Below are 54772 nucleotides of genomic sequence, written 5' to 3'. Positions count from 1 at the left end.
AGTTCACAGGCGCGGGTCGCCAGCAGTGAGACGCGACCCATAGAACGAATACGCTTGCGCGTGTAGTGCGCGGGCAGCGAAAAATCATCAATTGGCGCGCCCAACAGCGTATTTAACCCGTCATAAATCTGCCATTCCGGCATGCTGCGTACCGCGTTGCGTCCGGCGCGCAGACGCTGCGCCACCGCTTCCCAGCGTTCACCAAACGCCGTCACGCCGCCCATACCGGTTACCACCACACGATGAATCACAGCATACCTCCGTTGATGGCAATCACCTGCCGCGTCACGTAGCCCGCAATGTCGGACATCAAATAGCTCGCCAGCCCAGCTACCTCTTCCGCCTCGCCCATACGCTTCATCGGAATAATTTTCATCGCCTCTTCCACCACATGCGGCTCGAGGCCGCTCATGCCGGTATCGATCAGCCCCGGCGCGATGCAGTTGACGGTGATGCGCCGTTTAGCCAGCTCCACCGCCAGCGCCTTGGTGGCACCAATAATGCCCGCTTTAGCCGCGCTGTAGTTGACCTGCCCACGGTTGCCCATCATGCCGGAAACCGACGACAGGGTAATAATGCGACCGCCGCTACGCAGGCCAATCATCGGCATGACGCAGGGATGAATGACGTTATAGAAGCTGTCGAGGTTGGTATGGATCACGCGGTCCCAGTCATCGTCACTCAGCGCAGGAAAAGCACCGTCACGGGTGATGCCCGCGTTGCTGATGACGCCGTAATAGCCGCCGTGCTGCGCGATATCCTGCTCGATCTGTTCACGACAGGTGACGCGATCCGCCACGTCGAATCCCAGCGTTCGCGCGCTGCCACCGGCCTCGCAGATGGCGCTGGCGGTCTGTTCGGCACCCGCCCGATCGCTGTGATAATGCACGATGATAGTGAAGCCTTCGCGGCCCAGCCGCTGTGCGATGGCGCGGCCAATGCCTTTGCTGGCGCCGGTAACCAATACGGAACGCGTCATGATGGTAAATCCTGTTGTAGAAGCTGTTGAAGTTCGTGGCGATCGGGCTGATAGGTGTTGAGACGCCCCGCTGCCACCGGCTCGCCATCAATGAAAATCTGCCCCTCAAAGCTGCCGATTTTGTCATCGCGCATCAGCAGCTTTACCTGCACATCCAGCAGCGCGCCGCCGGGGAAACAGGACTGCTGCGCCCGATAACCGCGTCCGCCCAGCAGCATCCCCGGCTGTGGCGTGGCGCCATCCGCCTGCAGGCCGTGCCAGCCCGACCAGACGCCCACTGTCTGGGCGATGATCTCCACGCCAAACCAGGCGGGCAACTGCCCTTGTGCATCGAGAAACGGCGCCAGAACGCCATCGTGGCTGACGCGCACCTGACAATGGGCGCCGTCGTCACTGACGGCGATCACCCGATCAAGCAGCACCATCGGCGCGGCGTGCGGTAAATAGTGAGCAGCAGAGAGATAATCACTCATCGCAACGTCCTAAAATCAGGCAGGCGTTATTGCCGCCAAAAGCAAAAGAGTTCGACAGAATAACCGGCGTGCTAAGCGGTGCGCCGGTGTGCAGCAGACCACACGGCGGCAGGCTGCTGTCGAGCGGTGACTGGCTGAAATCCTGCTGCGGCAACGGCAGCGCGCGGGTCAGCAGCAGCCAACTTAGCGCCGCTTCGCAGATGCCTGCGGCGCCCAGCGTATGGCCAGTCAGGTGTTTGGTGGAGCTGGCGGGCACGCTGTCGCCAAACATGCGCTGCACCACGCCCGCTTCAATCTCATCATTGAGCCGCGTGGCGGTGCCGTGCAGGTTGATATAGCCGATCTGCTGCGGCGTCAGCTGCGCCGTACGCAGCGCCATCTCCATCGCCCGCTGCGCGCCCTCGCCCTGCGGATGCGGCGCTGACATATGCCAGGCATCGGAGGATTCGCCGCCGCCGAGCAGCGCCACCGGCTGTGGCTCGCGGGTCAACAGCATCAGCGCCGCGCCTTCACCGACAGTGATGCCGTCGCGCTCACTGCTGAACGGCACGCAGCGCCGGGCTGACAGCGATTCCAGGCTGTCAAAACCGTTCATCGGCATGCGGCTGAGCGAATCAGCACCGCCGACCAGCGCCACGTCCGCCAGCCCGGCGGCGATCAGGCGCGCGCCGCTGAGCACCGCGCGCGCGCTGGAGGAGCAGGCGGTGGAAATAGTGTAAGCCGGGCCGTACAGCCCCAGCGTCGCCGCCAGAAAGCGCGACGGATCGCCTAATTCTTGCATCGCATAATGAAAAGGCCGCGAGCCGTCGCTGATGTGACGATCGCCCTCATCAACGCCGGAGGTGCTGGTGCCCAGCACAATCGCAACCCGTTGCCGCCCCACGCGTGCGATCGCCGCATCCACCTCAGGACGAATCTGCGCCAGCGCCGCCAGCAGCAGCCGATTATTACGCGTATCGTGCGCGGCCAGCGACGTCGGCACCGGCGGCAGATCCCCGGTGACCTGACCGGCCCAGCACGGCTTGTTACCGATCAACCACTGCTGGCCTGGCTGCATGCCGGGCGCCACGCCGCGACGCAGGTTATCTGCGGTTTCATCAAGATTATTGCCCAGCGCGCTCAGCATGCCGACGGCAGAGATAAACATCATCAGGGATCCAGCGTTTGTATAGTGATCAGATAACCAAAAGCGAACTGCTGTATCGACACCGGCTGACGCCGATCGCCGCGCATCAGGTAGTGAATCTCAGTGATCAGCGTGCCGTTTTGATCGCGTAACTGCCGTTGCAGCCCGGCATCGACCAGCGTCCAGCCGCGCGGCAAGACCGGCTGCCAGGCGCTCACCGGCCAGCGGCTCAGCATCACATCAGCCAGCACCTGGCTGGCGGGCGGCATTTTCGGCAGCGCTATCGCCTGCTCGCTGTGAATGCCGCTGCGGCTGTAAGTCAGACGGAACAAGCGAATGCCGAGCGATGACAGCCCGGCCAACGTGACACTGTCACCATTAGCGCTTAGCAGCACCATCAGCGACTGCTGCTGCCCCTTTACTTTGCCGGTCAACAGCTGCTGCTCGCTGAACGCTGGGCTGATACCCGGCGGCGGCAGCGAGACTTGCACGCCGGGCTTCAGCCACGCCTGCGGCGTCGCGGTGGTGACCGGCCGTGCGCAGCCTGCCAGCAGCAGCACGGCGCACAGCGCTATTGCCAATCTTCTCATTTTCGCTTCCTCTTCTGTTCAGGCAGCGCCAGCGGCGCCAGCAAAAAGGCGGTAAAGATCCCGCAGCAGAGTACGATGCCGAAGCTGACGATCGCCTGCGTGGTGCTGAATACCAGCATGCCCAGCGTTAACAGCGTGGTCAGCATCGCCAGCGTGACCGCCAGCAGAGAGGTTATCGGCGTGCCGCGCGGATTACTGAAAAATAAGCTGTAATTAATACCAATGCCGAGCACCAGTACCAGCGCCAGCAGCGCAAACAGGTTGAGCGCCTGCCCGCTGTAACCGAGCGCGGCCAGTCCGGCGGCCAGCGAAAGCAGCGACGGCAGCATGCTGCGCAGGCCCCGGCGCCAGCCGAGACGCCACATATAACTCACCGCGATGATCGCCAGCGCTACCGCCAGCAACATCGACAACATGGCCCGATAGTGGGCAAACAGATTGTTAAAGCTTGCCTTGCGATCGACCCAGCTCACGCCCGGCAGACTGGCGGCCAGCTGGCCCAGTGCCTGGCTATTTTTCACGCCGCTGACCGGCACCAGCACGCCGCTTTCACCCTCGTTGACGGAGAGCCACAGCAGCCGCCAGCCGGTTGACAGTGGGCTGTTGAGCCAGCTCTCAACCGTTACCGGCATGGCATCGCCGTTGACCTGCGGCGCGCTTATACCCGCGGTACGTAAGGCCGCGACAACCGCAGGCGCGGCGGCGTTAATCAGCGCACGATCCTGCTGCTGACGGGCCAGCGAATTCAGCGGCAGCAGCCGGTATGCGCCCAGCCACTGCTGACGCTGCGCCGCAGGCAGTTTTGCCGCCAGTGCGTCCAGCCGCTCCAGCGTTTGCTGCGGCGAGGCGCCGGAAACCACAAACCAGGTTTGATCGGCCTGCTGTCCGGTCAACTGCGCAACCTGTTGATCCTGCGCTAATAGCGCCGACGGCAGCGCCTGCAGGCGCGAAATATCATCATCGATCTTCAGCTGCATAAGCCCGAACAGCGAAAACAGCAGCACTGCCAACGGCACGCCAATGCGCACCCGCTGATTACGACGCCAGGCCGCCAGCCAGCGCGCCAGCGTAATCATCAGGGGCACTGGCCGTACCGGCAGGCCGCGTACCAGCAGCGGATACCAGCAGATCACCGTTAAACAGGCGGCGGCCAGGCCACTGGCGGCAAACACCGCCAGCTGGCGCAGCCCCGGAAAAGGGGCCAGTAGCATCACCAGCCAGGCAATCGCCGTGGTGCCCAGCGCCAGCAGCATCGCCGGACGCACCTTGCGCATGCTGTCGGTTGGCGAGGCTTCGGCGCCATGCACCATGCGTTCGGTCAGGTAATAGAGCGTGTAATCAGCCGAAATGCCCACGATGCTCAGGCTCATCACCAGCGTCATCAGATGCAGTTCGCCAAACAGCAGCAGCGTCAGCACGGTGCCGGTCATGGCACCGATGCCTACCGACAGCGCACACAGCAGCAGCGGGCGCAGCGACCGAAACACCAGCCATACCAGCAGCAACACGCCCGCGACGGTGGCGCTGCCCAGCGTGGAGATATCGTGCTGCGCCTGCTGACTGGCGCGATCGCTGAACAGCACCGTGCCACGGGTCAACAGCGTGGCGTCGGGCCAGCGTGCTTTTAACGCCGCTTCACGCTCGGCCAGCGCGGCGACCAGCATATGACTTTGCTGCATGCTGAAAGCGTTGCCCGTCAGTTCGCCGTGCAGAAAATACCAGCGACGTCCCTGTGCATCCTGCACCGTCAGCCAGCCGTTACGCAGCGTCATGCGGCTGGCATTCTGCTGCAGTGCCAGCTGCGCGCCGCGCGTCAGCAACAGCGGATCCTGCTGAATTTCTTTGCCGCTCACCCCGGCAAAGGCCGAGAAAAGCTGCGCCAGCACCCAGCGGGCCTGCGCCTCACCGCCCTGCTGCAGCCGTTCACGGGTGGCCGGATCCAGCAAACCATTGCGGTGCTGCCAGGCAAATGCGCCCCACGCCTGCTGCTGCGCGCTATCGATCGGCCCCTGCAACTGTGTCAGCGCGGGTATGCCACGCAGCGCCGTCAGCCAGCTCTGCGCCACCTGCTCACCGTGCGCCTCATCGGCGGCAACCAGCCAGACCATCTGCCGATCCAGCCGCTGCATAAAACCGGACTGCACCGCAGCGGGCGTCGCACCCAGCGTCTGCTGGGGCAACAGCGCCAGCACGCTGCTGTTAATGCGCGCCTGCGGCAACAGCCACAACAGCGCGATCAACAGCAGCGCAACACAGAGCAGCCAGAGCGGCGCCAGCCGACGTTCAGTAAACATTAAAATCCCGCTGCTCCGCATCGCTCAGCACCGTCGGTTCACTGCGCTGATGGCTGAGAACGATGTGGGTTTTATCGCCCTGCTTGTCGTCAAGGTCGATGGTATTGAGAAAACGCTCGCCGGTAAGAGTAATGGTGTTGAACAGCTTATCGAGCGGCGCCGCCTTTGGCGTCAGCATCAGCCGCCAGTTTCCCTGGCCGCCGTCGTGGAAGTCGAGGCGAAAGTTCTCTTCGAGCACCCGCCTGTCGGCCTGAAACAGCGCCCGCAGCAGATGATTAAACTGGAACATCTGTGGATTGTTGGCGGCGGTCACTACCTGTGCAGGCTGACCCGCCATCTGTTGCACCATGCGCCGATCGTCAAGCAGCAGCGTCATGGCAAAAGGCGCATCCTGTCGCCACCACAGCCCTTTTTCGCGCGCAATGACCATGCGACCGCTGGAGCGCAGCGGCTGCGCCATGCCGTCAATCTGTCGTTGCTGGGTGAAGTCCGCGCGCACCACCGGCTGGCTGGCGAAGCGCTGCTGTAGATCGTCAAGCGTCACTGCCTGCGTCGCCGCCGCCCAGCACCACAACAGAAGAAATAGTCCTTTTTTCACAGCGTCACTCCTAATTTTTCCAGCAGCACCGGCGGGGAAACAAAGCACATTTCGCGGCTGGCGATCGCTACCGCCACCTGAATGGTGTAGCCGGTGGTGGTGCGCCGTCCCGCTTCATCAAAGATGACATAATCGATGCGCAGGCGATTTTCATACTCCACAATGGTGGCACGCACGCGGATCGCCTGTTCAAAGCTCACCGCCTGCCGATATTTCACCCGCGTATCGACCACCGGCCAGGCGTAACCGCTGGCTTCCATCGCCCGATAGCCATAACCAAATTTGCCCAGCAGCGCCTCACGCGCCACCTCAAAGTAACGAAAGTAGTTGCCGTGCCAGACCACCTTCATGGCGTCGACATCGTGGAAAGGCACCACGATATTTACCTCAATACTCAGATCACTGCTGTTCATGGCGTTCCTCACGCGAGGGCGCTGCGCCTGGCAACGTCCAGAAATCAAAAAAGTTAAACCAGTCCAGCGGCGCCAGTAAGGCGTAATGCTCAAGGCGCTGTGCATAGCGATCCACCGCGGCCTGCAACGCCTGCTGGCGCGATGCGCGCGGCATCAGTAACGGATCGGCAAAAGGCTCTGCGTGGATATGCAGCCTGCCCTGCTGACGCAGCGCAAACATCAGGATCACCGGGCAACGCAGCGCCGCCGCCAGCACAAACGGCCCCTGCGGAAACGGCGCCTGCTGGCCCATAAAATCACTCCAGATTACGCGGCGTTCACCACCGCGCTGCCGGTTTACCGCCGTGCGATCGCCCACGATCGCCACCCATTCACCGGCATCGAGTTTTTGCTGCAGCAAAATGGCAGTTTCCGGGCCGATGTTGCTCACCGGCAGCAGGTTAACGCCCGCCTGCGGAGCGATCGCCTCCAGCGCCTGACGGAAACGCTGTGCGTTTTCAGTAAATACCAGCGCGTTGATCACCAGCCCACTCACCTGCTGCGCCAGCGCGCGGCATGCTTCGATGTCGCCTAAGTGCGAGGCGAGGATCAGTCGTCCACCGGGCTGTTCCGCACGCAACGCCTGCTCGGCGCCGGGGGCAAATACCACCTCTTTGCCCCAGCGCAGTTCGCCATGCCAGCTGGCGACCTTATCCAGCATCGCCTGGCCAAAGCGCACAAAGTGACGGTAGCTGTTAAGCGGCGGCGGCAGCGCAATCTGTCGCTTTGCCGCCTGAATTTTCACCCGCTGCAGCCACTGTTGTGATGCGCGGCGCTGGGTGGAACCACTGAGCCAGTAGACCACGACTACCGGCCAGAGCAGCAGGGTAAACGGCAATCGCCCGCCGTAGCGCCACACCGCCAGCATCAGCCGCAGGCCAGCCTGCCCTTTACGTTCAGAGACCGCCGACCAGTGCGCTTCCGGCCGCTGGCGCAGCAGCTGGGGAATGCGCGGCAGCATGCCAAAAAAGAGGCGGGTATGCATCCGGGAGATGCGCAGGTTGTCGCGCAGCGCATCAAAGTGCGATACGCCATCGGCCGGATAGGTGACGCGGGTGGGGATAAAACGGCTGCGGGTGCCGCGCCACCAGAGGCGCACCATGATTTCGGTGTCGAAATCCATGCGCTGGCCAATCGGCCGCTCTGCACACAGTGCCAGCGTGGCGGCTAACGGATAAACGCGAAAACCGCACATGCTGTCTTTGATAGCAAACGACAGCGTCTCCACCCAGACCCAAAAGTGCGTGATGTAGCGGCCATAAAGCCGTGCTTTCGGCACCGAGCTGTCATACAGCGGCTGGCCGGAAATCAAACACTCTGGCCAGGCTTTGGCTTCCGCCAGCAGCCGTGGCACATCTTCCACCTGATGCTGGCCGTCAGCATCGAGCTGTAGCGCATGACTGAAGCCGCGGGCAGCAGCAGCGCGCAGGCCGTGGATCACCGCAGCGCCTTTGCCGGCGTTGGGCGACAGCCGAAGAATTTGCAGATCCGCAGCCTGTAAGCGCGTCAGCGCCGTAACGGTAGCGGCATCGCTGCCATCGTCAACCACAATGATCGGCAGGTGAAACGGCGCCAGACGCGCCAGCACCGAGGCGATCATCGCGCCGTGGTTGTAGCAGGGAATCACCACGCAGGGTGAAAAGGCGTTATCTAGCACAGGCCGATCTTCCCGCTGCTGGCCACGGTTTCCGATGCCGCCGCTATCCTGGCGTAGCTAAAGGTGAGCTGCCGCTTCTCCGCCAGCCAGCTGATGCGCAGGCAGAGCGTGCTGCCCGGCAGGATCGGCTGCTGAAACTTGATATTTTCCACTGCGGCAAACTGATGATTCGGCGCCAGCAGCAGGATGCCGTAATGCATTACCCAGTCGAGCTGCGCCACGCCGGGCAGCAACGGCTGGTCGGGAAAGTGACCGCGAAACCAGAACAGGTCAGGATCAACCCGCAGCAGCAGTTCCGCCCGGTTATCCACCTGGTGACGAGCCAGCTCAGTCGGCAGCATCAAACAGCTCCTCAATCCGTTGCCAGTCACGCTTGCTCTGGCTGTTGTGGGGTATCGACGTAACGCAGCGCCAGTAGCGCGGCACCGCCAGCGGCTCCAGCCACGGCTGCAACGCCTGCTTCCACTGCCGTTTCAGCAGCGGCAGCTGGTCGGCATCCGGCAGGTCAGCGGCCACCAGCACCACGCCCACCGCGCGGCGACCATGACGGGAGATCACCAGCGTGACGGCGTCGACAATGCCGGGCAGCGCCATCAGGCGACGCTCCACCTCGCTGAGCGAGATGCGTTTATCTTCAATTTTTACCACGCGGTCATGACGGCCAACGATGTCAAAGCCCTGCTCCGCGTGAAACGCCAGCCGATCGTCCAGCATTAGCGTGCCTTCGCCCGCAATCAGCGGGGAGTGAATCTGCCAGCGATCCTGCGGCTGCGGCGTAAAGGTCACGCCGGTAAACGGCTGCCAGACGCCTGTACCGAGCCGCCAGGCGATGACGCCGGTTTCAGTGCTGCCGTAGATTTCGCCGACCGGGCAGCCACACCAGGTCGCGGCCCGCGCGCGCTCAGCGGCGCTGAGCGCCCCGGCGGCGGAGATCACCAGCGCGCAGGCGGGCACCTGTAGCGCCTGATCAAGACGACGCAGAAAGGCCGGACTGCTGATAAAGACCGTTTTCGGGCTGGGTGGCCGCACAGAGAGCTGTTCAGCATAGAGGATTTGGCGCGCATCGAACGGCAGGCGCAGCGCCAGCGGCAGCAGGATGCGAAACGTCAGGCCATAAAGATGTTGATGGCTGACCGAGGCGATGATCTGGCTGTTGGCCAGCTGGTCGCCCCACAGCGTTGCCAGCCACTGCGCTTCACGCAGCAGTCCGGCCAGTGGCTTGATGATTTCACGCGGCTGACCGGTAGAACCGGAGGTGAACAGCACCAGATGAGCGCTATCCTCCACCGCGGGCAGCGGCGTGGCTGAGCGCCCGGCGCGCTTGCCGATGCGCAACGCCGGTTTGCCCATCGCGATCAGAGTGTCACTGAGCAGCGCATCAAAGCTGCGGCGCTGTTCGCGTAGCAGCGCAGGCCGCGCATGGCCCGGCATCACCGGCGTCTTTCCAGCATGCAGGCAGGCCAGCAGCGCAACGCAGAACAGGTAGCTGTCGTCGAAGCAGAGCGCCCAGCGCATTTCCGGCCGCTGTTGCAGCTGTTGACAAAGCGCGCTGACCTGCTGGCGCAGCGTGCTGAGCATGATCGGCTGCGCATCGCGCCAGGCAACCAGTCGTTCGTTGCCGCTTAGCCAACTGGCAAAAGGCGCGATGGTCACGCCGCCCGCCTGATGCGCTGACGCACCAGCCATTCCCCGGCCATCAGCAGGCCAATAAGCAGATAACTGAGTAAACCGTTCCATAGTGTCCACAATGCCATATCGCCGTGCAGGCAGGTAAAGGTCGCAATAGTGCCATTCAGGATAAAAAACAGGCACCAGATCTGCGTGACGCGCCGCGTGTAGCGCACGGCACGCGGCGGCAAATCGGGTTCGCGCAGCCGCGCCAGCTGTTCGACCAGCGGCATACCGCTGAACAGTGAACTGCCAAACAGCAGCAGCAGCGCGCCGTTGACCGCCACCGGATACCACAGCAGCAGATGCTGTTGACCCGGCAGCAGGCTAAACAGGCAAAGCGCCGCGCCGGCCAGCGCCAGCCGCTGACTGAGCGCGTTAAACGGGCCGGCTTGATGGCGCAACAGCCAGCCGCGCAGCAGAAAAAGCAGCGCCAGCGGCAGCAACAGCGCCACGTGATGCCGCAGCGCCAGCCAGACCAGCAATGGCCAGGCGAGCGTGGCGACGCCGGTCAGCCCGGGTAGCCGCATGGCTTAGCCTTCGGCGTCTTCGTTAAGCAGCTGCTCAACCGCGTCGACCACGTCCTGCACCGTGCGCACCGCTTTGAAAATTTCCGGTTTGATTTTACGGCCGATGCGTTTTTGCAGGTGCACCACCATATCCACCGCGTCAATACTGTCGAGCTCCAGATCTTCATACAGCCGTGATTCAGGCGTAATCTCCGCCGCATCAAGTTCAAACAGCTGCACCAGCAGATCGGTGACTTCCTGATAAATCGCGTTTTTGTTCATAGGTTACTCATCAAACAGGTTTAGCTGCGCTGCACGCTGATAAACGCGGCCAGCGAGGCGACCGAAAAGAAGTGCTGCCGCATCGCTTCGCTTTCCGCAGAGAGCACCACGCCGTAGCGATTTTTAACCGCCAGTCCCAGCTCCAGGGCGTCGATGGAGTCGAGCCCCAGCCCGTCGCCAAACAGCGGTGCCTGCGCGTCGATATCCTCTGGCGTTAAATCTTCAAGGTTTAACGTATCGATAATCATTTGTTTAATCTCAGGGATTAACGCATCCATTATTGTTTCCACATCACAAGTCATCTTTTGGTGTTAACGCCTGCTGCAGCTCGCGCGTCAGGCGACGAGCAGCCAGCGGCTGCGCATCATCGTCGTGCTGACCGGCGATGCGTTCACGCACGCGCACGGTAAAATGGGGCCTGGCCGCCGGGATCTGATACCAGCGGCTCTGTTTGTCCAGCATGCGCCTGTCGCAGGTAATATGAACGATACGCAGTTCGCATCCGGCGCGAACGGCAATGTTGGCCGCGCCGCGCTGTAGCTTCAGCGGTTCGCCATAGCGTGTGCGGGTGCCTTCCGGAAAAATCAGCAGGGTATCGCCCTGCGCCAGCCGCTGCTGGCTTTCCGGCAACAGCGTTGCCGCCTCGCTGTTAAGCAGATAATCCGCAGAACGGATCACGCCGCGAAAAAACGGGTGATGCCGCAGCTCGGCTTTCACCAGGCAATCCACGTCCGGCAGCTGCGAGGCGATCAACACATAGTCGATCAGCGATGGATGATTGGCGACGATCAAACAGCCGCGATCGGCACGCAGCGCCTCCAGTCCCTCGAAGTGATAGCTGTAGACGCCAACGGCCTTACAAAAGCGTAAAAAACAGCGGAAGCTGAAGGCGATAGAACGGCGTGCCAGCTGGCGGCGACGCACCGGCTGGCGCACGCAGAGCAGCAGCACGTTAAACCAGGTCAGCGACAGCAGCAGGCCACCGATGCTGAACAGCGAAAAACTCACGGCGGTCATCAACAGCCGCCAGAGATAGTTCAGACGGCTGGCCAGAGAAGCCAGCTTAGCCACAGCGCCGATCCCAGTGCCAGATCCCCTGCGCGCCCTGCACCTGAAATGCCGGATCGCCACTGAGCGCGCCCTGTAAAAACTGCATGCTTTGCGGCAGCGGCATCACTTCCCGTTCTGCCAGCTCGTAGCGGCAGCTCAGCACTTCATCTTTAGCGAACAGCAGCGCCACGGCATAAGGTGCGCTGAACTCGCCTGGCAGGAAGGATTGATAATGTCCTGGCACGGCGCCGTCGAAATCGACCAGCAGCACGTGCTGATGACCCGCCTCCATCATCGCCAACACCTCAAATAGCCCTTGCTGAAAAGTGTCGATGCCCGCGGCCACCGAGGTGGCAACCAGCGGCTGGGCAGCGGCGATGGTCAAGCTGCCGGCCGCGGCGTTATGCACCGACATGGCAAAATCGGTCGGCGACAGCGGCTGATCGCTGGCGATAGCGGTAAGAATGCGCAGGTTACGCTCCAGCTCGCCGTGGCGGCTGGTAAACACCAGCGCATCCACCGGCTGGCGCTTGAGCACCGCCAGGCCGCAGTCAACCGCCGCCCGGCTGCCGCTGCTGAGACGACGCGCGGTCATCATCGGCAAATGGCTGCATTTTGCCAGCGGCAGTTCGCTATCCGGCACCTCAGGCGCGGCGGCCCAACGCTGCCACTCTTCTGCCGAGGTAAGCCCAGGCGCACTCGCCTGCCAGTCAAGGAGTCTCAAAGTGAATTTCATGCAACCGTTCTATAGTTAAACGCGATTGATCTGGGCGCTATCCCTGCCTGCCAGCTGGCGAAACAGCCGGATAACGCTACGGAGTTCACTCCATCGGCACGCTGCTACCGATCTTTACGTTCCCCGGCAGATTTCTCATCGTCGGGGATATTACTTCAGCTGCTGCGCGGATAAACGCACCTGGATATCCTGATTCAGCGCGGTCACCCAGTTGTTGTAGTTGCGGTGGATCTCGTTATCCGCTGCCAGCAGGTTTTCGCTGCTGACGTAATGAATGCTGTAACGCGATGGCGTGTAGTCGACGCGAATATTCGCTACGTGGCCACGCTGTGCCAGTCGGCCGTTGATGACGCCCGGTGCTACCGGCGTCATCACCCAGTGCCGCGTGATACCCGCTTCGACGATCGCCTGACGCATTTGATTGTCGCTGTAATGACCGATAACCGGCTGATCAATATTGTTGATCGGCGCGGTACGTGCACAACCAGCCAGTGATGCCACCGCCACGATCACGGCAATAAGATAACGGTTTTTCACAAAATCAATCCTTTAATTAAGGCGCTTCAGATAACCTATTCCAGCTATCGGTGGCGCGGTACGGAGGGGTGATAACGAAGCGGGCAGTAAAAATCGCGCGTAGAGTAGCACTTATTGTCAAGTTGGGTAAAGCGGCGAGGCGTGGGGTTGCGGGGCGAAACAGCGGCAAAAAAACGGGCCGTTGGCCCGTTTAGTCTGTTCATCGTGGTACTGGTGGGCTCAGGGCTGCCAGCCGCCGCCCAGCGCGCGATAGAGATCAATCTGGGCCAGCAGCAGGTTGTTTTTCAGCTGCACCAGATTGAGCTGGGTACTGAACAGGGTGCGCTGCGCATCAAGCTCATCAAGGAAAGAAGCGTAACCATTTTGATAACGGTTATGCGCAATGCGCAACGCCTCGGTGACAAACTCCTGCTGCTTCGTCAGCTCCTGCAACTGCTCGCGATAGCGCGTAATGGCATCCAGATCGTCATTAACTTCACTGAAGGCGTTACGCACCACCTTTTCATAGTTAAACAGCGCCTGGTTACGCGCTGCCATTGACTGATCGACCTGCGCGGTCAGGGCTTCGCGATTGAGCAGCGGCGCCAGCACGCTGCCGCCAATGCTCCACAGGCGGAAAGGATTATCCACCAGCTGATGCAGCTCCATGCTCTCCAGCGTGCCGGACGCGGTAAGGTTCAGCGACGGCAGCAGGCGGGCTTTGGCTGTGCTCAACGAGGCATCTGCGGCCAGCAGTTGACGCTGTGCCTGAACGATATCCGGTCGACGCTGCATCAGCGTGGAGGGCAGCACGCCCGGCAGCGGCTGCGGCATGACCTGACTGAAGTCGTAGCGGCGGGCAATCTCACGCGGATTCATGCCAACCAAAATGCTGAGGGCATTCTCCTGACGGGCGATTTGGTGCTGCAGCTGCGGAATTTGCGATTTCGCCGTCTGGTATTCGGTGGACGCCTGCATCCACTCCAGCCGTGAGGTATAGCCGATTTCAAACTGCCGCTGCGCCAGTTTCAGTGAGTTTTCACGCGTCGCCAGCGTCGCTTCGGTGACGCGCAGCTGCTCATCCAGCGAACAGAGCGTCAGGTAGCTGGAGGCCACCGAGCTGGCGATGGTGAGTTCTGCGGCGCTGGCCGCCGCCTGCTGCGCCGCCAGTGAGGCCTCTGCCGCGGCAATGCTGCTGCTGCGTGCCCCCCAGATATCCACTTCGTAGCTGGTTTGCAGCTGGCCCTGAAACAGATCGCTGTCGTGCGGCTGACCGGTCGCGGCGCTTAAGGTGCGCGAGCGCCCGGCCGAGAAGCCGCCCTGCACGACCGGCAGATCGGCGCCTTCAGCGCCACGTAGCTGAGCACGAAATTGATCGACCCGTGACCGGGCGACCAGCACGTCAGGATTGTTGCGCAGCGCCTGATCCACCAGCCGGTTCATATTTTCATCGCCAAAGGCGCGCCACCATTGCGACTCCACCGCCGAAGATGGCCCCACCTGGCCGCGCCAGGCGGTGGGAATCAGCAGCGACGCCGGTGCACGATCGACCTCGGTGGCGCATCCCGCCAGCAGCAGCGGTAGCAGGCAGATCAGTAAGGTTTTGCGCCTCATTGCTGAGCCTCGCGCGGCGGCACGGCGGCTGACGTATCGATGCTGACCTCAACCGACATGCCTGGCCGCAGACGCTGCTGATCGCCGGTGATTTTGATGCGCACCGGAATGCGTTGGGCAATCTTCACAAAGTTGCCGGTGGCGTTATCCGGCGAAATGGCGCTGAACTCCGAGCCCGCCGCCGGTGAGATAAATTCTACTTCACCGCTGAATTTCTGATGGTTGAGCGCATCAACGGTAAACGTCACCGCCATGCCGGGATGGACGTTTGCCAGCTGCGTCTCTTTCATGTTGGCGATGACCCATTTTTCCGCTGGCACCACCGAGGTCAGCCGCGTGCCGGCGCTGACGTAGGCGCCCTTCCGCACCGCTATCTGCCCAAGCTGGCCATCGTCGGGCGCAATAATACGCGTATTAACCAGATCGATTTGCGCCAGCTCCAGCGCGGCTCTGGCGCTGGCCACATCGCCTTCCAGCGAGGCGCGATTGACGATCACCGTTTGCAAATTCTGCTTTGACACTTCCAGCGTCGCGGCCGCCTGCTGAATGGCCGCCTGCGCCTGCGTGTTGCTGGCCCGTGCGGCATCACGTTCGCGCACCGAGAGCGAGCCGTCGGCGGCAAGGTTTTCCACGCGCTTGAGATCAAAACCGCTGCGCTGCGCCTGCGCTTTGGCATTGGCCAGCGCCGCATTATTGCTTTCAATGGTAGCCTGCGCGCTGCGGCGCTGCTGCTGGTTATTGGCTAATGCCGCCAGTTTCATTGCCAGCTGCGCTTCGGCCTGATGCACGCGCTGACGATAAATCCGATCGTCAATGGTCATCAACAGCTGGCCTTTGTGCACCGGCTGCAGATCGATCACCTCAACCGAGGTGATATAGCCATTGACCTGCGGGCTGATAAAGGTGACCTGGCCACGCACATAGGCATTTTCGGTGCTCTGAATGGCGCTGTTGAACGGCCAGATCTGCCATGCGTACAGGATAACCAGCACGCCAACCAGCGCGATGCCGCCGCCAATGGCGATGGATAAAATACGTAGCCGGTTCGTGCGTTCGCGCTCGTTGGCCTGATTTTCGCCCTGCTGACTCATTCTTTCTCCGTTGATGTTGCCAAAGTAGCCTGCTGTCGTTGCTCAGCCAGAAGACGCTGCGCCTGGCGCCAGTTCAGGTAACGCTGACGCGTCAACCGCCACAGCACCCACATCAGGGTGCCAAGCGCCAGCGCCGCCGTCAGCAAATAGGTATCATTATAGGCCAGCACGTTAGCCTGCAACGTGGCCACCGTTTGCAGCTGCGCGCTGCTCTGCGCGCTAAGCAGCGTGGGGTCACCGAGTTGGCTGTTAAACAGCGCGGCGTACTGATTCAGTCGATCGGTCACGTTCGGGTCGAGCAGTGAAAGCTGATCGCCCAGCAGGCTGGAGTGATATTTCTCGCGCCAGGTTTGAAAGGTGCCCAGCACCGCGGCGCCGATCAACCCGCCCAGATTTTGACTCATGCCAAACAGCACCACAAAGCTCACCAGGTTTTTCGGCTGCGTCACCACGTTGCCAATGCCCAACAGCATGGCCGGCGCGAGGAAAAAGGCGCTGCTGAAACCGAGCAGAAACTGACTAATGTACATGTTATTACCGCGGGTCAGCGGGCTCGCCTGCGCATCCATCCACGAGGCGACCATCATGATCAGCAGCGAGGTTACAATGGGCCAGTTCAGGTGTCCGGGCTTGATGGTCAGCGCACTGGCGACAATCCCCAGCACCACGCCAGAGATGATCGCCAGCGCTAAATTGTGCATCTGCTCATTTTGCAGGCCCAGCGCCTGCAGAAAACCGATGGCGCCGGTATTCTGCTCCGCCAGCACAATGCGCATCATGATCATCACAAATCCAAGGCGAATCATCGCCCCGCTGCCGAGCCAGCGGGTATTGATCAGCGGATTTTTACGGTTATGTTCCACCACGATCGCCGCGACAATCAGCACCACCGCCAGCGCCAGCGCCACGCCGAGCCACGGCGTGCTGAACCACCACTCAATGCGCCCCAGCGACAGCACGGCACAGATCAGCGCCATGCCCGGTGCCAGCAAAATGAAGGTGACGAAATCCATTTTTTCAAACACCTTCATGCGATCGCCCGGCGGCAGCTTCAGCACCAGCACGCAGCCAAAGGCGATCATCGCCAGCCCAAGCTCAAACAGATAGAGACCGCGCCACTCCTCAAGTTGCAGCAGCTCGCTGGAAAAGAGACGCGCCAGCGGAATCGCCAGCTGAGAAGCGCAGATGCCAATGGTCAGCGCTTTCAGTCGGTGCTTCGCCGGCCAGGCCTGAATCTGATAGTAAATACCCAGCGAGCTCAGCGCCGCACCCACCATGCCGTGGGCGGCACGCACGATGATCGCCGAACTGAGATCGTTAACGAACAGGTGGAAAAAGGCCACCAGCGCATAGAGCAGCAGAAAGGCTTCGGTAAAGGTGCGCAGTCCGTACTGCTGGCGGAATTTCACCAGCAGCAGGTTGATGGAGATGTTGCCCATCACGTACACCGCCGGCAGCCAGGCGATCTCATTGGTGTAGGCGCCAAAGGTGCCCTGCAGATTGATTAGATTAGCGGTCACCAGCGCGTTACTCAGCGCGCCGGTTATCGAAATCAGCAGCCCGATAACGCCAAAGGCGATGCGCCGCGGCCACGGATGCAGCGGCGTTGAGGGCGAGCCCGGTAGCATTGGCTTTTCATGAGGCAGCCATTCGCGCGGCCCGTAAGGATTGCTTTTCGCCACTTATACCGTCCCGATCTTCACTAACAGCCGTTGCAGCACCTGCTGAGTCACCGCCAACTGCTCAGGGGGAATATCGGCAAGCAGTTCGGCCCGCAGGCTGTCCGCTTCCGCCTTGACGCTGCTGTAAAGCGCGCTGCCTTTTTCGGTCACGGAAAGCAGACGCTTACGACGATCTTCATCCGGCTGAATGCGCTGCACCAGATCCTGTTTCACCAGCCGCTGCACCAAAGGCACCACGCTGGCTTCTTCCAGCCCAAGCAGTTGCGCCAGCATTTTCTGGGTAATCGGTTCCGCTTCACCGGCAATGGCCGCCACCGCCAGCCAGCTGCTCATGCCAAAGCCGCTGGCCTTGACGCGACGATCGATCGCCAGCCGCCAGGCGTGTGCCGTACGGTGCAGAAGACGTGAAAAGTGAACAAAGGCGTCATCCAAAATGTAGATACCTAATCATTAGAGGTCTAACTAAATCTGGCAACAGTATAGCCATCGCATTAACGGTTGGAAATGTTCGGCAGAAAAGATCCTGCACGGTTTGCTTTTTTTTTGCCCGAAACGGTAATCTGCTTGCTCGCTTTGCTTAAGGGAGAGCACCGTGAGTCAGCAACCGCACCACTGGATCGATTTTCGTCGCGACAGCGATATGCAGATCGAAGCGATACGCGCCCATTTCACTGGCCATGCTTACGATCCGCACTGGCATGACAGCTATTTGATCGGCGTGACCGAACAGGGCATTCAGCAGTTTCACTCCCGCCGCGAACGCCACCGTAGCCGTCCGGGCACGGTGTTTCTGCTTGAGCCTGGCGATCTGCACGATGGCGACGCTATTGACGCGCAGGGCTTTACCTACCGCATGCTTTATCTGCAACCGGCGCTGATTGCCCAGCACATGGCGGCGATTTTTGCCGACCTGCCCGCGGGCTATGAACTCAATTTTGCCGCCACGCTCAGCGACGATCGTCCGCTGGCGCAGGCGACGTTCAACGCCTGGCAGCATCTTGCCGGTGACGCGCCGCTGATGGTGAAAGAGGCGGCCTTGCAGCAGATATTTTCCCATCTCACCCGCCATCAGTTCTGGCGTAAGCAACAGCGTGAACACCTGCAGGAACATCGTCTGGCGGAGCAGACACATGAATTTTTGCAGGCGCATTACGGCGAGAATATTGGACTGGGTGAGATTGCCAGCTTGCTTGAGGCCGATCGCTTTCGTCTGACACGCGCCTTTCAGCAACGTTTTGGGCTGGCGCCCCACGCCTGGCTGATTCATAAGCGCCTGAATGAAGCACGACGACTGCTGGCCGCCGGACAGACGCCGGTAGCGGTGGCGGCCGAGGTCGGCTTTGCCGATCAAAGCCATTTAGGCCGCTGGTTTCGCCGCGTCTATCAACTGACCCCCGCAGATTATCGCCAGCGCTGCACAAATCTTCCAGACCGCCCGATCCGCTCTCGCTAAGCTGGGATTTTGATAGCCGACTGAGGACTGAAAATGGAAGATCGCTGCGTTATTATCCTGAACCACACCCTGCCCAGCGGCAAAGCCGCCAACGCCGCCGCCGTGATGGCGCTAACGCTTGGCCAGCGCTATCCGCATTTCGTCGGTGAACCGCTGTGCGATGCGCAGGGCCGCGCCTTTCCGGGTTTGATCACCAGCGGCGTGCCGGTGCTGGCCGCTTCCGATGAGCAGCTGGCCGCGCTCTGTGCGCGCTGTGAAGAACAGCAGTTGGATCGCATCCTGTTTCCGGCTGCCGGGCAGCAGACCACCGACTATGCTGCCCTGACCGCGGTGGTCAGTGAAACCGATGCTACGCACTGGCCGCTGTGCGGCATGGCGGTGGTGGCAGAGAAAAAGGCGTTACGTAAACTGACCGCTGCGCTAACGCTCTTTACCTGATATCAGCCGACGAAAACCCGCACGGCATGACGCCGCAAAGAAAAGTGCGCGGGCGTAGTGCCGACAATTTCCCCGTCAGCATTAATGTCGTGCGGGCGGCGCGTCTCAACGATGAGCGCGGTGGCGGGAAAAGCGCGAACTTTACGCCAGCGCCCCTGTGTACCGCGGCGCAGCGCTGGCAACAGCGCCATCATTTCCCACCAGTGATGGAGTTCAAGGCTGTAGACATCCAGTCGCCCATCGTCCGGTGCCGCATCCTCCGCCACCGCCATGCCACCGCCGTAGAAACGGCCATTGCCCACCGACAGCTGCAAGGTTTTTACCTTCTCGCGCTTGCCGTCATGTTGCAGCCATAAGGTGAAAGGCCGACTCTGACGAAAAATCTTGATGGCCGCCAGCGCATAACCGAGCACGCCCCAGCGTTTTTTCGAGGCGGCAGTAAGATTTTTCGCCAGCGACGCAGAAAACCCAATGCTGGCCACGTTAAAAAAGGCGCGCTGATTGACCATACCGACATCGATAGCGCGCAGCTTGTGCCCGGCAGCAACCGCAATTGCCTGCGACAGATCGCGCGGCAGGTTAAGCGTACGCGCCAGATCGTTGGCGGTGCCCAGAGGCAGAATTGCTAACGGCAGCTGATGACGAATCAGCGCATCGGCGGCGGCGTTCAGCGACCCATCGCCGCCGCCAACGATTACGCGATCCACCTCCGCCGCATGCCGGTCAATCGCTTCGGCAATAGAGAGTGACGGATCGGGCATCACTGTCGTCACACCCGCTGCCCGCAGCTGGTCAACCGCCTGCTGCCAGTGGCGTTGGCCATGACGGGAAAAACGGTTTATCAACAGCAAGGCGCGCAATGACATAAGAATTCCTTGATAAAAAAGAGCTTATTCAAGCGTGTGGCCGTCTCGCTTTCAAGCAGCCTTACACAGCCTTACGTCCATGTTTATCCAAACAGGCGTAACGATAACGTCAAATTTGCACAGCTTTTTATTTGTTTTAATCCATTGATTTTAAACGTTAATCACAAATAGTTTATAATGCGATTGTGCAGATTTTGCTGATTTGTATGACTTTACTCCCCGTGAATCGGATAACGATTCAGTAACGAATGATGCCATTGCGTCGCCTCTGAAGGTGTTAGAGGATTTCCACCTTCAGAGGTTTTTTTATGCCTGTGCCGTGATGATGGTTGCGCGCCTGTCGATCGTCATATTTAAACTTAGCAAAACCGATAAGGATGACGCTATGTTGCGTACCCTGCCTCACGGCGCCAGCGAGCTTGCTGACTATTTCAATCATGGTAGCGCGTTAAATGAACTGGAAATGTTGGGCGCGGTGGTGGCCGAGTTGCTGATTAAGAGTAAACAGGTTAACCACCACACGTTAATTGCCCGCCTGTCTCAGCTGCCGGCGGACGAAACCGATGCGGTTAAGGTGGATGTTTGCCGCTGTGTGCTGGAACGGGTGATCCAGAAAACCCCTGTCGAATCCTGAAAGCGTGCAGGCGCTTGCCGGTGGCGCGCTGCTGACTTAGCGCTGGCATCTGCGCTTTATCCCCGGTAACATTCCCGCGTTATACCTTCCCTTCTCCTCTCCTGGCGCACGCTACTGATGCCGCCGGATACATGATAAAAGAGCCTGTTAATAATTATGACGACGACTTCAGATGCATCGGTGCAGCCGCACAGCAATGCGAACCTGAACGTGGCCAGCGTGCTGCGTTCGCCACGGTTACTGACCCGGGAATGCCTGGCCGGAACCATCACCGCACTGGCGTTAATTCCTGAAGTGATCTCGTTTTCGGTGATCTCCGGCGTTGATCCCAAGGCCAGCATTATCGCTTCAATTGTGCTCTGCCTGACGCTCACCCTGCTTGGCGGCCGACCGGCGATGGTCACCGCCGCCGCCGGTTCAGTGGCGCTGGTGATCGGCCCAATGGTGCATGCTCACGGCACCGCCTATATCCTGCCCGCGGTGGTTTTTGCCGGGATGATTCAGATTATCTTTGGCCTGGCGGGCCTGGCGCGCATGATGCGCTATATCCCACGCTCGGTGATGATTGGCTTTGTTAATGCGCTCGGTATTCTGATTTTTGTCGCGCAGGTGCCGCACGTGCTGGGACAATCGCCACTGGTCTGGCTGCTGTTCGCGCTGACCATTGCGATCGTGGTACTGCTGCCGCGCCTGTTGAAGAGCGTGCCGTCGCCGCTGATCGCCATTGTCGGTATCACGGCGCTGGTGATGGTGATGGGCTATCAGGTGCCCAATGTTGGTGATGAAGGTGAAATGCTGCCGGGTCTGCCGGGCTTTACCGAACTGCTGGTGCCGCTTAACTGGCAAACTTTTGCCATTATCTGGCCCACCGCGCTCAGCATCGCTTTTGTCGGCCTGATGGAATCTCTGCTGACCGCCAAGCTGGTTGATGACCTGACCGACACCCTCTCCAGCAAACGTCGCGAATCCTGGGGTCTGGGCGTTGCCAATATCTTTGCCGGTTTTTATGGCGGCGTTGGCGGCTGTGCGATGATCGGCCAGACCATCGTTAACGTCGAGCTGGGCAAAGCGCGCACCCGTGTGTCAACGTTTGCCGCCGCCATGGTGCTGTTGCTGCTGGTGACCGGACTGAGTGAAGTGATGGCGCAGATTCCAATGGTGGTGCTGGCGGGTATCATGATGATCGTCGCGCTGAAAACCCTGAACTGGCACAGTCTGCAGCCCGCCACTTTGAAACGCATGCCGCTTTCTGAGACGCTAATTATGGTGTTAACCGTCACCATTACCGTCTGGACCGGCAACCTGGCCATTGGCGTGCTGAGCGGCGTGCTGCTGGCGATGATGCTGTTTGCGCGGCGCATCGCCCACGTGATTCGCGCGGAACGTACCCTGAACGACGCGGGCACGGTAGCAAATTATCAGGTGCGCGGGCCGCTATTCTTCGCCAGCAGCAACGACCTGTATGAACACTTTGATTACGGCAACGATCCGGCGCAGGTCACTATCGATTTAACCCACGCACAGATTTGGGACGCCTCCAGCGTGGCGGCGATTGATGGCATTGTCGATCGCTATCAGCGTCACAATATTGCGGTAACGCTGATCGGGCTCGACGATCGCAGCAGCGATATGCACAACAAGCTCAGCGGCACACTGTAACTCAACGCCTTCGGCACTGGCTGAAGGCGCAATACGTAAACGGCGATTACTGCGAGAGCACCCTGATCGCCATTTCGTAAAACTTGTCTTCAAACTTATCGTTTCGGGTACGGCGCTCATGTGCCAGCCGCTTGATTATCGACGCTTCTGATACCGCTTCACCCTCACGATGCAGGTTAAATATGGCATCGCCAACAATGGTGCAGAGCACCCCGTAATGCTCACCGGTGTTAAATGCATCAAAATGGTCGCTCATCCTGTTCTCCTTCTACAATTTCAATTCAGGCAATCCGTAACATCCTGTTCAGGCAGGAATATTATTCGCCCTGACAGAGGCAATATTGTAGTGCATTCTGCGGCAGATCCCATTTTCTGCTGGTTATCTGCTGATTTATTCGTCGTCTGACCACACGACCGTTTTTTTCTATCCGCTTTCTTTTCATAGGGTTGTACCAGGCTATGCTTAATGAGCATGGCCGTGCTGCTGCTGTTTCTACAGCGGTGAGCAAAAAGGTAAACGAGTAATGAAAATCTTGCAGGCTATCTGCGGTTAACCACTCTGACGGGGAAGATGATGAATAAATTTTCAAAAGGAATCTGTGTGCTGGTGGCCCTTGCGGCGTTAGCGGGTTGTCAGCATCGCAGCAGCGCGGTAGACAGCGAAGGCCGTCCACACGCGCCAAGCGGACAAGCGGTACCAGGCGGTACGCTGGGTGCTGGCCCGGTGGGTCAGCCACAGTCCTGATTGCCAGACCGTATAGCAAGACCGGCCTGCGGGCCGGTTTTTTTTTCGCTGACCGTTCACCACGCCGCTCATACGCTGCCCTTTCATCACCAGCTGGTGAATTTCAGGCACAAAAAAACCGCCTCTCGGCGGCTACGACATTACTGCATATTACTTTTTTATTTATTCAGATTCTTCGGTAGTACGAAGATGGTGCCCGGGGCGGGACTTGAACCCGCACAGCCATAAGCCGAGGGATTTTAAATCCCTTGTGTCTACCGATTTCACCACCCGGGCGGGGTATAAAGTGGAGGCGCGTCCCGGAGTCGAACCGAGGTGGGCGGATTTGCAATCCGCTGCATGGCCACTCTGCCAACGCGCCTTTGTCCTGCACGATAATCAGCGAGCGCTGCTTATCAAATTTGGAGCGGGAAACGAGACTCGAACTCGCGACCCCGACCTTGGCAAGGTCGTGCTCTACCAACTGAGCTATTCCCGCAATTCATCAGCTAACTATCCGAACCTGCTGATTTTTTTATCGTCTGGCGCGGTGCTGCCTTTCGATGCGTTGCATTCTACTGACCTGTCGCAGCGAGTCAATAAAATTATCCGTTCGTCAGGCGCGTTTGCTGCTTTTTAAATCGTATCGATCACCCTTCAAACAGATCGTTACGAGAAGCGCTTAAATATTGGAACATTGACCAGAAGGTCAGCACTGCCGCAATGTACAACGCCACTACGCCAATCGCCTCAACCGTGGCGTTCGGTCGCCATAACAGGGCAAACAGCGAGAGCATTTGGGCGGTGGTCTTCACTTTGCCAATCCATGACACCGCCACGCTGCTGCGCTTACCAATTTCCGCCATCCACTCGCGCAAGGCCGAAATGATAATTTCACGCGCAATCATCGTCGCCGCAGGCAACGTAATCCACCACGAGTGGAAATATTCCGCTACCAGCACCAGTGCAATGGCCACCATCACTTTATCCGCTACCGGATCGAGAAAGGCACCAAAACGCGTAGTCTGTTTCCAGCGACGCGCCAGAAAGCCATCAAACCAGTCGGTGATGGCGGCGACTATGAAGATAGCGGCGGTAGCGAGCGGTGCCCAGTTGAAAGGCAGATAAAATGCCAGCACGAAGAACGGGATCAGCACGACACGAAACAGGGTAAGCGACGTCGGAATATTAAGTTGCATATGCGCGGTAAATGTCTGGCAAGAGAAGAATTTACCGTATGTTCCTACATTGCCTGCGCTGTTTCAATGCTAGTGTTTGAGCGAGTAGTAGATTTTTTCAGCCAAACCGTGCGAAATCCCCGGCACGTTGGCAATCTCCTCTACACTGGCGTTCATCAGCGGCTGCAGGCCACCCATGTATTTCAGCAGCTGCTGACGCCGTTTCGGGCCGATGCCTTCGATCGATTCCAGTGCGCTGGTGTTTTTAACCTTGGCCCGTTTTTTCCGGTGACCGGCAATTGCGTGATTGTGAGAGTCGTCACGAATATGCTGGATCAGATGCAGCGCGGGTGAATCAGACGGCAGTGAAAAGCCCTCGCCTTCCGGCTCAAAAAACAGCGTCTCCAGACCCGCTTTACGATCGGCGCCCTTCGCCACGCCTAACAGCAGCGGGCGATCTTTATCCCAGGGCACATCCAGTTCGGCGAAAACGTTTTTTGCCTGCGCCAGTTGGCCTTTACCGCCGTCAATCAGAATCAGATCGGGGATTTTATTCTCCTCCAACGCCTTGCCGTAACGGCGACGCAACACCTGATTCATCGCGGCATAATCATCGCCTGGCGTAATGCCGGTGATGTTATAGCGACGATATTCCGAGCGCACCGGACCATTAGCATCAAACACCACGCAGGACGCAACAGTCTGCTCACCCATGGTGTGGCTGATATCAAAACACTCCATGCGGTTAATCTCATCGAGATCCAGCGCCTCTTTCAGCGCAATCATTCGCTGATGAATGGTTGACTGCTGCGACAGGCGGCTGGTCAACGCGGTGGCCGCGTTGGTGCGCGCCAGCTTGAGATAACGGGCGCGATCGCCGCGTGGCTTGCTTTGAATCTGAATGCGCCGCCCGGCCAGCTCGCTCAGCGAGTCGGCCAGCAGCTCACGTTCCGGCAACAGGAAGTCGAGTAAAATCTCGCCTGGCAACGTGCGCGCTTCACTGCCCTGCAGATAAAACTGGCCGACAAAGGTTTGTACCACTTCGGCCAGATCGGTACCGCCTGGCACTTTGGGATAGTAGCTCCGGCTACCCAGCACTTTACCCTGTCGAATAAACAGCACATGCAAACAGGCCAGCCCGGATTCAAACGCTACGCCGATGACGTCCAGATCGTCCCCCTGGTTGGAGACAAACTGCTTCTCGGTGATGCGGCGCACGGCCTGAATCTGATCGCGCAGTCGTGCCGCCTCTTCGAACTTCATCGCCTGACTGGCGACCTCCATGCGTGAAACCAGCTGGTTCAGCACCTGATCGTCTTTTCCGGCCAGAAACAGCCGCACATAGTTGATCTGCTGTGCGTACTCTTCTTCGCTGACCAAACCCGCTACGCAAGGCCCCAGACAGCGCCCAATCTGGTACTGCAGGCAAGGCCGCGTGCGGTTGCGATAGACGTTGTTTTCACACTGGCGAACCGGAAAAACCTTTTGCAGCAGCGCCAGCGTTTCCCGCACCGCATAGCCGTTGGGAAACGGCCCAAAATATTCACCTTTGGCATGTTTGGCACCACGGTGCGACGCCAGCCGCGGATGCGGATCGGCACTGAGAAAAATGTAAGGATATGATTTATCGTCGCGCAGCAGTACGTTGTAACGTGGCTGATAGAGCTTGATGTAGTTATGTTCAAGCAGCAGCGCTTCCGTCTCGGTGTGCGTTACGGTGACGTCAATTTGATGGATGTTAGCAACCAAAGCTTCCGTTTTACGGCTGGCCAGATTCGCGCGGAAGTAGCTGGTCAGGCGCTTTTTTAAATCTTTGGCTTTGCCCACATAAATGACCGTTCCACCAGCATCGTACATGCGATAAACGCCGGGCTGGCTGGTAACGGTTTGCAGAAAAGATTTGGCATCAAAAACTTCATTCACTACTGATCATCGGCTCCGCATTAAACAGGCCATGTCGAATGGCCAGATGCGTTAACTCTACGTCACCGCTGATGTTCAGCTTGCTGAACATACGATAACGATAGCTGTTAACGGTTTTAGGACTCAAATTGAGCTGCTCCGAAATCTCGGTCACCTTCTGCCCTTTGGTAATCATCAGCATAATCTGCAATTCCCGTTCCGACAAACAGCTGAACGGCGATTCCGCCCGTTGCGGTTCGATCTGACTGAGCGCCATCTGCTGAGCGATATCTGAGGCGATATAGCGTTGACCAGAGTGCACCGAACGTATCGCGTTGATCACTTCCTGCGGCGCGGCGCCTTTGCTCAGATAGCCCGATGCGCCAGCCTGCATCACCTTGGCCGGCAGCGGGTTTTCAGTGTAGATGGTTAACATGATGATTTTGCAGTCAGGATTATAGCGCACGATTTTACGTGTCGCCTCCAGACCGCCGATGCCGGGCATATTCATGTCCATCAGCACCACATCAACCGCATGGCTGCGACACCATTTTACCGCGTCTTCACCACAGCACGCTTCGCCGGCGACCATCATGCCTTTAACGTCGTCCAGTATGCGGCGTATCCCTGCGCGTACCAGTTCGTGGTCATCAACCAAAAGGATGCTGATCAAAGAGAATTACTCCGCATGCTGTGAAAAGAAGGCAATAAAAAAGGAGTCAATATATTACTCTTTTTGTATGGCTTATAAAATGCATTTTGTGACGCTAACTCTAGCAGAAAATGAATAGTGCATATTTATAAAAGGGTGAAATTGAGAGCATCGCCGCTGAACGATGAAAATGTTGGCAAATGAGCCATTTCCTGGTTGTTTTGGCTAAGGAAATTATATTTGAGTCACGCATTGAAATAAGATAATCCACGCGTTTCTTCAGTAAAAGCTATGATAAATAACACCCTGAATAGCGAAGAAAAAGCCACTGCATGGCGTGACAAATTCAGCGCAAATTAACACGCGCAGCCCTTGAATGAGATAATAGTCTCATTCAAACTGTTTATCCTTTATTGCTCATATGCCACAACAATCGGGTTTACCGCCCACGGGAGAAGTTATGCACGTTACAGATTTTACGACATCGCAAGAGACACGCGAGCTGGCTGATGAAGTCGCCTGTTTAAAGGCGATGGTAACGCTGATGCTGAAAGGAATGGGTCAGGCCGACGCGGGTAAGGTAATCATTAACATGGAACGGTATATTGCAGAACTGGGCGATCAGCCGCAGGCGCAGGTGTTCAGCAACACCATCAAACAGATTAAAGGTGCCTACCGCCAGTGACGAATCCGGCAGCACGCTGCGTCCCATGGCACCTTAATGCTTGCTGTAGATAAGTCTGGCCCTGAATTTGCCGTGTTGATAACGCGTTTTCAACACGGCTTTTCATTGCGTAAAAACCCGATCGAACCCATTGCCGATGGCTTTTAACACTAACGACACTCCTCCTCCCCGCACCGCTACATGCGGGTTGTCCGCGACGTTAGCGCCCACGCACCTGCCAGTTTACTGACACACCAAAGGTCGGCAGCACTTCTTCAGGATTATAACGTCGTGAACCCCGGTATTTTTCAGCCAACGCGGGTTGTTCGATGGCAATTTTCACTGCAAACAAATTGTCTTCTGATTGAATAATGCCCGGCGTAAGAGGTTCATAAACTACGCCGTGGGCTTCAAACATCTTTTCCAGCATCGGCGTAGTGGCGCTGATTAAGCACTGGATGCCTGACAGTTCTGCCAGCTGCACCGCATGCCACAATAGAAGCAGTGGCAATTCAGCGTCGACATCAAGACGGGCGGAGAAGCGTGACATTTCCCAGACTTCACCGTCAGGAAAAGGCGAAGCGGTGCCTTCAGGCAATTCTGATGGATGCCACGGAATCAGACGCATGCAGCCACAGATACCGTATTGTGCCGTCCAGGCCAGCAGCCAGGTCACATCAGAGCGATCAAAGCGATCGTACTCCTGGCCGGGTGTACTCAAACGCGGCGGGATTGACCACCCTTCCCCACGTGCAAAAACGTCGTATCGGTAGCTGCCTAATTCTGCCAACAGTGATGACGGCATATCCTTGAGCTGGGTTTGAATTATTTTCATTGTGTTCCCCTGTTGCATTCCCTCGTTAGGCTGATAACCAGCACGGGTCAACTGTCATCCTGGCCGAAGGGTAGACAACCGCTTACGTTGACGAAACTACTAAAAATGGTAGTTGCCGCAGGCTAAATCAAACCGATCGCGGCGGCGTAACACGCTATCTGCGTTTTGTTAGACGCATTAAAGCGCTTTTGCATATTTTTCTGGTGAAAATTAACCGTATGCTCTGAAATGGCGAGAATCAGCGCGATTTCCACTGAGGTCTTACCTTCGGCGGTCCACTTAAGAATTTCCAGTTCGCGCTGGCTGAAATCGTTTTCAAAGATTCTCATCGACTCATCTTTTAACCTGACCAGCGTCGCCAGACTCAACTCGGCCAGCAGTAATAGTTTGAGTTCGACTTCACGTATCACCATGCTTTTTTTTATCGTCTTGCGTGATGATCGTGATGATATAGATAATATACCAGCGGCCCGGTTTGCTGCCATAAATGAACAGGAAAATCCTGATTTTAAACCATGATCCTGTGCATCCTGCCAGAAGGTTTTCTCATCTTCACCACTGGCATCGCTCCAGGCGAAAAGCACGCCCGGTACAGCACAGCGCTTTACCACAGGATCGGCGGTCAGGTAGTTTTTCTCCATATAACGTTTTACCCAGCGGGTTGGATAGGTGCTGAATAAAAAAGTTTTTGGCCGCGTAAAAGGCACAGGATGCTTTATGAGCAGTGAAAAAGCGTCATGTTCAAGACGCTCCGTCTGCGCTTGCAAAATTTTATTTATCTGGCTACTTCGAGTAGCACGTTCAAAAAGCATACTGACCTCATTTCGCCAGGCAAAATAAGAATCGAATGTCATCTCACTGGTGGCTTTAACGCTCAAACCTTTCCCTTAAAAACGTGTTGTGCTACATCAGAAATTTATAGTGATTATTATTTGGCGTGACCTGTACAAACATATTATCAATGGCGACGCCGAATTTGCAGCGGGACGCAATAACATACCATCAAAAAAATTGGCTGTTAGCACCCACAATTTAAGTGGATTCCTCTTTGCCTGTTAGCCTTATAACAGAGAATAGGATTTTACTTACTTTTTTTCAATGAGTCGTGGATAAAGAGACCGTTTATAAGCTCGTCGACTCTTTAATGTCTCTAATACGGCTGCATTATTATTACGTTGCTTTCAGCAATTTCATAACAGAGTGGCCGCCGTTTTTTAGTACCAGCGCAGGCAACGCGTGGCGCACAGGCTTATTGGCTGTCGGTTAACATAACGACTATTAAGTGAATATCTTTGGCAGATATGTTGGTGTGCGTTGCGTAAAATGCATTGAAAGTAATTACGCGACTAAAATTAACTTTTGTAAAATTATGGCCTCTTCATCTTTGGTGGTTAATTAATTCGTCAATTAAACCGTGTCTTCACTTTTTATCATCATGCTCGATAAACACTGCTGCCAGGATTGGGAAGACTTATAGTAATAATTCCTTAACATTGCCGCCCTTTTTTCTGTCTGCCCTTTGTGTCCGAGCGCAAAATGCTCAACGACACAGGCCAAACCCGCGCATACCGAGATGAAAATGGCTGGCGTGCGCTGCGTTATACTCCGGGCCAAGGGAATTACCGAAGTAATCACAGCTGCTGGTAAACAGCAGTTTAAGTAATGCTGCATGAGCAGGTGGCTGCTGCCAATTTTTGATAATGCTAAGCTGCTGGCCGTTTTTGAGCCGGAAAGCAGTCACGTCCCACGCATCGGCAGTGGCATGTTCACTAAGACGACCTTCGCTGCGATGATAGATATTGCGACAGGCGTAACTGCCGACATGATCGATGTGCGCAAGAGGAGAATGGAGCTCGCTCTGTGCTGCCAGCGCGTTCGCCTGCAACACGAAGCGGGTACTGGCTACCGCCAGCGGACAGGTCGCCAGAAAACTGCTACTCAACCGGACATCACCAAACTGCTGAATGCGAACCGGGTTCGGCAAAGGGCATTTGCCCTGCACTGGCGCGGGTTGGGTAAAACGAATATAGCCCGCGCTTGCTGCGCGCTGCAGGACGTCCAGGCAGGCAGCAGGATCGGTCACCAACTGCTTCATTTTGAAGCGGCTAATCATGCCGGGCGGATCGGTGACCGACAAGGGTGCAAAGGGATTCAACGCAGGCGGAATATGCCGAGCCAGCCACGGCCAGCTGACATAAGCCAGCAGAATAAACAGCCCTGTCACAATCAAACCTTTCACATCATCGCCCCTGAATAAAGAGAATAAGTGTAGTGTCAGGCGGCGCGGGCCAGTGCAGAAATACGCAAATTTACCGACAGCTGGAGGGAATCTGTGCAATCTGTCGAGATAATCTTCTTTATTCGGGTCAGCCCAGGCACGTGACGGTGATAAGGCGCGCAAAGCTGAAAAACTATTACCAACGCAATGCCTTAATACCTTATCTTATGCCCCACTTGCCTTCCGGTAAGATCGTAAATTAACAGCCAGCAGAGCTGACACACCATCAAAACAGGATAAGCAACTATGGTTGATCGTTCTAAAGACCTACCCCTGCAGACGGAGCCACCGGAAAAACTTCGGCGCAATCTGCATAACCGACATATTCAGCTCATCGCCATTGGTGGTGCCATTGGTACCGGCTTATTTATGGGTTCAGGTAAAACCATCAGCCTCGCCGGGCCGTCGATTATCTTCGTTTATATGATCATCGGTTTTATGCTGTTTTTCGTGATGCGGGCAATGGGCGAACTGCTGCTGGCGAATCTGGAATATAAATCTTTCAGCGATTTTGCTGCTGATCTGCTCGGCCCCTGGGCAGGCTATTTCACCGGCTGGACCTACTGGTTCTGTTGGGTCGTTACCGGCATTGCCGACGTGGTGGCGATCAGCGCCTACTTTCAACTCTGGTTTCCAGGATTTTCGATATGGATGAGCGCCCTGCTCTGTATTGTGGTGTTTCTCAGCCTGAATATCGCCACCGTAAAACTGTTTGGTGAGCTTGAATTCTGGTTTGCCATTATCAAAATCGTGGCGATTATTGCGCTGATCGTGACCGGCATCGTGCTGGTGACGATGCATTATCCGGCACCCGGCGGCGGTACGGCGGCCTTGTCCAACATCTGGAATCATGGCGGCATGTTCCCCAAAGGCCTGAGCGGCTTTTTTGCTGGCTTTCAAATTGCTGTGTTTGCTTTTGTTGGTATTGAACTGGTGGGCACCGCCGCGGCAGAAACGCACAATCCTGAGAAAGTGTTGCCGCGCGCCATTAATTCGATTCCGCTGCGTATCATTATGTTTTATGTGCTGGCATTGATGGTAATTATGGCGGTCACCCCCTGGGATCAGGTGGTGCCGAGCCGCAGCCCGTTTGTGGAGATGTTTGTATTGATTGGCCTGCCTGCAGCGGCCAGCCTGGTAAACTTTGTGGTGCTGACCTCGGCGGCTTCATCTGCTAACAGCGGCATCTTCTCTACCAGTCGCATGCTGTATGGCCTGGCAGAGCAAGGCGTTGCGCACCGCGGATTTGCGCGTCTTTCTCGCCGCGCGGTGCCAACCACCGGCCTGTTTTTCTCCTGCCTGTGCCTGCTTGGCGGTGTGGCGTTGATCTACCTGATCCCCAATGTAATGACAGTGTTTACGCTGGTCACTACCGTATCGGCCATTCTGTTTATGTTTGTATGGACCATTATCCTCTGTTCATGGCTGGCCTGGCGCAAGAAGCGTCCGGAACAGGTGGCTAAATCGACCTTTCGCCTGCCGCTCGGCCCAGTCATGTGCTGGGTAGTGATGGCGTTCTTTGTCTTTGTACTGGTGCTGCTGTCGCTGGAAGAGGATACCCGCAAGGCGCTGATGGTCACGCCGTTGTGGTTTATCCTGCTGGCGGTCGGCTGGTGGCTGCGTCGTCGTAAAACGGCATAAACACATCACCCGAGAAGAAAAAAGCCGGCATCGCTGCCGGCTTTTTTTATAGCCGTTGCCACAGCTGTTGGAAACTGGTGGCCAGCGAGTCGCGTGACGAGGGCTCGCGAGAAGGATGGGGATTTCGCGCGGTGGCGCTGCCCAGATTGAAAGTGAAGATGTAGCGCTCATTTTCGCCCATTCGCAGATCGCTGATGGTGAGCGCACCGTCCTGCCGCTGCTGCATGGCGAAAAATCCGTGGCTGAACCAGGCAACCCGCTTAACCCATCGGTCCTCCTGCAATGGCCGGTAGAGTTCAGCGTGGCGACTATGCCAGTGAACCTGCAACGGCCGCTGTGGTGATAACAGTGACACCCAGGCTTCTCCATAGCGTTCCGGCGTCATGATCACCACCCGCCAGACCAGGGTATTAAATGGCGTCGGCGTCACCAGTACCTGCTGGTGATCAATCTGCTGATTTGCCAGTTCACGGTTCACCTGATGGCCAGCGATGCCTTGCGCTACTACGCTCCAGGCGAGATACAGCGTGCTAAGCAGCAATCCCAGCTGGTTCCAGCCGGTGCGCTGTCGCCACAGCGCTATCACCAGACCGATCATCAGCGGCAAGGTGTAAAGCGGATCAACGATATAGACGCTGCCGACCGCCCAGGGGAAATGGCTAAACGGAATGGCCAGTTGGGTGCCGTAAACCGTCATTAGATCGAGCAACGGATGAGTAATTAATGCCAGCCAGACTGCCAGCCACCAGCTTTGCCATGCGGCTTTTTGCCTGACAACACGGGCAATAAGCCAGCCGAGCAGCGGTGATATCAGCGTCAGCCAGAACAGCGAGTGACTCTCGGTACGGTGCAGCGTCATATTGCTGATCGCATCGCCATGATCGATAAACACGTCCAAATCAGGCAAGGTGGCGATTAGTCCCCCGCACAGGGCCGACTGCCAGAGCGGCGAGCGGCGCCCTCGCACCGCCATGACCACCGAGGCACCCAGCACGAACTGCGACACAGAATCCATGATGTTCCCTCTGCTTATGCTCCGCGAATGCGGATACCTTCGATGATCATGCGCTGAATGTTATCCACCGCCTCGTTGAAGAAAGCGCTGTCGCTGAGCGTCTGGCCGGTAATCGCCTCAACCTGAGTGGCAAAGTCGGCATAGTGCTGCGTGGTCGCCCACAGCATAAAAATTAGGTGATGCGGCTTCACGGCCGCCAGCTTCCCTTCATTGATCCAACGCTCCACAACACCCGCTTTTTCATCCACCAGTGCCTTAAGTGAACCCGCCAACTCGCCTTTAAGCAGCGGCGCCCCTTGCAGCATCTCGAGACAGAAGAGTTTTGATGCCTGCGGATGATCGCGAGAAACCTCCAGCTTTAGCCGAATGTAGTCGCGAATGGCATCCAGCGGTTGCTGGTCGTCATGCAAGGCGCGCAGTGGAGCCAGCCAGACGTCAAGGATCTCTTTCAGTACCGCAACGTAAAGCGCCTCTTTCGAGGGGAAGTAATAGAGCAGATTAGTTTTTGAGACATCGGCACGTTCTGCCACCTTGTCCAGGCTGGTGCCATGAATGCCAAACTGGGAGAAAAATTCCAGCGCGGCGGCCAGAATCGCCTCGCGCTTTGCCGCAACCGCACGCGAACGGCGCGTGGAGACTTTCTCGGTACTTTTCACACTGTCACCTCATCCTTTTTTGCCGCCCTTCTTATCTAAACGGCGAAATGCGTCCTGATAAACCGCGGTGCACTGATTTTGTCCACCGACGCCTGTTTGTTGTGCAGCAAATTTTACCAAATGGTCTGTTTTGGACCAGTTACTCAACTTCAATTCGCTGTCTAATAAGTAAGCTACTGATTATAAATAATTTATATTTTATGGCACAGGGCTTGCAACGACTTAATCAGGTACAGATGCACCAGGTACTCCCAGCACTTCCCTTATTGTCCATGCGAAAAGAGGATCTCCTATGAAAGTTGGCGTATTTATTCCCATCGGTAACAACGGCTGGCTGATTTCAACCACGGCACCTCAGTATATGCCGACCTTTGAGCTGAATAAGGCGATCGTACAGAAAGCAGAACATTATCATTTTGATTTTGCGCTTTCGATGATCAAGCTGCGCGGCTTCGGTGGCAAAACCGAATTCTGGGACCATAACCTGGAGTCGTTTACCCTGATGGCTGGCCTCGCCGCCGTCACTTCACGCATCGAAATTTATGCCACGGCGGCTACTTTAACGCTGCCGCCAGCCATTGTGGCACGCATGGCATCAACGATCGATTCCATCTCCGGCGGTCGATTTGGCGTCAACCTGGTGACCGGCTGGCAGAAGCCGGAATATGAGCAGATGAGTATCTGGCCTGGCGATGACTATTTTAGCCGCCGTTATGACTACCTGACGGAATACGTTTCCGTGCTGCGTGATCTGTGGGGCACCGGGCAGTCTGATTTTAAAGGGGACTTTTTCACCATGAACGATTGTCGCCTCAGCCCACAGCCACAAAAACCGATGAAGGTGATTTGTGCCGGGCAGAGCGATGCCGGTATGGCGTTCTCTGCGGCCCACGCTGATTACAATTTCTGCTTCGGCAAGGGAGTGAACACGCCAACGGCTTTCTCTGGTACCGCCGCGCGCATGAAGGCCGCCGCCGATCAAGCAGGTCGCGATGTCGGCTCTTACGTGCTGTTCATGATCATCGCGGATGAAACTGATGAGGCCGCACGGGCAAAATGGGAGCATTACAAAGCGGGTGCGGATGAGGATGCCCTCGCCTGGTTAACTACCCAAAGTCAGCAGGACAAGCGTTCCGGCAGCGATACCAACGTACGCCAGATGGCGGATCCTACCTCGGCGGTTAACATCAATATGGGCACGCTGGTCGGCTCGTATGCCAACGTCGCGCGCATGCTGGATGAAGTGGCGCGCGTTGAAGGCGCTGAAGGCGTGCTGCTCACTTTTGATGATTTCCTGCAGGGTATTGAAGCCTTCGGCGAGCGCATTCAGCCGCTGATGCAGTGCCGTGCCGGCATCGTTGATGCTGCACAGGAGGTGGCATAATGTCTGTTGTTCACCACACCGCAAACAGCTCGTCAACCAGCGTTACCCTGCCCGCTCGCCCGGAGGCGATCGCATTTCCACCGGAGCAGACCGCATTGATCGTGGTTGATATGCAAAACGCTTATGCCACCCCTGGCGGCTATCTCGATCTTGCCGGCTTTGATGTTTCGGCCACCGCGCCGGTGATTGAAAAAATCAGCGTAGCGGTGACCGCTGCCCGCGAGGCCGGCATCCAGATTATCTGGTTTCAGAATGGCTGGGATGATGAATATGTTGAGGCGGGTGATATTGGATCCCCCAATTATCACAAATCCAACGCGTTGAAGACCATGCGCAAAAAGCCTGAATTGCAAGGCAAACTGTTGGCCAAAGGTGGCTGGGACTATGAGCTGGTCGATGAACTGGTGCCACAACCCGGTGATATCGTGCTGCCGAAACCGCGCTACAGCGGATTTTTCAACACGCCGCTCGACAGCATGCTGCGCAGCCGCGGTATTCGCCATCTGATTTTCACCGGCATTGCCACTAACGTTTGCGTGGAATCAACGCTGCGCGACGGCTTCTTTCTGGAATATTTCGGCGTGGTGTTGGAGGACGCAACTTATCAGGCGGGCCCGACGTTTGCTCAGCAGGCTGCCCTTTTTAATATCGAAACATTTTTCGGCTGGGTTTCGGATGTCGCCACCTTCTGTGCGGCATTGCGCCCGGAACAGCAGCTACAGCGTCGCGCCTGAGGAGATCACTATGCCAAAAACCGTTGTTATTCCTGCCGGCAGCGGCACGCCGCTGGCCCCCTTTGTACCCGGCACGCTGGCCGATGGCGTGCTGTATGTTTCAGGCACGCTGCCTTTTGATCGCGACAACAATGTGGTGCACGTGGGTGATGCCGAAGCGCAGACGCGCCACGTACTTGAGCTGATCAAAGGCGTTGTCGAAACCGCCGGCGGCACCATGGACGACATCACTTTTAATTCGATCTTCCTGACCGACTGGAGCAACTACGCCGCGGTCAATCGCGTGTATGCCGAATTTTTCCCCGGTGATAAACCGGCGCGCTACTGCATTCAGTGCGGGCTGGTCAAACCTGATGCCCTGATCGAAATTGCCAGCATCGCGCATATCGGTCGCGGCGAGGAGTAACTATGTACGTTGAGATCTCAGGTTTACGTGATAACGATGCACCCACGCTGGTGCTGTCGGCCGGACTGGGCGGTTCGGGCCAGTTTTGGCTGCCGCAACTGGCGGTTTTACAAAAACAGTTCCGCGTAGTGCAATACGATCAGCGTGGCACCGGCAGGAGTCAGGACACCCTGCCGGAAACCTATCAACTGGCGGATATGGCCGCCGAGCTGGCCAACGCGCTGGCGGAGCATGGCATTACCCATTTTGACATTATGGGCCATGCGCTGGGCGGTTTGATTGGCCTGCAGCTGGCGCTGGATTATCCGCAGCGTGTCAATCGTATCGTGGTGATCAACGGCTGGCTGAGCCTGCATGCCCATACCCGGCGCTGCTTTCAGGTGCGTCAGGATCTGCTGCGCCATGTCGGCGTGGAGGCGTTTGTCCGTGCCCAGCCACTGTTTCTCTATCCTGCCGACTGGATGGCTGAACACGCTGAACGCATTGAGGCGGAAGATGCGCTGAATCTGGCGCATTTTCAGGGGACAGACAATCTGCTTCGCCGCTTACAGGCGCTGATGAAGGCTGATTTCAGGCCGCTGGCAGCCCGCCTGGATCACCCCGTGCTGGCGATCTGCTCGCAGGACGACCTGCTGGTGCCGTGGCACTGTTCTGTGGCGCTACAGGCCGCTTTGCCTGATGCCAGCCTGCTCACCCTGCCGCGTGGCGGTCATGCCATGAGCGTGACCGAAGCTGACCATTTCAATAACCTGCTGCTCAACTGGCTGAACGACACCGCACCCCAACGTTTTTCACAGGCGGGCTGAGGCAAAACCTACACAGGATTTTTCAGGCTATACGGCAGGACGCCGGTTAATCCGCCCGCTGGCGGTCACTGCGTATTTTCTCTGGAGAAGATGATGGCACATTCCTTGTTTCCTCAATGGCGTAAAAAATCGGCGGTCACAGAGAGCGGAATTATCGCACCTGATGAAACGCTTCCGGCGGGTCAAACGATCATACTCGGCTTACAGCACGCGGTGGCGATGTTTGGTGCCACCGTGCTGATGCCATTGTTAATGGGGCTCGATCCTAACCTGTCTATTTTGATGTCCGGCATCGGCACCCTGCTGTTCTTTTTGATTACCGCCGGACGCGTGCCCAGCTATCTCGGCTCCAGTGCAGCATTTGTTGGCGTGGTCATTGCCGTAACCGGCTTTACCGGCCAGGGAATCAATCCCAACCTGAGCCTGGCGCTGGGTGGCATCGTCGCCTGCGGTGCACTCTATACGCTGATCGGCATCGTGGTGATGAAAGCGGGTACGCGCTGGATAGAGCGCCTGATGCCACCGGTGGTTACCGGTGCGGTGGTGATGGCGATCGGCCTTAACCTTGCACCCATCGCCGTTCGTGGCGTCTCCTCCTCCATGTTCGACAGCTGGATGGCGGTGATGACCGTGCTCTGTATTGGCGTGGTCGCGGTATTTACCCGCGGCATGGTTCAGCGACTGCTCATTCTGGTCGGATTGATTGTTGCCTGGGCACTTTATGCGGTGATGACCAACCTGCTCGGCTTAGGCAAACCGGTGGATTTCAGCGGTCTCGCCAGCGCGCCCTGGCTTGGTTTACCCACGATGACGACGCCCACCTTTAACATGGAGGCAATCGTGATGATTGCGCCCGTGGCGGTGATTTTGGTTGCTGAAAATCTCGGACACTTAAAAGCGGTGGCTGGCATGACCGGGCGCAGCCTCGATCCTTACATGGGTCGGGCATTTGTTGGTGATGGTCTGGCGACCATGCTTTCTGGCAGCGTTGGCGGCAGCGGCGTAACTACCTATGCCGAAAATATTGGCGTCATGGCGGTAACACGGGTTTACTCCACGCTGGCTTTTGTCGCCGCAGCGATTATTGCGCTGCTGCTGGGCTTTTCGCCTAAGTTCGGTGCGTTGATCCATGCCATTCCCGGCCCGGTGATCGGTGGCGCATCAATCGTGGTTTTTGGTCTAATTGCGGTCGCAGGCGCGCGTATCTGGCTACAAAACAATATCGATTTTAGTCAAAACAGCAACCTGATCATGGTGGCTACCACACTGGTGCTCGGTGCCGGTGATTTTTCTTTGCGTATTGGTGATTTTACCCTCGGCGGCATCGGCACCGCCACCTTTGGTGCCATTCTGTTGAATGTCATTCTAAACTGGCGCAGGCCAGCGATGACCGAAGTGGTTGTACAAAAAGGCTAAAATTACAGCAGGCGCGATGCCTTTTGCGCCTGCTATTCTCTCCCGGCTATGGCTTAATTTACATCCTGTCACAAAGCGCTGACTTTCCCATTATGCCCCGCCTCGCCCTACCTTAGCGCATCTTAGCCATAACGTTTTGCTCTGGAATAAGCAGCCTGTGACACATCTTCTATACTGAACAGGCAATATAATTTTTCCACTACAGGAGAGACGACATGGCAACTTCCCCAGCACCGCAACCGGCGAAAGATGATCCAAACAATGCGCCGGAGTCTGGCGACAAACAGCCCGATGCGGATAAAAAATCCTGATTATTGACGCGAAACCCGTCATTGCCCGCTAAACGGGCCAACAGGTCGCCCTTCAGGCGGACACCTAACGGAAACGACTTAACAGGAGAGCAAAATGGCTACGCAACAATCTAAAGAACATCATGTGGGCGAATGGGCAACCCTGCGTCAAACCTCCACGGAAATTGCCGAAGCGATTTTCGAGGTTGCTGAATATGACGAGAAAAAAGCCGAAGCGATTTGGGAACAGCAAGGCAACGATGAAGTGCTGTTCCGCGCTTTTGATAAAACTAAAGAAGACGTCCTGACCTGGGACGGTAAAACGGTTGAACGTAAGAACGTGTAATGCCTTTTCGGGCGGCCACATATGCCGCCCGCGCTATTTTTTTCACAAGGGAGCACCGAATGTCCTCATATCAAAGCATCAATCCCGCCACCAATCAGCTGCTTAAAACCTGGCCATCACATAACGAAGAATACGTTGCCAGCGCACTGGATACGGCGCATAAATTATTCAAATCTTCCTGGAGCAAAGGCGATATTCAACCGCGCCTCCAGGTGCTGAAGAAAATGGCCGATCTGATCGACAGCCGCGCGGAAGAACTGGCACAGGTTGCCAGTAAAGAGATGGGCAAGCTGATTGCCCAAAGCCGTGGCGAAGTGAAAATTTGTTCGCAGATCGCCCGTTATTACGCAGAGCACGCCGAACGTTTTCTGCAGCCGGTGAGCTATCCTTCCGAACTTGGCGAAGCCTGGATTGAACATCATCCGATTGGCGTACTGGTCGCGGTTGAACCCTGGAACTTCCCTTATTACCAGCTGATGCGCGTGCTGGCGCCAAACCTTGCTGCCGGTAATCCGGTGCTGGCTAAGCATGCTGCTAACGTACCGCACTGCGCGACGCTGTTTGAAGAGCTGGTGCGCGAAGTTGGCGCGCCAGAAGGAGTCTGGACCAATCTGTTTGTCTCCAATGAGCAGATTGCCGACCTGATTGCTGACGATCGGGTTCAGGGCGCTGCGCTGACCGGTTCGGAACGCGCAGGCAGCGCCGTTGCACAGCAGGCAGGAAAATACCTCAAAAAAACCACGCTGGAGCTGGGTGGCAATGACGTGTTTGTCGTACTGGACGATGCCGATCTTGATGAAGCGGTGCGACAGGGTGTGCAGGCGCGGCTGAGCAATGCCGGGCAGGTGTGTACCGCAGCAAAACGCTTTATTCTGCATGAGAAAATTGCCGATCGTTTTATCAGCCAGATGCGCGATGCGTTTGAGAAAAGCGTTATCGGCGATCCGCTGGATGAGAAAACCACACTGGGCCCGCTTTCATCAGCTGATGCGCGCGATCGTCTGGCTAAGCAGGTTGACGATGCGGTCGCCAACGGCGCGAAAGTGGTGAGCGGTGGCAGCGTTGTGCAGGGCGAAGGCTGTTATTACCAGCCGACAATTCTTACTGACATCACGCGCGACAATCCGGCTTACTTCGAAGAGTTTTTCGGCCCGGTGGCGCAGATGTATGTTGTCAGCAGCGATGAAGAGGCCGTGACGCTGGCCAACGACTCACATTATGGTCTGGGTGGCGCGGTGTTCACTGCCGATACCTCACGCGGCCGTAAGCTGGCGTCTGCCATTGAAACTGGCATGGTGTTTATTAATTCGCAGAGTGATACATCAGCTGAATTGCCGTTTGGCGGCGTGAAGCGTTCCGGCTATGGTCGTGAGCTATCCGATTTAGGCATTAAAGAGTTTGTGAATCAAAAACTGGTGGTTATCGCCGGGAAGTAAAAAAAGGGGCCGACAATGTCGGCCCTTTTTTTATGCCGCTTTTTCGCTGGCCGGTTTATTTTCTGGCGCTTTTTCAGCCGGTGCCGGTTTTGGCTGTTCTGCTTTCGGCTGTTCTGCTTTCGGTTGTTCTGCTTTCGGCTGTTCTGCCTTAGGTTGTGCAGCTTTCTCTTTAGCCTGATCTTTGTTTGCTTTATCAGTGCTCTCTTTACTGGTCGTAGCGTTGTCTGGCGTGGTTTTCGCTGGCGCCGTTTTTTCGCCTGATGCTTTATCCTGAGTCGGTTTGTCAGCGGCTTTGCTCTCTGCAGCTGCCTGTTCAGGCGCAGCCTGTGGAGCTGGTGCAGCAACGGGTTGCATCGGCGTGCCCTGCAGTGCGTTGTTCAGCACCTGCGCAAACTGATCCCAGCTGCAGTAACCATTGGCATCTGCTTCGCAGCCGTTAAGCTGTAATGTTACGCGTTTAGCAGGATTGGCCAGCGTTAGCGGCTCGGCATTGCGCAGCTGATCGGCGGTCTGATAGACATACTCCACCTTCAGTAAGTCTTTTTTATTTTTCTCATCATGCCAGCGTTCGAAAACAATCTGTCCGCCAATCGGCGTACGCTCATACTGACCTGGCAGCTGGTAAGGTTTAAAATCCAGCGCCTTCAGCAGAGAAGCGATATTGGAATCGTGTCCCACCATCAGCATAACCTTAGGCGCCGTGGCCTTATCCTGATCGACCAGCTGGCTACGAATATAATCCACCAGCGGTGCAGCCACTTCGCGTGCGACCTCAGGTGAAGTGAAAAGCGCATCCTGATAGCCATTTTTGATGGCGGAAAGTTCCTGCCACTGCTCAGGCGTTTTGATTTGCCCCCAGGCGACCTGATCAAGCGGAAAGCCTTCATAATATTGCAGGGTAAACGCATCGATCAGTGAGTTGCCGATTTTTAGCGGTCCGCTGACGCCTGGCTCTTTGCCATTATCCGCACTGAAGCTATTCTTGCCGCTGCTCAGCGAACAGTTCTTCTGATCTTTACAGGCTGGCGCATTTTTATAATCGATGATTTTTTCCAGCCGCTGGAAGGCTGGCTGCAGGTCAAGCTTTTCGCCCGCCGCGTTCATCGCGGTCAGCGCTTTCTTATTGAATGCTTCACTGTCGTCGGTAATCACCGGGTTGAACACCGGATCCATCGTGCCCATCGCATCCTGATGCGTTACATCAACGTCGCAGCCAGGGAAAGCACCGTTAATAAAGAACTGTGCCGTGGCTACCGTGCGTTGCAGGCTGTTGGCATAAGCGAAAACCTGTTGATCATCAGGACACTGATCTTTCTTGATCAGCCCCTGCTGTGCCAGCCACTCGCGCGTGTAATGGCCCATATAGACTTCCAGTACACCGCCTTTGGTGGTGAGCTGACCGCCCGGTACTTCCCAGGCTGGCCAGGATTTTTTGGTTGCCTGAGCTAGCACGCTACCATTATCCGCCAGCGGCGCACGCAAATTATGACGGCTGAAAAGCAGCACCTGTTGCAGCTGCAAATCGCCTTCGGCTGCCTGAGCCGCCAGTGTGGGGGTGATTGCGGCGAGCACGGAAAGCGCGCAAAGACTGAACTTGTTGATCATTCTGCTTATTCCCTAAAGTCTGGAAGTCATGAGTGGCTAGTTTAACGGTCACTGCAGCACAGTTTACCTCAGCGCACCAGCAAATGATGCCAGCTGTAGGCAAATTACGTTACAGCACTATAGCAAAATAGCGGACAGAGGAGAGCGTCAGCAGGAGATTGAAAAGACAGCGGTTCTGTTTTTGACGGCGGGGTTGATAAGACGTGAAAGCGATCACATTTTAATGAGAGTGCAGAAACGAAAAAGGCCAGCACACTGTGCTGGCCTTCAGAATAGTATGGCGGAGGAGGAGAGATTCGAACTCTCGGATGGTTTCCCATCGGCGGTTTTCAAGACCGCTGCCTTAAGCCGCTCGGCCACCCCTCCGCATCCCTGAACACGTTCTCAGGTATTTCTGGAGCAGAAGTCTATCCGCTAACAACAGACTCTGCAATATGTAACTGGTTCGTTTGCGTGAATTTTCATCGCTGCGGGCTAATCATGCCCTTGTCGCCAGTTACACATTAAAAAAGCCAGCACGCGGTGCCAGCTCTTAAAATTAATGGCGGAGGAGGAGAGATTCGAACTCTCGGATGGTTTCCCATCGGCGGTTTTCAAGACCGCTGCCTTAAGCCGCTCGGCCACCCCTCCGCAATGAGGCGAACTATAAACATCTGCCCGGATGATGTAAAGCACTTAGCCGATCGTTTGCTTGAAAAACAGGCGATTATCTTTCTGCTGCTGCGATAATCGACACTTTGCTTATTCAGCAGCCAGAATTACGCGTAAAGAAGGGTAAAACGGCTTCCCCCGCTTCTGGCGGCTCCGTATTCTCAGCCCAATATAATGTGACCTGATAAAGAGGCGATCCATGGAAAAGATCATTACTTCAGCTCGAAACAGTTCGTTGCTTAGTACGCATAAAGTTTTGCGTAACACCTATTTCTTATTGGGAATGACGCTGGCTTTCTCTGCCGTCACCGCGGCTGCCAGCACGTTGCTTGGCCTGCCCCGCCCTGGCCTGATTATCATGCTGGTCGGCTTTTACGGCTTGATGTTTTTAACCCACCGTTTAGCTAACAGCCCGTTGGGTATTCTGGCAGCCTTCGCCTTCACGGGCTTTCTCGGCTACAGCCTTGGCCCCATTCTCAGTTCGTTCCTGTCAGCGGGTATGGGCGATGTCATCGCATTAGCGCTTGGCGGCACGGCAGTGGTGTTTTTTAGCTGTTCAGCCTATGTCCTGACCACCCGTAAAGATATGTCCTTTTTGGGCGGCATGATGATGGCAGGTTTTGTGGTGCTTTTGGTTGCCGTTGTCGCCAACCTGTTTCTGCAAATCCCGGCGTTGCATCTGGCAATCAGTGCTCTCTTTATTCTGTTTTCAGCCGGCGCAATTTTGTGGGAAACCAGCAATATTATTCACGGCGGTGAGACCAACTATATCCGCGCCACTGTCAGCCTGTATGTGTCGCTCTACAACATCTTTATCAGCCTGTTAAGCATCTTAGGTTTCTCACGCAGTAACTAAAACCTCTGTTTTTCCGATAAAGTTGCTAGATACAGGCTTCGCTTCGGCGGAGCCTGTTTTTTTTGCATGTGGGAATTTGTACACTGTGCCGGTTTTTACGATGGGAGGAACGCATGTTATTTAAAGGTAAAGAGATCGCGCTGGATGCTCAGGGCTATCTCAAAAATGTCGATGAATGGAGTGAAGAACTGGCGGAACAGATTGCGTCAGAGGAAGGGCTTGAACTAACGGAAGCGCACTGGGAAGTCGTACGTTTTGTGCGCAACTTTTATCTGGAATACAATACCTCACCGGCCATCCGCATGCTGGTTAAAGCAATGGGCCAACAATTCGGCGAAGAGAAAGGTAACAGCCGCTATCTGTTTCGCCTGTTTCCAGATGGGCCCGCTAAACAGGCAACAAAAATTGCCGGTTTGCCCAAGCCGGTGAAATGCCTCTAGTTAGCCCGTGGTGAAGCTGGAAGGTATGTCGGCCATTGAACCGGGTTCCACCAGCACCTTATCCACCTTTGCCTGACGCGGACCGCCCGCTTTTAACCAGAGGATAAGTGCATCGACATCTTCATCAGTGCCGCATGCCAACACCTCCACGCTGCCATCGCTCTGATTTCGCGCATAGCCGGTCAGGTTAAGTTCCATGGCGCGCCTTTGCGTGCTGTAACGGAATCCCACACCCTGCACAACGCCGTGTACCCAGGCTCGTCTGATTGTTTTTTCCACATCGCTCCCCTTCAGGGCTGATTGCAATTTAGCGGTATCCACCCGACAATGTCGGCTCATTTTATACAGGTAAGCATAGCAAAATATGACCGTTCGCTTGATCCTCGCCAAAGGGCGTGAAAAATCCTTGTTACGTCGCCATCCGTGGGTGTTTTCCGGCGCCGTAGCGCGTATGGAAGGAAAAGCCCAGCTGGGTGAAACCATTGATATTTGTGACAGCCAGGGCAAATGGCTCGCCAAAGGTGCCTGGTCACCGGAGTCGCAAATTCGTGCCCGCGTCTGGAGCTGGCAGGCGGATGAATCGATTGATATCGACTTCTTTGTAAAAAGATTACAGGCGGCTCAACAGCTGCGTGACTGGCTGGCAGAACGTGACGACCTCGATAGCTACCGTCTGATCGCTGGTGAATCTGATGGCTTGCCCGGCGTGACCATCGATCGGTTTGGCACTTTTTTAGTGATACAGCTGCTGTCGGCCGGGGCTGAATATCAACGTGCGGCCATCATTACTGCGCTACAAAAATGCTATCCCGACTGCGCTATCTACGATCGTTCTGATGTTTCCGTGCGTAAAAAAGAGGGGCTGGAGCTGGTACAGGGTCCGGTTACCGGTGAAATACCGCCGCCGTTACTGCCGATTACCGAGCACGGCATGAAACTGCTGGTCGATATTCAGACCGGGCATAAAACGGGTTATTACCTGGATCAACGTGACAGCCGTCTGGCGACCCGTCGCTATGCGCAAAACAAGCGCGTATTAAACTGCTTCTCCTACACCGGCGGCTTTGCGGTTTCCGCTCTGCTGGGCGGCTGTACTGAAGTGCTTAGCGTGGATACGTCGCAGGCTGCCCTCGATATCGCGCGTGAAAATGTCGAGCTGAACGGTCTGGATTTGACCAAAGCGCAGTTTGTACGCGATGACGTTTTCAAGCTGCTGCGTCGCTATCGTGATGAAGGTGAAAAGTTTGATTTGATCGTTATGGATCCACCGAAATTCGTTGAGAATAAAAATCAGCTGAACGGTGCATGCCGCGGTTATAAAGATATTAATATGCTGGCGATGCAGCTGCTCAATCCCGGCGGCATGCTGCTGACCTTCTCCTGCTCAGGATTGATGGCGACCGACCTGTTTCAAAAAATCATTGCCGATGCCGCGCTTGATGCTCAGCGTGATGTACAATTTATTGAGCAGTTCCGTCAGGCAGCCGATCATCCGGTGATCGCCAGCTATCCGGAAGGCATGTATTTAAAAGGTTTTGCCTGCCGCGTTCTGTGACTTGAAAAATGCCGATTTTATCTCCATATCGGATGTACAACGGCATGTATCGGGAGGTCACAATAATGATTGCCAGTAAATTTGGAATCGGCCAGCAGGTCCGACACAAACTGTTGGGCTATCTGGGCGTGATTGTTGATGTCGATCCAGAGTATTCGCTGCTGGATCCGAAAATTGAAGAAGTTTGCGGCAGCGAAACGCTGCGTTCTGCTCCCTGGTATCACGTTGTGATGGAGGATGATGATGGCGAAGCGGTTCACACCTACCTCGCCGAAGCGCAGATATTCGGTGAAGCACAGGCGGAGCATCCTGAGCAAACCTCGCTCGACGACCTTGCTGCTTCTATCCGCCAGCAATTACAGGCTCCACGTTTACGTCACTGATCAAACCCGCGCAAGCGGGTTTTTTTATGCCTGCTTTTGCAGTCCCAGCCGCGGAATATCGATCTTAGGACAACGATCCATGATAACCGTCAGGCCTGCATCTCTGGCCAGCACCGCCGCCGGTTCATTAATGACGCCAAGTTGCAGCCACAGCGTTTTTGCGCCCACCGCGATCGCTTCCTGAGCGACTTCCCACGCGGCTTCGGAATTGCGAAACACATCAACCATATCGATTTTATCCGGTACTTCCGCCAGGCTGGCGTAGCCTTGCTGGCCCAGTAACGTTTTGCCAGCCAGTTTCGGGCTCACTGGCGTTACCTTATAGCCTTGCGCCAACAGATAAGTCATGACCTGATAACTGGCACGTTCGGGCTTGTCGCTGGCACCCACCAGCGCGATATGACGTGTGTCGGTTAATACGTTGCGGATAAGCTCATCGTTCATCTTTATCTCCTTTTCTTTCTTTAAAGTGTAGCGTTAACACAAATGGCAATCGGGCACGCTGCGCTTGATAATGCGATCACACGCACGCATAAGTGTGTTAAAATGTTAACATGATGGCATAATGTAAGAGTTTGATACATTAACACCCGCCCTGTGGATGTTTCGGAGCACCAATGAATTTGCGTCTGGCTTTTGTCGGCTTAATGGCACTGTTATTATCAACACCCACCCTGGCTATTACGCTAAAACTTCACCCCGACATTGATTTGCTGGTGCTGGACGGACGCAAAATCTCTGGCTCACTGCTTAAAGGTGCCGATGGTCTTGAGCTGGAACGCGGCGAACATCAATTTCTTTTTCGCATTGATAAAACACTGTCTCACGAGTCATCCAAAAAAAGCGTCGCCTGGCGCTCAGATCCGCTGATCGTCACCTTTAAAGCTGAAGCAAAAACGATTTCTATTCAGCTGCCCGCTTTTCGTTCGGTGGCTGAAAGTCGACGATTTGAAAAAACGCTCGCCTTCAAACTGGTCGATGAGAAAGGCAATGAAATCGCCAGCCGACGCGATCATTTGCCCACCATGCCGGATGGTAACCTTGAGCAGGCGTTAATGACCTATAACGGCCACGGCAAAGTGGCTTCGGTTGCCCGCTTTGCTCGGCCTGTGGCTGCTCAGCTTCCCCAACCTGCCCTGCCTGATGAGCTGGTTTATCGTGACAACCACACCTCGCGCGTATTGCATCTTTGGCTGGAGCAGGTTGATTTGGCGACTCGCCAACGGCTTCTGTTGTGGATGAAAGCGCCGCGAACGAGTTAATCTGTCGGCTTATTCTGGCCAGAAGGCTGCTAACGTCTTTTATTCGGGAAAGTTAATGGAACAGACCAGTCGTACCCTTGCTGCTGCCAAGCAGATCGCGCTTGTTGCCCACGATCACTGTAAATCATCGTTGTTAAATTGGACCGCTACGCATAAAGCTGTGCTCAGTCAGCATACCCTTTTTGCCACCGGCACCACCGGAAACCTGATTCAGCGTGAAACCGGGCTGCCTGTGAACGCCATGCTCAGCGGGCCGATGGGCGGCGATCAGCAGGTCGGTGCATTGATCGCTGAAGGGAAAATTGACGTATTGATCTTCTTCTGGGATCCGCTGAATGCGGTACCACACGATCCCGATGTTAAGGCACTGCTCAGGCTTGCCACCGTCTGGAATATTCCGGTTGCCACCAATCGTGCCACTGCTGATTTTATTATCCATTCGCCGCTGTTTGCGCTGGCGGTGGAGGTCGCTATTCCTGATTATCAGCGCTATCTGGCGGACCGCCTGAAGTGACCTCAGGGCTTACGCAATTGCGGCACGCCAAGACGATGTAATTCATCAACAAATACTGAAGGCTGGTGACGAGAATAGAGCAGCCAGACCTGCTGTCTGGCTCGTGTCATCGCCACATAGGCTAAACGACGTTCCTTGGCATCGGGGAACGCCTCAGGCACTGGTAGCAGTCCTTCCTCTATTACCGATTCTCTTGCCGCGGCCGGGAATCCCCCCTCCCCGCTCTGCAAACCTAACACCAGCACATAATCAGCCTCCTGGCCTTTACTGGCATGCATCGTCATAAATTCCAGCTGCATTTTTGGCCAGCGCGTTTTAGCTTTCTGTAAAATCTCAGGCTGCAGATAGTGATAACGCGCCAGTATCAATACCCGCTCCTGGGGCTGAACATAGCCGCTGAGCTTATCGAGGAGCGGTTCCAGTTGCTCATCTGGCAACAGTGAAATCGATTTTTTATTGCCTTTCACCAGGCTACGAAGCGGTCTGGTCAACTGTTGCGGATTTTGTTGAATAAAACGATTGGCGATATCACCGATACGTTCGTTAAAACGATAGGTTGTATCCAGCATACAGCGACCGCCCTGCCCAAAATAGTGATGAAAGGCGGTGGTCAGCGTCATTTCTGCACCGTTGAAGCGATAAATAGCCTGCCAGTCATCGCCAACGGCAAACAGCGACGTTTGCTTATTCTGCTTACGCAGTGCATTCAGCAGCGCGGCACGTTGTGGCGACAGATCCTGCAGTTCATCAACCAGAATATGTTTCCAGGGGTTGATGAATCGTCCTTTTTCCAGGATGGCGATAGCTTGATGAATCAGTCCGGAGAAATCCACGGCACCTTCTTCTTTCAATGCGATTTTCCATGCTTTCATCAGTGGTGCCAGCAATTTTATCCGCTTGCTGAATAGCTCGCGTACCGCCTCCGGCGCATCGTCAATCATCGCACTCTGCGCGCCGCCGTGCATACGCATTAGTCCGATCCAATATTCCAGCCGGGTTGCCAGCCGTTGACAAAGCCAGGTATCTTCCCAGAACGGGCCCTCATCAATCTGCCAGTTAAGTTCGATGGTTAGCCACTGGCGCCAGCCATTGGCATGCGCTTTTTTTTCGCTACATTGCTGTTGCCAGACGGAAATCAGCAGAGCGCGGCGAGCGTCATCGTCGCTTTCCAGCTGACTGATTTTAGGCATCTTATTACTGCCCTGCTCAATGATGTGGCAGGCAAGAGAGTGAAATGTTCTGGCCTGAATAGCGTCCTGGTGAAGTTGAGAGACGATGCGGGTAGTCATCTCATCAGCCGTTTTGCGGCCAAACGCGAGCAATAAAATTTGCTCTGGTTGCGCAAGCTTGCGTAACAGCAGCCAACCTGCCCGTGCCACCAGCACTGAAGTTTTGCCACTGCCTGCTCCCGCTAACACCAGCAGCGACGTTTCGCCATTGACTACCGCTTCTGCCTGCGCCTGATTGAGCGGAGAAGATTCGACGTGACTGAAAAAATCCGCATACTGGGTCAGCATTTTTTCAGTCCAGCGACTGTTGCGATCGCTTAAGGTCGCCTTGCCGTGTTGCAGCCAACGACAACACGAAGCGTAAGGCGCTACGCAATGCGGAAACTCCGCCATTCTCTCTATCGGCAAAGGAATGGCACCTAAGGCACGCTGAATCTCTCGCTCTATTTCCTGCAGCGCTTCCTGTCTAAGCCAGACATCCTGCTGCTCAATCTGTGAAATTTTTTCACAGGTTTCATGTAATACCGCAGCAGAAATATCGCTCATCTCCTGGCTCCAGCGCTGCCAGTGCTGAAGCAAATGATGATAAAAACGCTGTGTCTCCTGCCACTCGGTGCCATGCAATCGCACCACTTTCTCTTCCGGCAGGGTAAATTCAAGTTCACCCCACACCATGCCCCTTTTGCAATTGATGGTGAGCAACTGATTAAACGGAATAAGGTATTCATGTTTATCACCGCTAACTTCAACACCTGCCGCCAGCAGACGGACGCGATTGTAAGGGTGCTGTGCGAGACGTTTCCCCATCGATGTTGCTTTAAGTTCCATTCATTCAGGCCATGGCTGCGGATAGATAATCAGGTCAACAGTTTAACCGGCTGGAGTTTACCGCTCCAGCGTTAAAACAGGTTACAATTGTCGGAGCATCTCAGATGAAAAATCATCCCTAAAAGGACGTAATGCAATGCGAACAGTACTGAATATCCTTAATTTTTTTCTTGGCGGTTTTTTCACCACGCTGGCCTGGCTTTTTGCGACGGTGGTCAGCATCGTGTTTATTTTCACCCTGCCGCTCACCCGCTCCTGCTGGGAAATCACCAAGCTCTCTCTGTTGCCCTACGGCAACGAAGCTGTTCACGTTGATGAGCTTCGCCCGGACAGTAAGAACGCCCTGTTTAATTCAGCTGGCACGCTGCTCAATGTGCTGTGGCTGATTTTTTTTGGTTGGTGGCTCTGTATTTCCCATATCGCCGTCGGCATTGCGCAATGCATCTCAATCATTGGTATTCCGGTGGGCATTGCCAATTTTAAAATTGCAGCGATTGCTCTCTGGCCGGTGGGCAGACGCGTCGTGTCGGTTGAAGAAGCCCGTGCTGCGCGTGAAGCCAACGCCCGCCGCCGTTATTCGTGAGCAAACAGCATGAAATTGCCTGACGTCCTGGGAAAAAGCGTTATTTTAAGCAGTGCATGGCGCTATAACCTGCGCATTTTTATTGCACTCACCGGCTGCGCGGCTCTGCCCTGGTGGCTGAACAGCGTCACCTGGACGATTCCGCTAACGTTAGGCGTCGTAGCCGCTGCGCTCGCCGATCTTGACGATCGCTTAACCGGGCGTCTGCGCAATCTCATCATCACCCTTTTATGCTTCTGCCTTGCTTCCGTCTCTGTTGAACTGCTGTTCCCCTGGCCGATCTGGTTCATGCTCGGCCTGGCGCTCTCAACGTGGGGATTTATCTTGCTCGGTGCCCTCGGGCAACGTTATGCAACCATCGCCTTTGGTGCGCTGCTGATCGCTGTGTATACCATGCTGGGTATTGGCCTGTTTGATGAGTGGTATATGCAGCCAGCTTTACTTCTGACTGGCGCTGTCTGGTATAACCTGCTGACGTTAATTGGTCACATGTTGTTTCCGGTGCGGCCTGTGCAGGAACAGATGGCAAAAAGCTATATGTTGCTGGCAAACAGCCTCGAAGCAAAAGCCTCGCTGTTTGATCCCGATGGCGATGATACCGATGACGCCGCGCTCATTGACGTAGCCATGGCCAACAGCCAGTTGGTTACGCAACTCAACATTACCAAAGCGTCCATTCAGAGCCGACTGCAGGGCGACCGCGGGCAGCGCAGCACGCGTCGTACGTTACATTACTATTTTGTGGCGCAGGATATTCACGAACGCGTCAGCTCGTCGCATGCGCAGTACCATCTTTTGCGTCAGCAGGTGCAAAACAGCGAAGTGCTGTTCCGCTTTCAACGCATTCTCAGTCTGCAGGCTAAAGCGTGTCGTCGATTGTCACAGGCGATCATCAGCCGCCAGCGTTATCAGCATGATACCCACTTTGAGCGCAGCTTTACCCATCTTGACAGCGCGCTGACGCGGCTGGAGGATCGTAACCTCCCCGGCAAAGATCGTAAGGCGCTGCGTTATCTGTTCACTAACCTGAAGGCTATTGATGCGCAATTAGCCACTATTGAATCTGAACAAGCGCTTGAACAGGCGTGGCAACAGGGCGATACGCATCTTTCCAGCGAAGGATTAACCGGCTGGAGCGATATCCGGCTACGCGTAGGGCGGCACCTTTCACCACAGTCCGCCCTTTTTCGCCACGCCGTGCGCATGACGTTCGTACTCTGCGTGGGCTACGCCTTTATCCAGCTCACTGGCCTGCATCGCGGTTACTGGATTTTGCTGACCAGCCTGTTTGTTTGCCAGCCCAACTACAATGCGACCAAGCGACGCCTGGCGTTGAGAATCGTGGGTACGCTGGCGGGCGTGGCCATCGGTCTGCCGGTGTTGTGGCTGGTACCCTCTATTGAAGGCCAGCTGATTCTGATTGTGATTACCGGCGTCCTGTTTTTCTCTTTCCGCCTGATACAGTATGCACACGCCACCATGTTTATTACCCTGCTGGTATTGTGCTGTTTTAATCTGCTGGGCGAAGGGTTCGCCGTCGCACTACCGCGCGTGGTAGATACGCTACTCGGCTGCTTTATCGCCTGGCTGGCAGTCGTGGTTATCTGGCCCGACTGGCGTTTTCGTCCGCTTAATGCCGTCGCATCACGCGCACTGCATGCCGGATGCCGCTATCTCGACGCCATTAATCATCAGTATCAGGCAGGTAAAGATAACAGTCTCGATTACCGTATCGCGCGCCGTGATGCCCACAATGCTGATGCTGAGCTGGCGTCGGTGGTATCGAATCTGGCGACTGAGCCTAAAGCGATCAAACAATCGCGCGATGCAGCCTTTCGTTTGCTCTGTCTTAATCACTCATTTTTAAGCTATGTCTCAACACTTGGCGCTCATCGCGAACAGCTTCATCACGCCGAACTGCTGACATTGCTGGGTGATGCGGTACAGGCAATTGACCTTATGCTGCAGGAAAATAGCGGAGATAATGAAAGGGCACACAAAATGCTCGCTGACCTCAATCTCAGGATTAACAGCTTCGAGATCGGTAGCGAAAGCAAAGCGCCCCTTGTATTGCAACAGCTGGGATTGATTATTGCTCTGCTGCCTGAACTGGCTCAGTTAAAACGTGAACTCAACGTCGTTTAGCCAGAAGGTTTGTCTGACAATGCACCCTGCGTTAACGCGAGCAGGTACCAGGCCTGTAGCTCCTGGCGTATCTCTTCCGGTAGCGCAGCCTGGTGATAACCGCTTATAGCGCCCTGTAAGGCGAACAGCGTGTTAATGCCCAGATGCTTATTCACCGCTTTGAGTCGCAGCCAGCAGCTTTTAGCACCGGCATCACGCAGACTCTGCACAGTGGAAATACCAACCTGTCGCAGCTGTGTTTCCAGGCTTAACCCAAGATTGGGTAAGTCTTTGAGCCGCTGTTCGCGCTGCTTGCTGAGCCGCGCGTGTCTGGCTCCCTCCAGCGCAGATTGCGACAGGCTGCACAACTGCTCTTCGTCCTGCCAAATCTCATCCGTAACCTTGAAGTAATTTAGCGCTACGGGCATGCCGCGCTTCTGGATTATCAGCTGTGGGATCTGCTTATCGATGACATAACATTGCAAACCTTCGCAGGCACGCAAATAGAGCTCATCTTCTCTGACTACAGCAAAAACGACCTGCTCAACAGCGAGACTGTAACCGCCAAACTGGGTGCGTACGTCTATACGGCCCAGCGGAGAGAGAATGCGTTGAGACTGTTCGATTGTGTGACGGGAGTTTTTCATAGCTGACCTGTCCTTCCATAGGAAATTACATAAAACGTCATGTTTTACAGAGCATTAGTGAAAATAGGCAATTCTGGTTACGGGTTCAATCATTAATTTCGATTGCATTTATTTTCATCAAAAAAATGCGATCCGTTTTCCGAAATTAATGGTTGATCTTCGCTCGTGATCGCATTACTGTACATCCATACAGTAACACGGTGAGTAGATAACGATGCGTACCCAAATACGACCTTCAACTTACAGACAGCCTACTATGCATGCAGCATCAACTTCTGCTCCATCTGCCGGTTGGATAACTGAACTGAGTTACAGTGAAGATCATTCAGGCATGACTCAACAACTTTTACTGCCTTTGCTTCAGCAACTGAGCACTCAGTCACGCTGGCAGTTATGGTTAACGCCACCGCAAAAGTTGAATCGTGAATGGTTACAGCGTTCGGGTTTACCGCTGGATAAAATAATGCAGATCCCGCTTTCCAGTCAGATTGCCTCGGTTGAGGCGATGATTAAAGCATTAAGTAGCGGGAATTACAGCGTGGTTTTGGGCTGGATTGCTCAGGATATTACGCCGGATGAACGTCTTCGCCTGGATAAAGCTGCGGCGCAAGGTCAGGCATTGGGGTTAATAATGCGACCACAACTTTCGTTGCGTGCGACATCAAGACCAACAAATCAGCTAAAAATTCAGTCGACTTTGTATCATTAAGTAAAAATAAGAGCAGTCCCAGTTTTTATTTTATCCTCTGCTCAAATATCTCTCTGATGCACGCGGATCCAGAGCGGACAACGGGTTAGCGAGCGTTAGAGGGAATTGTGAGTGAAGAGTTCCCTTAATCAAATGTTAGTAATTGTGTATAAAACGCTGTTTTTTTGCCACCTCGCCTCACATCATACTTGTAAGTTTCCAATGACGTTGTAGACTTTATCTCGCCAGGGTGCTCAATAACCTCCGCTTTTTTTAGACGGTAGAGTAACAATCGAGCGCAGAAACCCGGCAAAGGATTAAACCAAGAGCAACTTTTTTGCTCATTGCCTATTTGGATGATAACGAGGCGCAAAAATGAAAAAGACAGCTATCGCAATTGCAGTGGCACTGGCTGGCTTCGCTACCGTAGCGCAGGCCGCCCCTAAAGATGACACCTGGTACACCGGTGCTAAACTGGGCTGGTCTCAGTATCACGATACTGGCTACTACGGTAACGGTTACCAAAACAACGACGGCCCAACTCACGAAAGCCAACTGGGTGCCGGTGCATTCGGTGGTTATCAGGCTAATCCTTACCTGGGCTTCGAGCTGGGTTATGACTGGCTGGGTCGTATGCCTAACAAAGGCAACCAGGTTAATGGCGCATTCAAAGCACA

Annotated in this window: 60 protein-coding genes and 5 tRNA genes (2 of these 65 cut by a window edge); 24 read left to right on the top strand and 41 right to left on the bottom strand. The window is 55.8% G+C overall.

Annotated features, from left to right (window positions below; genetic code table 11):
* The 21 genes from ACJY2L_RS03730 to ACJY2L_RS03630 form a co-directional block, all read right to left on the bottom strand.
* Window positions 1-251 carry the beginning of a beta-ketoacyl-ACP synthase gene (locus ACJY2L_RS03730; RefSeq protein ID WP_439212962.1) on the bottom strand. Its footprint begins 979 nt before the window's first position, so the window shows 251 of its 1230 coding nt (coding positions 1-251); the start codon lies at window positions 249-251; the stop codon falls past the left edge of the window.
* Complete coding sequence (locus ACJY2L_RS03725) at window positions 248-979, bottom strand: 3-ketoacyl-ACP reductase FabG2 (RefSeq protein ID WP_439212961.1); 732 nt, start codon at window positions 977-979, stop codon at window positions 248-250. The genes ACJY2L_RS03730 and ACJY2L_RS03725 overlap by 4 nt, the downstream gene beginning before the upstream one ends.
* A complete protein-coding gene (locus tag ACJY2L_RS03720; protein WP_439212960.1) occupies window positions 976-1452 on the bottom strand; it encodes an ApeP family dehydratase in 477 nt (158 codons plus the stop codon). The genes ACJY2L_RS03725 and ACJY2L_RS03720 overlap by 4 nt, the downstream gene beginning before the upstream one ends.
* Window positions 1445-2602 (bottom strand): beta-ketoacyl-[acyl-carrier-protein] synthase family protein, encoded by a 1158-nt coding sequence (locus ACJY2L_RS03715; RefSeq protein WP_439212959.1) that lies wholly within the window; start codon window positions 2600-2602, stop codon window positions 1445-1447. The genes ACJY2L_RS03720 and ACJY2L_RS03715 overlap by 8 nt, the downstream gene beginning before the upstream one ends.
* Window positions 2602-3168: a DUF3261 domain-containing protein gene (locus tag ACJY2L_RS03710; RefSeq protein ID WP_439212958.1), complete on the bottom strand. Its 567-nt coding sequence runs from the start codon at window positions 3166-3168 to the stop codon at window positions 2602-2604. Before ACJY2L_RS03710 ends, ACJY2L_RS03715 begins: the two co-directional genes overlap by 1 nt.
* Window positions 3165-5462 (bottom strand): MMPL family transporter, encoded by a 2298-nt coding sequence (locus tag ACJY2L_RS03705; RefSeq protein ID WP_439212957.1) that lies wholly within the window; start codon window positions 5460-5462, stop codon window positions 3165-3167. Before ACJY2L_RS03705 ends, ACJY2L_RS03710 begins: the two co-directional genes overlap by 4 nt.
* On the bottom strand, window positions 5452-6060 hold the full coding sequence (locus ACJY2L_RS03700) for an outer membrane lipoprotein carrier protein LolA (protein ID WP_439212956.1): 609 nt from the start codon (window positions 6058-6060) through the stop codon (window positions 5452-5454). Before ACJY2L_RS03700 ends, ACJY2L_RS03705 begins: the two co-directional genes overlap by 11 nt.
* Window positions 6057-6473: an acyl-CoA thioesterase gene (locus tag ACJY2L_RS03695; protein WP_067429465.1), complete on the bottom strand. Its 417-nt coding sequence runs from the start codon at window positions 6471-6473 to the stop codon at window positions 6057-6059. Before ACJY2L_RS03695 ends, ACJY2L_RS03700 begins: the two co-directional genes overlap by 4 nt.
* Window positions 6460-8169 carry a glycosyltransferase family 2 protein gene (locus ACJY2L_RS03690; RefSeq protein ID WP_439212955.1) on the bottom strand — a complete coding sequence of 570 codons (1710 nt, stop codon included), beginning with the start codon at window positions 8167-8169 and terminating at the stop codon, window positions 6460-6462. Before ACJY2L_RS03690 ends, ACJY2L_RS03695 begins: the two co-directional genes overlap by 14 nt.
* Window positions 8163-8510, bottom strand: coding sequence for a 3-hydroxyacyl-ACP dehydratase FabZ family protein (locus ACJY2L_RS03685; RefSeq protein WP_187486340.1), 348 nt, complete (start codon window positions 8508-8510; stop codon window positions 8163-8165). The genes ACJY2L_RS03690 and ACJY2L_RS03685 overlap by 7 nt, the downstream gene beginning before the upstream one ends.
* On the bottom strand, window positions 8497-9855 hold the full coding sequence (locus ACJY2L_RS03680; protein WP_439212954.1) for an AMP-binding protein: 1359 nt from the start codon (window positions 9853-9855) through the stop codon (window positions 8497-8499). The genes ACJY2L_RS03685 and ACJY2L_RS03680 overlap by 14 nt, the downstream gene beginning before the upstream one ends.
* Entirely contained in the window at window positions 9819-10367 is a 549-nt protein-coding gene (locus ACJY2L_RS03675; RefSeq protein ID WP_225700790.1) for a hypothetical protein, read from the bottom strand. Before ACJY2L_RS03675 ends, ACJY2L_RS03680 begins: the two co-directional genes overlap by 37 nt.
* 3 nt (window positions 10368-10370) lie before the next feature.
* Window positions 10371-10628 (bottom strand): acyl carrier protein, encoded by a 258-nt coding sequence (locus ACJY2L_RS03670; protein ID WP_439212953.1) that lies wholly within the window; start codon window positions 10626-10628, stop codon window positions 10371-10373.
* Between the two features lie 20 nt (window positions 10629-10648).
* On the bottom strand, window positions 10649-10906 hold the full coding sequence (locus ACJY2L_RS03665; RefSeq protein ID WP_439212952.1) for a phosphopantetheine-binding protein: 258 nt from the start codon (window positions 10904-10906) through the stop codon (window positions 10649-10651).
* A 13-nt stretch (window positions 10907-10919) separates the two neighbouring features.
* A complete protein-coding gene (locus ACJY2L_RS03660; RefSeq protein ID WP_439213104.1) occupies window positions 10920-11645 on the bottom strand; it encodes a lysophospholipid acyltransferase family protein in 726 nt (241 codons plus the stop codon).
* A 46-nt stretch (window positions 11646-11691) separates the two neighbouring features.
* Window positions 11692-12414 (bottom strand): beta-ketoacyl synthase chain length factor, encoded by a 723-nt coding sequence (locus ACJY2L_RS03655; protein ID WP_439212951.1) that lies wholly within the window; start codon window positions 12412-12414, stop codon window positions 11692-11694.
* A gap of 150 nt (window positions 12415-12564) precedes the next feature.
* Window positions 12565-12951 (bottom strand): hypothetical protein, encoded by a 387-nt coding sequence (locus ACJY2L_RS03650; protein ID WP_187486343.1) that lies wholly within the window; start codon window positions 12949-12951, stop codon window positions 12565-12567.
* 219 nt (window positions 12952-13170) lie between these two features.
* Complete coding sequence (locus ACJY2L_RS03645) at window positions 13171-14544, bottom strand: efflux transporter outer membrane subunit (protein ID WP_439212950.1); 1374 nt, start codon at window positions 14542-14544, stop codon at window positions 13171-13173.
* The gene (locus ACJY2L_RS03640) at window positions 14541-15635 is read right to left on the bottom strand and encodes an HlyD family secretion protein (protein ID WP_067429433.1); all 1095 of its coding nucleotides are present in this window, start codon (window positions 15633-15635) and stop codon (window positions 14541-14543) included. The genes ACJY2L_RS03645 and ACJY2L_RS03640 overlap by 4 nt, the downstream gene beginning before the upstream one ends.
* Window positions 15632-17317, bottom strand: coding sequence for an MFS transporter (locus ACJY2L_RS03635; protein ID WP_067429430.1), 1686 nt, complete (start codon window positions 17315-17317; stop codon window positions 15632-15634). Before ACJY2L_RS03635 ends, ACJY2L_RS03640 begins: the two co-directional genes overlap by 4 nt.
* Window positions 17318-17749 (bottom strand): MarR family winged helix-turn-helix transcriptional regulator, encoded by a 432-nt coding sequence (locus tag ACJY2L_RS03630; protein ID WP_067429428.1) that lies wholly within the window; start codon window positions 17747-17749, stop codon window positions 17318-17320.
* A 160-nt stretch (window positions 17750-17909) separates the two neighbouring features.
* Here ACJY2L_RS03630 and ACJY2L_RS03625 point away from each other — a divergent pair, with 160 nt between their 5' ends.
* Together ACJY2L_RS03625 and ACJY2L_RS03620 are read left to right on the top strand one after the other, a co-directional pair.
* A complete protein-coding gene (locus ACJY2L_RS03625) occupies window positions 17910-18770 on the top strand; it encodes an AraC family transcriptional regulator (RefSeq protein WP_419470711.1) in 861 nt (286 codons plus the stop codon).
* A 33-nt stretch (window positions 18771-18803) separates the two neighbouring features.
* The gene (locus ACJY2L_RS03620) at window positions 18804-19208 is read left to right on the top strand and encodes a DUF2000 family protein (RefSeq protein ID WP_439212949.1); all 405 of its coding nucleotides are present in this window, start codon (window positions 18804-18806) and stop codon (window positions 19206-19208) included.
* Between the two features lie 2 nt (window positions 19209-19210).
* On the opposite strand, the gene ACJY2L_RS03615 is transcribed toward ACJY2L_RS03620, so the two are convergent.
* The gene (locus ACJY2L_RS03615; protein ID WP_439212948.1) at window positions 19211-20074 is read right to left on the bottom strand and encodes a lipid kinase; all 864 of its coding nucleotides are present in this window, start codon (window positions 20072-20074) and stop codon (window positions 19211-19213) included.
* 202 nt (window positions 20075-20276) lie between these two features.
* On the opposite strand from ACJY2L_RS03615, the gene ACJY2L_RS03610 reads away from it, so the two are divergent.
* Together ACJY2L_RS03610 and ACJY2L_RS03605 are read left to right on the top strand one after the other, a co-directional pair.
* Window positions 20277-20708, top strand: a complete 432-nt coding sequence (locus tag ACJY2L_RS03610) for a biofilm development regulator YmgB/AriR family protein (protein ID WP_439212947.1) — start codon at window positions 20277-20279, stop codon at window positions 20706-20708.
* A gap of 156 nt (window positions 20709-20864) precedes the next feature.
* Window positions 20865-22367 (top strand): SulP family inorganic anion transporter, encoded by a 1503-nt coding sequence (locus ACJY2L_RS03605; protein WP_439212946.1) that lies wholly within the window; start codon window positions 20865-20867, stop codon window positions 22365-22367.
* Between the two features lie 46 nt (window positions 22368-22413).
* On the opposite strand, the gene ACJY2L_RS03600 is transcribed toward ACJY2L_RS03605, so the two are convergent.
* Window positions 22414-22623: a DUF2767 family protein gene (locus ACJY2L_RS03600; protein ID WP_067429405.1), complete on the bottom strand. Its 210-nt coding sequence runs from the start codon at window positions 22621-22623 to the stop codon at window positions 22414-22416.
* A 345-nt stretch (window positions 22624-22968) separates the two neighbouring features.
* Between ACJY2L_RS03600 and ACJY2L_RS03595 the strand changes: the two genes are divergently transcribed.
* A complete protein-coding gene (locus ACJY2L_RS03595; RefSeq protein ID WP_336470216.1) occupies window positions 22969-23112 on the top strand; it encodes a hypothetical protein in 144 nt (47 codons plus the stop codon).
* A 190-nt stretch (window positions 23113-23302) separates the two neighbouring features.
* On the opposite strand, the gene ACJY2L_RS03590 is transcribed toward ACJY2L_RS03595, so the two are convergent.
* The 6 genes from ACJY2L_RS03590 to uvrY all read right to left on the bottom strand — a co-directional run bounded on the left by ACJY2L_RS03590 (window position 23303) and on the right by uvrY (window position 26844).
* Window positions 23303-23388: transfer RNA gene (locus ACJY2L_RS03590), tRNA-Leu, on the bottom strand.
* Window positions 23389-23399: 11 nt separating this feature from the next.
* Window positions 23400-23473: transfer RNA gene (locus ACJY2L_RS03585), tRNA-Cys, on the bottom strand.
* A 41-nt stretch (window positions 23474-23514) separates the two neighbouring features.
* Window positions 23515-23590: transfer RNA gene (locus ACJY2L_RS03580), tRNA-Gly, on the bottom strand.
* Between the two features lie 151 nt (window positions 23591-23741).
* Window positions 23742-24290 (bottom strand): CDP-diacylglycerol--glycerol-3-phosphate 3-phosphatidyltransferase, encoded by a 549-nt coding sequence (gene pgsA, locus ACJY2L_RS03575; RefSeq protein WP_067429402.1) that lies wholly within the window; start codon window positions 24288-24290, stop codon window positions 23742-23744.
* 69 nt (window positions 24291-24359) lie between these two features.
* A complete protein-coding gene (uvrC, locus tag ACJY2L_RS03570; RefSeq protein ID WP_067429399.1) occupies window positions 24360-26192 on the bottom strand; it encodes an excinuclease ABC subunit UvrC in 1833 nt (610 codons plus the stop codon).
* Window positions 26185-26844, bottom strand: a complete 660-nt coding sequence (uvrY, locus tag ACJY2L_RS03565) for a UvrY/SirA/GacA family response regulator transcription factor (RefSeq protein ID WP_067429397.1) — start codon at window positions 26842-26844, stop codon at window positions 26185-26187. The genes uvrC and uvrY overlap by 8 nt, the downstream gene beginning before the upstream one ends.
* A gap of 439 nt (window positions 26845-27283) precedes the next feature.
* On the opposite strand from uvrY, the gene ACJY2L_RS03560 reads away from it, so the two are divergent.
* Window positions 27284-27508: a DUF2594 family protein gene (locus ACJY2L_RS03560; protein WP_067429394.1), complete on the top strand. Its 225-nt coding sequence runs from the start codon at window positions 27284-27286 to the stop codon at window positions 27506-27508.
* A 199-nt stretch (window positions 27509-27707) separates the two neighbouring features.
* On the opposite strand, the gene ACJY2L_RS03555 is transcribed toward ACJY2L_RS03560, so the two are convergent.
* From ACJY2L_RS03555 to ACJY2L_RS03545, 3 genes are all read right to left on the bottom strand, one after another.
* The gene (locus ACJY2L_RS03555; RefSeq protein WP_067429391.1) at window positions 27708-28322 is read right to left on the bottom strand and encodes an acyl-homoserine-lactone synthase; all 615 of its coding nucleotides are present in this window, start codon (window positions 28320-28322) and stop codon (window positions 27708-27710) included.
* A 122-nt stretch (window positions 28323-28444) separates the two neighbouring features.
* Window positions 28445-29176 carry a transcriptional regulator SdiA gene (sdiA, locus tag ACJY2L_RS03550; protein WP_439213103.1) on the bottom strand — a complete coding sequence of 244 codons (732 nt, stop codon included), beginning with the start codon at window positions 29174-29176 and terminating at the stop codon, window positions 28445-28447.
* 686 nt (window positions 29177-29862) lie between these two features.
* Window positions 29863-30561, bottom strand: coding sequence for an extensin-like domain-containing protein (locus tag ACJY2L_RS03545; protein WP_439212945.1), 699 nt, complete (start codon window positions 30559-30561; stop codon window positions 29863-29865).
* Window positions 30562-30846: 285 nt separating this feature from the next.
* Between ACJY2L_RS03545 and cycA the strand changes: the two genes are divergently transcribed.
* Window positions 30847-32241, top strand: coding sequence for a D-serine/D-alanine/glycine transporter (gene cycA, locus ACJY2L_RS03540; protein WP_439212944.1), 1395 nt, complete (start codon window positions 30847-30849; stop codon window positions 32239-32241).
* Window positions 32242-32287: 46 nt separating this feature from the next.
* On the opposite strand, the gene ACJY2L_RS03535 is transcribed toward cycA, so the two are convergent.
* Both ACJY2L_RS03535 and rutR read right to left on the bottom strand, forming a co-directional pair.
* Window positions 32288-33256 carry a metal-dependent hydrolase gene (locus ACJY2L_RS03535; RefSeq protein WP_439212943.1) on the bottom strand — a complete coding sequence of 323 codons (969 nt, stop codon included), beginning with the start codon at window positions 33254-33256 and terminating at the stop codon, window positions 32288-32290.
* A gap of 14 nt (window positions 33257-33270) precedes the next feature.
* On the bottom strand, window positions 33271-33912 hold the full coding sequence (gene rutR, locus ACJY2L_RS03530; protein ID WP_067429380.1) for an HTH-type transcriptional regulator RutR: 642 nt from the start codon (window positions 33910-33912) through the stop codon (window positions 33271-33273).
* Window positions 33913-34204: 292 nt separating this feature from the next.
* Here rutR and rutA point away from each other — a divergent pair, with 292 nt between their 5' ends.
* The 7 genes from rutA (at window position 34205) to ACJY2L_RS03495 (ending at window position 40730) form a co-directional block, all read left to right on the top strand.
* On the top strand, window positions 34205-35296 hold the full coding sequence (rutA, locus tag ACJY2L_RS03525; protein ID WP_439212942.1) for a pyrimidine utilization protein A: 1092 nt from the start codon (window positions 34205-34207) through the stop codon (window positions 35294-35296).
* A complete protein-coding gene (gene rutB, locus ACJY2L_RS03520; RefSeq protein ID WP_439212941.1) occupies window positions 35296-36030 on the top strand; it encodes a pyrimidine utilization protein B in 735 nt (244 codons plus the stop codon). Before rutA ends, rutB begins: the two co-directional genes overlap by 1 nt.
* Window positions 36031-36040: 10 nt before the next feature.
* Window positions 36041-36436 (top strand): pyrimidine utilization protein C, encoded by a 396-nt coding sequence (rutC, locus tag ACJY2L_RS03515; RefSeq protein WP_187486354.1) that lies wholly within the window; start codon window positions 36041-36043, stop codon window positions 36434-36436.
* Window positions 36437-36438: 2 nt separating this feature from the next.
* On the top strand, window positions 36439-37242 hold the full coding sequence (gene rutD / locus ACJY2L_RS03510; RefSeq protein WP_439212940.1) for a pyrimidine utilization protein D: 804 nt from the start codon (window positions 36439-36441) through the stop codon (window positions 37240-37242).
* A 93-nt stretch (window positions 37243-37335) separates the two neighbouring features.
* Window positions 37336-38658 (top strand): pyrimidine utilization transport protein G, encoded by a 1323-nt coding sequence (gene rutG, locus ACJY2L_RS03505; RefSeq protein WP_439213102.1) that lies wholly within the window; start codon window positions 37336-37338, stop codon window positions 38656-38658.
* 405 nt (window positions 38659-39063) lie between these two features.
* The gene (locus ACJY2L_RS03500) at window positions 39064-39294 is read left to right on the top strand and encodes a YccJ family protein (RefSeq protein WP_067429364.1); all 231 of its coding nucleotides are present in this window, start codon (window positions 39064-39066) and stop codon (window positions 39292-39294) included.
* A gap of 59 nt (window positions 39295-39353) precedes the next feature.
* Window positions 39354-40730 (top strand): NAD-dependent succinate-semialdehyde dehydrogenase, encoded by a 1377-nt coding sequence (locus tag ACJY2L_RS03495; protein WP_439212939.1) that lies wholly within the window; start codon window positions 39354-39356, stop codon window positions 40728-40730.
* 30 nt (window positions 40731-40760) lie between these two features.
* On the opposite strand, the gene agp is transcribed toward ACJY2L_RS03495, so the two are convergent.
* The 3 genes from agp to ACJY2L_RS03480 form a co-directional block, all read right to left on the bottom strand.
* Window positions 40761-42335, bottom strand: a complete 1575-nt coding sequence (gene agp / locus ACJY2L_RS03490) for a bifunctional glucose-1-phosphatase/inositol phosphatase (RefSeq protein WP_439212938.1) — start codon at window positions 42333-42335, stop codon at window positions 40761-40763.
* 278 nt (window positions 42336-42613) lie between these two features.
* Window positions 42614-42701: transfer RNA gene (locus tag ACJY2L_RS03485), tRNA-Ser, on the bottom strand.
* A gap of 176 nt (window positions 42702-42877) precedes the next feature.
* A tRNA-Ser gene (locus tag ACJY2L_RS03480) sits at window positions 42878-42965 on the bottom strand.
* A gap of 220 nt (window positions 42966-43185) precedes the next feature.
* Here ACJY2L_RS03480 and yccA point away from each other — a divergent pair.
* A complete protein-coding gene (yccA, locus tag ACJY2L_RS03475) occupies window positions 43186-43842 on the top strand; it encodes an FtsH protease modulator YccA (protein ID WP_067429355.1) in 657 nt (218 codons plus the stop codon).
* Window positions 43843-43955: 113 nt separating this feature from the next.
* Complete coding sequence (gene tusE / locus ACJY2L_RS03470) at window positions 43956-44282, top strand: sulfurtransferase TusE (protein ID WP_439212937.1); 327 nt, start codon at window positions 43956-43958, stop codon at window positions 44280-44282.
* Here tusE and yccX read toward each other — a convergent pair whose 3' ends face one another.
* Window positions 44283-44561 (bottom strand): acylphosphatase, encoded by a 279-nt coding sequence (gene yccX / locus ACJY2L_RS03465; RefSeq protein WP_439212936.1) that lies wholly within the window; start codon window positions 44559-44561, stop codon window positions 44283-44285.
* Between the two features lie 85 nt (window positions 44562-44646).
* Here yccX and rlmI point away from each other — a divergent pair, with 85 nt between their 5' ends.
* Together rlmI and hspQ are read left to right on the top strand one after the other, a co-directional pair.
* Window positions 44647-45837: a 23S rRNA (cytosine(1962)-C(5))-methyltransferase RlmI gene (rlmI, locus tag ACJY2L_RS03460; RefSeq protein ID WP_439212935.1), complete on the top strand. Its 1191-nt coding sequence runs from the start codon at window positions 44647-44649 to the stop codon at window positions 45835-45837.
* A gap of 65 nt (window positions 45838-45902) precedes the next feature.
* On the top strand, window positions 45903-46220 hold the full coding sequence (gene hspQ / locus ACJY2L_RS03455; protein WP_067429344.1) for a heat shock protein HspQ: 318 nt from the start codon (window positions 45903-45905) through the stop codon (window positions 46218-46220).
* A 24-nt stretch (window positions 46221-46244) separates the two neighbouring features.
* Here hspQ and ACJY2L_RS03450 read toward each other — a convergent pair whose 3' ends face one another.
* Window positions 46245-46664: a CoA-binding protein gene (locus tag ACJY2L_RS03450; RefSeq protein WP_439212934.1), complete on the bottom strand. Its 420-nt coding sequence runs from the start codon at window positions 46662-46664 to the stop codon at window positions 46245-46247.
* Window positions 46665-46837: 173 nt separating this feature from the next.
* Between ACJY2L_RS03450 and ACJY2L_RS03445 the strand changes: the two genes are divergently transcribed.
* Window positions 46838-47482, top strand: a complete 645-nt coding sequence (locus tag ACJY2L_RS03445) for a YccT family protein (protein ID WP_439212933.1) — start codon at window positions 46838-46840, stop codon at window positions 47480-47482.
* Window positions 47483-47537: 55 nt separating this feature from the next.
* Window positions 47538-47996 (top strand): methylglyoxal synthase, encoded by a 459-nt coding sequence (locus ACJY2L_RS03440; RefSeq protein ID WP_187486362.1) that lies wholly within the window; start codon window positions 47538-47540, stop codon window positions 47994-47996.
* Window positions 47997-47998: 2 nt separating this feature from the next.
* Here ACJY2L_RS03440 and helD read toward each other — a convergent pair whose 3' ends face one another.
* On the bottom strand, window positions 47999-50053 hold the full coding sequence (helD, locus tag ACJY2L_RS03435; RefSeq protein WP_439212932.1) for a DNA helicase IV: 2055 nt from the start codon (window positions 50051-50053) through the stop codon (window positions 47999-48001).
* Between the two features lie 136 nt (window positions 50054-50189).
* Between helD and ACJY2L_RS03430 the strand changes: the two genes are divergently transcribed.
* Together ACJY2L_RS03430 and yccS are read left to right on the top strand one after the other, a co-directional pair.
* Window positions 50190-50636 carry a YccF domain-containing protein gene (locus ACJY2L_RS03430; protein ID WP_187486364.1) on the top strand — a complete coding sequence of 149 codons (447 nt, stop codon included), beginning with the start codon at window positions 50190-50192 and terminating at the stop codon, window positions 50634-50636.
* A 9-nt stretch (window positions 50637-50645) separates the two neighbouring features.
* The gene (gene yccS, locus ACJY2L_RS03425) at window positions 50646-52781 is read left to right on the top strand and encodes a YccS family putative transporter (protein WP_439212931.1); all 2136 of its coding nucleotides are present in this window, start codon (window positions 50646-50648) and stop codon (window positions 52779-52781) included.
* Here yccS and ACJY2L_RS03420 read toward each other — a convergent pair.
* The gene (locus tag ACJY2L_RS03420; protein ID WP_067429321.1) at window positions 52778-53407 is read right to left on the bottom strand and encodes a TfoX/Sxy family DNA transformation protein; all 630 of its coding nucleotides are present in this window, start codon (window positions 53405-53407) and stop codon (window positions 52778-52780) included. The genes yccS and ACJY2L_RS03420 overlap by 4 nt on opposite strands.
* Window positions 53408-53621: 214 nt before the next feature.
* Between ACJY2L_RS03420 and sulA the strand changes: the two genes are divergently transcribed.
* Window positions 53622-54116, top strand: coding sequence for an SOS-induced cell division inhibitor SulA (sulA, locus tag ACJY2L_RS03415; RefSeq protein WP_067429318.1), 495 nt, complete (start codon window positions 53622-53624; stop codon window positions 54114-54116).
* Window positions 54117-54470: 354 nt separating this feature from the next.
* On the top strand, window positions 54471-54772 hold the 5' portion of the coding sequence (gene ompA, locus ACJY2L_RS03410) for a porin OmpA (protein WP_439212930.1). It continues 769 nt past the right edge of the window; the window shows 302 of its 1071 coding nt (coding positions 1-302); its start codon is at window positions 54471-54473; its stop codon lies beyond the right edge, outside the window.

The sequence above is a fragment of the Duffyella sp. Ts4 genome, from assembly GCF_051851875.1.
In the GTDB taxonomy this organism is placed as follows: Bacteria; Pseudomonadota; Gammaproteobacteria; order Enterobacterales; family Enterobacteriaceae; genus Duffyella; species Duffyella gerundensis.
The sequence above is the reverse complement of the archived record's forward strand: the minus strand, read 5'-3'. Positions and strand labels throughout refer to the sequence as shown.

What these genes read in the sequence shown, in the direction of transcription:
- ACJY2L_RS03725 (WP_439212961.1), bottom strand. Translation starts at nt 979, where the DNA reads ATGACGCGTTCCGTATTGGTTACCGGCGCCAGCAAAGGCATTGGCCGC.
- ACJY2L_RS03720 (WP_439212960.1), bottom strand. Translation starts at nt 1,452, where the DNA reads ATGAGTGATTATCTCTCTGCTGCTCACTATTTACCGCACGCCGCGCCG.
- ACJY2L_RS03715 (WP_439212959.1), bottom strand. Translation starts at nt 2,602, where the DNA reads ATGATGTTTATCTCTGCCGTCGGCATGCTGAGCGCGCTGGGCAATAAT.
- ACJY2L_RS03710 (WP_439212958.1), bottom strand. Translation starts at nt 3,168, where the DNA reads ATGAGAAGATTGGCAATAGCGCTGTGCGCCGTGCTGCTGCTGGCAGGC.
- ACJY2L_RS03705 (WP_439212957.1), bottom strand. Translation starts at nt 5,462, where the DNA reads ATGTTTACTGAACGTCGGCTGGCGCCGCTCTGGCTGCTCTGTGTTGCG.
- ACJY2L_RS03695 (WP_067429465.1), bottom strand. Translation starts at nt 6,473, where the DNA reads ATGAACAGCAGTGATCTGAGTATTGAGGTAAATATCGTGGTGCCTTTC.
- ACJY2L_RS03685 (WP_187486340.1), bottom strand. Translation starts at nt 8,510, where the DNA reads ATGCTGCCGACTGAGCTGGCTCGTCACCAGGTGGATAACCGGGCGGAA.
- ACJY2L_RS03680 (WP_439212954.1), bottom strand. Translation starts at nt 9,855, where the DNA reads ATGGCTGGTGCGTCAGCGCATCAGGCGGGCGGCGTGACCATCGCGCCT.
- ACJY2L_RS03675 (WP_225700790.1), bottom strand. Translation starts at nt 10,367, where the DNA reads ATGCGGCTACCCGGGCTGACCGGCGTCGCCACGCTCGCCTGGCCATTG.
- ACJY2L_RS03670 (WP_439212953.1), bottom strand. Translation starts at nt 10,628, where the DNA reads ATGAACAAAAACGCGATTTATCAGGAAGTCACCGATCTGCTGGTGCAG.
- ACJY2L_RS03665 (WP_439212952.1), bottom strand. Translation starts at nt 10,906, where the DNA reads ATGGATGCGTTAATCCCTGAGATTAAACAAATGATTATCGATACGTTA.
- ACJY2L_RS03660 (WP_439213104.1), bottom strand. Translation starts at nt 11,645, where the DNA reads ATGACCGCCGTGAGTTTTTCGCTGTTCAGCATCGGTGGCCTGCTGCTG.
- ACJY2L_RS03655 (WP_439212951.1), bottom strand. Translation starts at nt 12,414, where the DNA reads ATGAAATTCACTTTGAGACTCCTTGACTGGCAGGCGAGTGCGCCTGGG.
- ACJY2L_RS03645 (WP_439212950.1), bottom strand. Translation starts at nt 14,544, where the DNA reads ATGAGGCGCAAAACCTTACTGATCTGCCTGCTACCGCTGCTGCTGGCG.
- ACJY2L_RS03640 (WP_067429433.1), bottom strand. Translation starts at nt 15,635, where the DNA reads ATGAGTCAGCAGGGCGAAAATCAGGCCAACGAGCGCGAACGCACGAAC.
- ACJY2L_RS03620 (WP_439212949.1), top strand. Translation starts at nt 18,804, where the DNA reads ATGGAAGATCGCTGCGTTATTATCCTGAACCACACCCTGCCCAGCGGC.
- ACJY2L_RS03615 (WP_439212948.1), bottom strand. Translation starts at nt 20,074, where the DNA reads ATGTCATTGCGCGCCTTGCTGTTGATAAACCGTTTTTCCCGTCATGGC.
- ACJY2L_RS03605 (WP_439212946.1), top strand. Translation starts at nt 20,865, where the DNA reads ATGACGACGACTTCAGATGCATCGGTGCAGCCGCACAGCAATGCGAAC.
- ACJY2L_RS03600 (WP_067429405.1), bottom strand. Translation starts at nt 22,623, where the DNA reads ATGAGCGACCATTTTGATGCATTTAACACCGGTGAGCATTACGGGGTG.
- pgsA (WP_067429402.1), bottom strand. Translation starts at nt 24,290, where the DNA reads ATGCAACTTAATATTCCGACGTCGCTTACCCTGTTTCGTGTCGTGCTG.
- ACJY2L_RS03560 (WP_067429394.1), top strand. Translation starts at nt 27,284, where the DNA reads ATGCACGTTACAGATTTTACGACATCGCAAGAGACACGCGAGCTGGCT.
- ACJY2L_RS03555 (WP_067429391.1), bottom strand. Translation starts at nt 28,322, where the DNA reads ATGAAAATAATTCAAACCCAGCTCAAGGATATGCCGTCATCACTGTTG.
- sdiA (WP_439213103.1), bottom strand. Translation starts at nt 29,176, where the DNA reads ATGACATTCGATTCTTATTTTGCCTGGCGAAATGAGGTCAGTATGCTT.
- cycA (WP_439212944.1), top strand. Translation starts at nt 30,847, where the DNA reads ATGGTTGATCGTTCTAAAGACCTACCCCTGCAGACGGAGCCACCGGAA.
- ACJY2L_RS03535 (WP_439212943.1), bottom strand. Translation starts at nt 33,256, where the DNA reads ATGGATTCTGTGTCGCAGTTCGTGCTGGGTGCCTCGGTGGTCATGGCG.
- rutA (WP_439212942.1), top strand. Translation starts at nt 34,205, where the DNA reads ATGAAAGTTGGCGTATTTATTCCCATCGGTAACAACGGCTGGCTGATT.
- rutB (WP_439212941.1), top strand. Translation starts at nt 35,296, where the DNA reads ATGTCTGTTGTTCACCACACCGCAAACAGCTCGTCAACCAGCGTTACC.
- rutC (WP_187486354.1), top strand. Translation starts at nt 36,041, where the DNA reads ATGCCAAAAACCGTTGTTATTCCTGCCGGCAGCGGCACGCCGCTGGCC.
- rutD (WP_439212940.1), top strand. Translation starts at nt 36,439, where the DNA reads ATGTACGTTGAGATCTCAGGTTTACGTGATAACGATGCACCCACGCTG.
- rutG (WP_439213102.1), top strand. Translation starts at nt 37,336, where the DNA reads ATGGCACATTCCTTGTTTCCTCAATGGCGTAAAAAATCGGCGGTCACA.
- ACJY2L_RS03500 (WP_067429364.1), top strand. Translation starts at nt 39,064, where the DNA reads ATGGCTACGCAACAATCTAAAGAACATCATGTGGGCGAATGGGCAACC.
- ACJY2L_RS03495 (WP_439212939.1), top strand. Translation starts at nt 39,354, where the DNA reads ATGTCCTCATATCAAAGCATCAATCCCGCCACCAATCAGCTGCTTAAA.
- agp (WP_439212938.1), bottom strand. Translation starts at nt 42,335, where the DNA reads ATGATCAACAAGTTCAGTCTTTGCGCGCTTTCCGTGCTCGCCGCAATC.
- yccA (WP_067429355.1), top strand. Translation starts at nt 43,186, where the DNA reads ATGGAAAAGATCATTACTTCAGCTCGAAACAGTTCGTTGCTTAGTACG.
- tusE (WP_439212937.1), top strand. Translation starts at nt 43,956, where the DNA reads ATGTTATTTAAAGGTAAAGAGATCGCGCTGGATGCTCAGGGCTATCTC.
- rlmI (WP_439212935.1), top strand. Translation starts at nt 44,647, where the DNA reads ATGACCGTTCGCTTGATCCTCGCCAAAGGGCGTGAAAAATCCTTGTTA.
- hspQ (WP_067429344.1), top strand. Translation starts at nt 45,903, where the DNA reads ATGATTGCCAGTAAATTTGGAATCGGCCAGCAGGTCCGACACAAACTG.
- ACJY2L_RS03450 (WP_439212934.1), bottom strand. Translation starts at nt 46,664, where the DNA reads ATGAACGATGAGCTTATCCGCAACGTATTAACCGACACACGTCATATC.
- ACJY2L_RS03445 (WP_439212933.1), top strand. Translation starts at nt 46,838, where the DNA reads ATGAATTTGCGTCTGGCTTTTGTCGGCTTAATGGCACTGTTATTATCA.
- ACJY2L_RS03440 (WP_187486362.1), top strand. Translation starts at nt 47,538, where the DNA reads ATGGAACAGACCAGTCGTACCCTTGCTGCTGCCAAGCAGATCGCGCTT.
- helD (WP_439212932.1), bottom strand. Translation starts at nt 50,053, where the DNA reads ATGGAACTTAAAGCAACATCGATGGGGAAACGTCTCGCACAGCACCCT.
- ACJY2L_RS03430 (WP_187486364.1), top strand. Translation starts at nt 50,190, where the DNA reads ATGCGAACAGTACTGAATATCCTTAATTTTTTTCTTGGCGGTTTTTTC.
- yccS (WP_439212931.1), top strand. Translation starts at nt 50,646, where the DNA reads ATGAAATTGCCTGACGTCCTGGGAAAAAGCGTTATTTTAAGCAGTGCA.
- ACJY2L_RS03420 (WP_067429321.1), bottom strand. Translation starts at nt 53,407, where the DNA reads ATGAAAAACTCCCGTCACACAATCGAACAGTCTCAACGCATTCTCTCT.
- sulA (WP_067429318.1), top strand. Translation starts at nt 53,622, where the DNA reads ATGCGTACCCAAATACGACCTTCAACTTACAGACAGCCTACTATGCAT.